A 55,054-nucleotide genomic window follows, 5' to 3' on the forward strand; every position below is an offset into this window, starting at 1 on the left:
GTGGTCGCGGCGACGGGCGGGGCAGCCGCGGCGGCGGTGGCGACGGTGGGCTCGCCGCCGTCGGCCGCAGGAGCAGGTGCCGGGGAGGGGGTGCCGGTGCCGGGCGGCTCCGGTCGCTCCGGTCGCTCCGGTGGCTGCGGTGGCCGGTGCGGTCCCCGGCGTCGGCTCGCTGGTCGACGCGGAGGGGGCGGTGGCCGGCTGGGGGACCGCCGCGGTCACGGTCGCCTCGGTCGCCGGAGCGCCGGCGATCACCGCTCCCGGTGCAGGGACGCCGGCTACTGCAGGGGAGGCGCTCGCCGCCGGTGCATCGGCTCGTGCGGCGACCACGCCGGGCGGCAGGCCGGTCGCGACGGCGGGTGCCGTCGCGGGAGAGCCCGGTGCGGCCGGTGCGGGGACCTCGGGTCCGGTCGGCGCGGTGGGCGCGGCGGGCACGTCCCCTCCGGTGGAGACCGCACCCGCCGCGACGGCGGTCGTGGTCCCGGCGGTACCGCCGCCCACGCCGGGCACGCCGGGCACGGCGGCGGGGACCGCGTCGCCGGCCGTCGCCGTCGCGGGCTGGCCGGTGCTCTGCTGCGCGCCCAGGGCCAAGGCCCACACCGCGACGGTGAGCCCCGCCGTGGCGGCGGTCTCCGCCGCGCCGTCGACGTCGCCGGGCACGCCCTGCCCACCCGGCTGCCCGGTGCCCTCTCCAGCGCCGTCCGCGGCGTCCTCCACCGGGGCGCGTCCGTCGGACAGGACGCCGTCGAGCGCGGAGGCGAAGGGCGCGGCGCTGTCGGCCTTCCCGGGCTCGGTGGCGCCTCCGCCCGTGGGTGGACGCGTCGTCGGTGCGGCCGGGAGCACAGGGGTCGTCATCGGTAGGCCTCCGCCTTGCTCATCACTGAGCGGACGTAGTTCTGGGTCTCGGCATAGGGCGGGATCCCGCCGTAGCGGTTGACGGTGCCCGGGCCGGCGTTGTAGGCGGCCAGGGCCAGCTCGGTCGAGCCGAACTGCTGGGTGAGGTTCTTCAGGTAGCGCGCGGCGCCGTCGACGGCCGAGGCCGGGTCGAGCGGGTTCACGCCGAGGCCCTGGGCGGTCGCGGGCATGAACTGCATGAGGCCCTGGGCGCCGGCGGGGGAGACCGCCCGGGCGTCGAAGTTGGACTCGACCGACGCGACGGCGGCCAGGAGTGCGGGGTCGACGCCGTGGCGGCCCGCCGCACCCGTGAACAGGTTGGCGTACGGGACACCGGCGACCCCGCCGCCGCCCGGGGTGGCCGGGACGCCGCCGGCGGGGAGGACGCGGCGGATGGCGGTCGGCCGCCCGACGTCCTGCACCTTCACCACCTCGCCGGGCTGCGGGGCGGCGATCATCTGGCCGTTGCCGATGTAGATGCCGACGTGGTCGATCCCCGGCCGGGACGGGGTGTTGTCGAAGAACACGAGGTCCCCAGGGCGGGCCTCGGCGAGGGAGGCCACGGCCGTGCCGCTGGTCGCCTGCTGCGACGACGTGCGCGGGAGGCTGATGCCGAGGTTGCCGTAGACGAGCTGGACGAGGCCGGAGCAGTCCAGCCCCTTCGCCGGGTCGGTGCCACCCCAGAGGTAGGGCACCCCCAGGTACTTGCCGGCCTCGGCCACCACGGCGGTCTCCGACGCGGTGCCGGCCGCGCCGGAGACGTGGCTGCCGGCCGTCGAGCCGGTGCCGGTGAGGCCGGCGGCCGCGGCTGCCGACGCCCAACCGCGCGTGCTGGCGGGAGCGACGACCGGCGCGAAGCGGGCGTGGATCTCGCTGATCCGGGTCTGCACCGAGGTCAGGGCGTCCACGGCACCTCCCCGGGCGTGCCCCGGCCGGCCCGACCGGTGACCAGGTCGTCGACGGCGCGCTCCTCGGCCGCCAGCTCCGCGATCAGCTGCTGTTCCAGGTGGCGCTCGCGGAGTCGCTCCAGCCCCCTGGTCCGCTGCGCGGCCGCCGTCCACAGCGCGCGGACCGCCTCCGCCTGCTCCGCCGACGCCGTCGCCGCCGCCCGCGCGTCGGAGGCGTCGGTGGCGGCGACGCGCAGCAGCGTCATCGCCGCGCGGAAGTCCTCGGACGACGACGTGCGGGGCAGGGTGGCCGCCGCCAGCGCCGTCTCGTACGCCGTCGCCTGGCGGGCGGCCTCGGCCGCGGCGCGCGCCGCCTCGGCGGACGCCACCGCGGCAGCGCGCTCCTGGGTGCGGCGCAGCTCGAGGACCGCCTGCAGCCGGAAGGTGGAGCGCTTCACGGTGCCCGCACGATCCGCTGGAGCCAGGCCCAGGCCTCGGCCGCCGGCGTCGACTCGCCCATGGGCTGCTGGAGGAACGCCTCGATCTGCGGCGCGAGCTCGCGGGCGCGGTCGACCAGCGGGTCGCTCCCCGCCTGGTAGGCGCCGATCTCGACGAGCTCCTTGACGTCGCGGAGGGCACCCATCAGCCGGCGGATCTCGCGCGCGTCGGCCATCTGCGGCGGCGGGATCACCGCGGTGGCCACGCGGGAGATCGACTCCAGGACGTCGACGGCGGGGAAGTGGCCGACGGTCGCCAGCTTGCGGGTGAGCACGATGTGGCCGTCCAGGATGGAGCGGGCGGTGTCGGCGATCGGCTCGTTGTGGTCGTCGCCCTCGACCAGCACGGTGTACAGCCCGGTGATCGAGCCGGTCGCGCCGGTGCCGGCCTTCTCCAGCAGCTGCGGCATCATCGCGAAGACGCTCGGCGGGTAGCCGCGGGTGGCCGGCGGTTCGCCGGCCGAGAGGCCCACCTCGCGCTGGGCCATCGCGGTGCGGGTGATCGAGTCCATGAGCAGCAGCACGTCGCGGCCCTGGTCGCGGAAGGCCTCGGCGATCCGGGTGGCCACGAACGCGGCCTTCAGCCGGACCAGCGGTGGCTCGTCGGAGGTGGCGACGACGACGACGGTGCGCGCCATCCCCTCCGCCCCGAGGTTCTCCTCGAGGAACTCGCGGACCTCGCGACCACGCTCGCCGATCAGCCCGATGACCCGGACGTCGGCGTCGGTGCCGCGGGTGATCTGCGCGAGCAGGCTCGACTTGCCGACGCCGGAGCCCGCGAAGATGCCGAGGCGCTGGCCCTTGCCGCAGGGCACGAGGGTGTCCAGGGCGCGGACCCCGAAGGTGAGCGGCTCCTCGACGCGGGTGCGGGACAGCGCATGCGGCGTCTCGCTGGCGAGGTCGACCCACGAGACGCGCGAGGCCAGCGGCGGACCGCCGTCCACCGGCCGGCCCAGGCCGTCGAGCACCCGGCCCAGCAGCGCCTCCCCGACCGGGACCTGCAGCGGCAGACCGGTGGCCCGCACGGGGGCTCCGGAGTGGATGCCCGACAGCGTGCCCAGGGGCATGCAGGTGAGCCGGTCACGGCCCACGGCGACGACCTCCGCGAGCAGCGGGCGCGGCCCGTGACCCACCTCGACCAGGTCCCCGACGGCGGCCACGATGCCGTCGACGGTCAGGGTGAGCCCCATGGCGCCGGTGACGACGCCGGTGACCTGCGGGCGGGCGGCGACGCGGGCCCGAGCCATCAAGCTGGGCGGGATCACCGGCGCGGCGGAGAGGGTCACGGCGCCAACACCGACTGAACTCGCTGTACGGCGGCGACGAGTTGCGCGTCGATGCGGCGGGACCCGCTCTCGGCGACCGCGCCGGCCCGCTCGATCGCCGGGTCGGCGACCACCCGCACCGACGCGGGCAGCTCCTCGAGCGCATCGGCCGGGATCTCGGCCAGGTCGTCCGGGTGCACCCGCACCACGGCTGGAGCGTCGGCGGGGCACAGCGTGAGGGCGCGGCGCACCGCGTCGAGGACGGGGGAGTCGGCCAGGGCGAGCTCCCGGCCCACCAGGTCCTCGACCAGCGTCAGGACCGAGGCCAGGATCGTCTCGCGGATCTCCTCGGCCGTGGGCTGCGCGGCCTCGTCCAGGCGGCTCGCGGCGGCGCCGAGCGCCGCGGTGGCCGAGGCGATCCGGCGCTCCCACTTCTCCTGCGTCGCCGTGAGGCGCTCGACGGCGGCGCGCTCCGCTTCGGCGACCACGTCGGCGGCGGCGGTCATCCCTTCCGCGTGGCCGGCGGCGTATCCCTCGGCGTGGGCGCGGGCGCGCAGCCGCTCCAGTTCCTCGGCGTACACCTCGCCGAGCCGGAAGGTCGGCCGGCTGCCGGCGACCGGCTGGTCCTCGGCCCGCCGCACGGTCATGCGTCGCTCGATCGGCGCGGCCTGCGGCGGGATGCCCGGTGCGGGGGGCGCTCCTCCGGGCGACTGCCGGTAGGGGCGGGCCCCCACGGCCGCGCCGCCCCGCAGGACGGCGCCCTCCCGCGGGGGCCGGGGCGCGGGGAGACCGCCCGCCTCGCCGCCCCGCAGCACGACCGGGCGGGAGGTCTCAGGCGACGAACTCATCGTCCCCGCCGCGCGAGATGGTGAGGACACCCTGTTCCTCGAGGGTGCGGATGATGCCGACGACCTTGGCCTGGGCCTCCTCGACGGTGCGCGTGCGCACCGGGCCGAGCAGCTCGATCTCCTCGGCGAGGTTCTCGGCGGCGCGCTCCGAGAGGTTCCGCGTGACCTTGTCCCGCACGTCGGGCCGGACGCCCTTGAGCGCGGTGGCCAGGTCGTTGGCCTCCACCTCGCGCAGCACCAGCTGCAGCGACCTGTCGTCGATCGTGACGATGTCCTCGAAGACGAACATCTGCGACCGGACCTGCTCGGCGAGCTCGGGGTCGGTGCTGTCCAGCCACTCGAGGATCGAGCGCTCGGTCGGCCGCGGCGAGCGGTTGATGATCTCGACGAGGGCCTCCACACCCCCGGCGGTGGACATGTCCTGGTGCGCCAGGATCGAGCCCATCCGCCGGCCCAGCTCCTCCTCGACGAGGCGGACCATCTCCGGGGACGTGCGGTCCATCGTGGCGATCCGGTGGGCGACCTCGGCCTGCTGCTCGGGGGCGAACCCGGAGAGCACCTCGGCCGACTGGGCGGCCGGGAGGTGGGCGAGGACGAGCGCGATGATCTGGGCGTGCTCGTCCTTGAGGAAGGTGACGAGCTGGCGGACGTCGGCGTTCCGGAGCGAGGCGAAGGGCACCTCGGTGTAGACGACGTTGAGCCGCGACAGGATGCCCTCGGCCTTGTCCTCGCCCAGGCCCGCGGCCAGGATCTCGCGGGCGAAGTCGACGCCGCCGCGGCCGATGAAGTGCTGGGCGGTCATGAGGCCGTGGAACTCGTTCATGACGTCGTCGACGTCCTCGACCTCGACCGATCCGAGCCGCATGAGCTCGCGGGTCAGGGACTCGACCTCGCGCGGGCGCAGCTTGGACAGCAGGACGCCGGCCTCCTCCTTGCTCATCTGGGCGAGGAAGACGGCCGCCTTGCGCAGCCCGGGCAGCTCGGGGCGCGGCGGAGGCGGTGGCACGGCGGGCAGGTTGCCCCCGGTGGCCGCCAGCAGCTGGTCCATCCCGGCCATCGTCACGACTTGTTCTCCGTCAGCCAGCCGCGCAGCATCGCCGCGACCTCGTCGGGTCGCTCGCTCACCATGGCGGAGATCTCGCCGCGCACCTTCTGCCGCTCGGCGGCCTCCAGCTCGGCGGCGGCGTTGTCGATGGGCGCCTCGCGCGTGCTGGCGATCCGGATGCGGTCCAGCTCGGCGAGCATGTCGTCGGTCAGCTCGAGCGGCTCGTAGTCCTCCTCGATCTCCTGGCCGCCGCGGCGGGAGCGCAGCCAGACGACCAGGACGACGAGCGCGATGCCGGCGGCGATCCCCCCGGTGCGGATCATCGACCACATCTGCTCGCTGGCCTCGGCCTCGCGGGCGGCCTCCATCTCGGCGGCCGCCTGGTCCGCGGCGGTGGTGTCGAACGGCATCGAGGCCACGGTGATCGCGTCGCCGCGCGCCTGGTCCAGGCCGACGGCGTTGCTCACCAGGGCGCTGATCTGGCCCTGCGGCAGGTTCCCCGCGACAGCCTCGTCCATGACGACCGAGACCGTGAGGCGGTTGAGCCCACCGGGAGCGCCCTGCTCCACGGTCATGGTCTCGTTGACGGAGTTGTTCGTGGTGCTCGACTCCTTGGTGTAGGTGGAGTCGCCGCCCCCGGCGTTGCCGGCGGCGTCGGGCATGTTCTCCGGCCCGAGGACGCCACCCACGATGGCGCCACCCGCGCCGGTGTAGTTCTCGGTGGTGGTGCTCTCCGACGTCGGTGGCGTGCCCTCGTCGTAGGTGTAGGTCTTCGACGTGGACTCGCGCTGGTCGAGGTCGACGTCGGCGCGGACCGACACGACGGCGCGGTTCGGGCCGAGCACCCGGTCGAGGATCTGCTGGGCGTTGGCCGCCAGGCGGGTCTGCGTCTCCAGCTCGATCTGCGAGCGGGCGTCGCCGGCGGCCGCGGTCACCCCGGCACCGGGGCTGGCCAGCACCTGACCGCTGGCGTCGGTGACAGTGACCTGGTCGGGGCTCATGTCCGGGACGCTGGAGGAGACCAGGTTGGTGACCGCCTGGATCTGCTCGCCGGACAGCGTGGTGCCGGCCGTGAGCTGCAGCAGGACCGACGCGGTGGGGGAGGCCTTCTCGCGGACGAAGACCTCCTCCTTGGGCAGGGCCACGTGGACGATGGCCTGCTGGACGCCCTCGAGGGACTTGAGCGTCCGGGACAGCTCACCTTCCAGCGCCCGCTGGTAGGTGACCTGCTGCTGGAACTCGCTGGTGGTGATGCCCTGCTCGTCGAGCAGCGCGTACCCGGTGTCCGACCCCGACGGCAGGCCCTTGCCGCTCATCTGCAGCCGCAGGTCGTACACGGCGTCCTTGGCCACCAGGATCGTCTGGCCGCCGTCGCTCAGCTCGTAGGCGACGCCGCCGGCGTTGAGCTCCTCGACGATCGCCGCGGCGTCGCTGGAGGACAGGTTGGAGAACAGCGGCGCCTGGGTGGGGGTGGTGATCCACCGGGAGAAGAAGAACCCGCCGAGGAGCAGCCCGGCGAGCAGGAGGCCGATGACGACCTTCTGTCCCAGGCTGATCGTGGCGAACGCGGAGCGGGCACGCTCCAGCGTCCCGGCGAGTGCCGTCTTCATCAGATGGGCATCCTCATGATCTCGTTGAAGGCCTCAACGGCCTTGTTCTTGATGCCCACGACCATCTCGACCGCCAGGGATGCCTCGCTCCTGGCGATCATGTAGTCGTGCACGTCCTTCAGGTCGCCGGTGGCGGCCTGGGCGGCCAGCCCGTCGGCGCTCGCCTGCGTGGCCTGCAGCTGGTCGAACGTCGAGGCGAGGACCGAGGAGAAGGCGTCCCCGCCGCCGGCCGTCCGGGCGGTCGCCGTGGTGTCGATGCCGGCGACCCCGCCGGTGCCGAAGGCGGCGCCGATCCCCGGGATGCCGCTGATCGGGAAGGTCATGGTCAGCCCTTCCCGAGCTGCAGCGCGGCCTGGTAGGCGGCCGTCGCCCGCTCGACCACGGCGAGGTTCGCCTGGTATCCGCGCTGCGCCATGATCATCTGGGACATCTGGTCACCCAGGTCGATGTCCGGGTACTTGACGTAGCCCTCCGCGTCGGCGAGCGGGTGGTCCGGCTGGTAGACCAGCCGGCCCTCGGGGTTGCCGAACTCGGCGCGGGCGACGCGGACCCCACCCTCACCGGTGCCGTAGTCCACGGCCCGGGCGACGATCATGCGCTGCTGGAAGGCGTCCTCGTTCGTCCGGGACACGGTGTTGACGTTGGAGATGTTGTCCGAGACGGCGTCCAGCCACTTGCGGTGCGCCAGCAGGCCGGACCCGGAGATGCCGAAGGTGTCGAAGATGGCCACGTCACTGCGTCCTGAGCGCCGTGCGGATGGAGTTGTACTTGCCGTCCAGCGCGCTGAGCGCGAGCTGGTAGCGCAGCCCGGTCTCCGTCGCGATGAGCGTCTCCGCATCGAGGTTGACGTTGTTCCCGTTCGTGTTCGTGGGCTCCAGGGAGCGGGCGACCGAGCCTCCGCTGATCTGCGGTGTCTCACCGGAGCGCAGCGCGCCGCGCAGCGAGGACTCGAAGTCGGTGCGCCCGGCCAGGAAGCCGGGCGTGTTGACGTTGGCGATGTTGTCGGCGGTGACGCGCTGGCGCTGCGCCAGGCCGGACAGCGCGGCGTGCAGCGCCGCCGGTGTGATCTCGCCGATCACGAGGACGGCCGCCAGGGAGAGCGGGACACGATCGACCTCCGGGTATGCGGAAGGCACTCGCGAGCGAGTGGAGGGTCCGCCGATCCGTGGCGAGGTGGTGCTGTCCGTGCAGGTTCTTCATCGGCACCCGGGCTCCGTCGACTGACCGGATCACCGCCACGCGAGGGTCAGCGGTGGGAGCAGGGAGAGGTGGGGCGGGTGTGACCCACGGTGACCTGGCCGTGTCCCGCGTCGACTGGGACGGGGGAGTTGGCACCTTCCGTGGTGGATCGCTCCCGGAGGGACCTGTTTCCGCGGAGGAGCACGAAGCCCCGCCTCCGGCGGGGGCCGGCGGCGGGGCGGGAGAGACGGGGCCAGGGAGGTGGAGCTGGGTCGGGCTAGAGCCCGCGGTCGATGAACGACGCGACCGGGCGGGTCGGCGCGTACGACATCCGGGCGGCGAGGTCGCGCTGCTTCTGCGACTGCGTGATCCGCTCGACGAGCTGCTCGGCCACCGCGAGCTGGTGCTGCAGCAGGCGGGCGGCGCGTTCGCGCAGGTTCTCGGGGAGCGGTCCGAGGTCGTTCGGCGGGACCCAGTCCTCCGTGCGGCGTCCCCACGTGGCGATCTCCTCGGACCGGTTGCGAGCCAGCGCCGCCTCGGCGTCGAGGACGTCGCCCTCGAGCTCGTCGAGCGCCTCCTGCCAGTCCTGGGGCTTGCGCCGGCGATCACGGTCACCAGCGCTCGCGAGCGCCCGCGCCTCGGCGGCGGGCGCGTAGGGGCTGAACCCGAACCCCGCGGCGGCCGTGCCGCTCACCGGGCTCACGCCGGTCATGACGGAGCGCCGGCCAGCGACGCCGCGGCCTGCCGCCACGCGTCGCGGAGGGGCTCGACCACCTGGCGGCAGGAACCGATCCGGTTCGCGTCCTGCTTGATGCTCGCCTGGGTGAGCTCCTGGATCAGCCACTCGTACAGGGCAGCCAGGCGGGGGCCGCCCTCCCAGACGTCGACCCGCAGGCTGGCCAGCAGCTCGAAGATGATCGCCTGCGCGTGCTCGATCTGCTCGCGCGCCTCGTGCGGGTCGCGGGCACCGATGGCGATCTGCGCCCGCTCGAGGTCCAGCGCGAGCCGGTCGTAGAGCATCACCAGCAGCTGCTGGGGGGAGGCGGTGGCGACCGAGTCGCCCAGGTAGCGGGCGCGCAGGGCGGCAGCGCTCATGGGGATGGGCTCCTAGTGTCTGGGCGAGGGGGTCAGGACTTCTTCTGGGACGTGCCCAGGCTCGACAGCTGCGCAGCCAGCCAGTTCCCCTGGTTCTGCATCGTCTGCAGCGCCGTCTCCATGGCGGTGTACTGGCGGCTGAGCGTGCTCCGCCGGAGCTCGAGCCGCCGGTCCCAGTCCGCGATCCGGTCCTCCAGGTCTCTCGCCCGGGAGTCGCTGCTCTTGGCCAGCGTGGCCAGCGTGCCGGTCGTCGAGTCGGAGGCGGACTTCGCCAGGTCCAGCAGCTTGGCGGCGATGCCGACGGCGGCCGTGCCGTTGTCCCCGGTCGTGGCGAGGTCGCCGTCCGCGCCGCCGGTGGCCGCCACCGCGGTGAACATGCGCTGGGCGATCGCGGGGTCGGCGGTGAGCTTGGCCGTGAAGGCCTCCTTGTCGAAGGAGAAGCGGCCGTCACGGGTGAGCTCGAGGCCGACGGCGGACGCGGAGCCGTCGCCGCCGACCGCGTAGGCGAGGACGTCGAGGACGCGGCTGGACAGCTGACGCAGGGTGCTGTTGCCCTTCAGCCCGCCGGTGGGCGCGGTGTAGGACGAGATCGCCTCGAGCAGCCCGTTGGCCGCGTTGACCAGGGATTCGACTTTCTTGGTCGTCGCCTCGGGGTCGGCGGCGACGGTGAGCGTGACGTCGTCGGCCGGCGCGGAGACGGTGATCGTCGTGCCGTCGAGCAGGCCGGTGAAGGTGTTGGTGGCCGAGCTCATCGTGTAACCGGAGCCGGGGTCGCCCACGGTGATCTCGGCGTTGCGGCCCTGGCTGACGACGTCGAAGTCGCCGGGGGCACCCACGGTGAACGCGGACGCGGCGCCGGTCTTGGTGCTGGTGATCTGCAGCCGGTACTCGGTGTCGGACACCTTGACGGCGCTGGCCGTGAGGCCCAGGTCGCTGCGGGCGTTGATGGCGGCTGCGGCCTCGGCGAGCGTGGCGGTGCCGTCGCTGTTGCGGTCCAGCGCCAGGGACGTGGTCGTCCCGCCGACGGTGATCTCCAGCGTCGAGGCGCCGTAGGCCAGGTCGGAGGCGGTCTGGTCACCGGTCGCCGTCCACGTCCCGCTGCTGACCACCGCGTGCGCACGCGCGACCTGGTCGACGCTGAACGTGACGGTCCCGGCGCTGGCAGAGGCGCTGCTGACGGCGACGACGGAGCTCGAGGAGGTCGACGGCTTGACCTGCTGCCAGGCAGCGTCCTTCATGAGCCCCTCGGCGGCGGTCCGCAGGGCGTCGAAGCGGGTGTTGATCGCTCGGTAGGCGGCGGCCTGCGACTGGGTCGCCGACAGCTGCTGCTTCAGCAGCCGCTGAGGGTTGCTCTCGATCGCGATCAGCTGGTCGACGATCGCGGCCGTGTCCAGACCGGACACCAGGCCACCGACGCTCATGCCGGCCACTGTGCCTCCAAGATCTCAGGGTTCCGTGCGCGGTGAGGGGGGAGACCCGCGGTCTCCCCCCTCACCGGTGGTGCGGTGGTGCTCAGGCCTCAGGCCTGTCAGCCGAGCAGCTTCAGGATGTTCTGCGAAGCGGCGTTGGCCTGGGCGAGCATCGACGTGCCCGCCTGGGCCAGGATCTGGTTCCGGGAGAAGTTGGTCATCTCCTGGGCCATGTCCGTGTCCCGGATGCGGGACTCCGACGCCTGCAGGTTCTCCTGGGTGACGCTCAGGTTCTTGACCGTGTGCTCGAACCGGTTCTGCAGAGCACCGAGGTCGGCGCGAGCGGTCGACACCTCCTTGATGGCCTCGTCGATCGCGTCGATCGCGGCCGCAGCACCGCTGGCGGTGGACAGGTCCACGCCGCTGAGGCCGAGGTCGGCGGCGTCGAAGCCCTCGCCCGAGGCGCCCGACTCGATGCTCACCGAGATGGTGTCGCCCGAGGCGTAGCCGACCTGGAAGTCCACCGACGAGAAGCTGCCGTCGAGCAGGTTCACGTTGTTGAAGGTGGTCTTGTTGGCGATGCGGTCGAGCTCGTCCGACAGCGCGGTGGCCTCGGCGTTGAGGGCGTTGCGCGAGTCGGTGTCGTTGCTGCCGTTGGCCGACTGGACGGCCAGGTCGCGCATGCGCTGCAGGATGGCGTGCGTCTCGGTGAGCGCACCTTCAGCGGTCTGCACGACGGAGATGCCGTCCTGCGTGTTGCGGATGGCGACCTTGAGGCCACCGATCTGCGAGCGCAGACCCTCGGAGATGGCGAGACCGGCCGCGTCGTCGGCGGCACGGTTGATGCGGTAGCCCGAGGAGAGCTTCTCCAGCGACTTGCTCAGCTGGTTGTCGGTGTTCGACAGGTTGCGGTACGAGTTGAGTGCCGCGATGTTCGTGTTGACGCTGAGACCCATGGTGTTCCTCCTTGGACTGGGGTCTTGCTGTTCTCGATCCGCTGGCATCCGTGCTGGCGGGGTGGTGCACTCCCGACTACGGCCGGAGCGGGCGGTTCCTTGACCCCAATCGGGAACTTTCTCGTCCCCGCATCCCCCGAACGGTGGAACCCGGGCGGCCCCCGGCGTCGGGGCCGTGGCGATTGGCACGACCTGCCAACTGGCGCGGGAGACATTGGCCCGCCGTGCGCTTCGCTGCCGCCGGGCGACGGTCGGGGGTCCCGTAGCGTCCGCCGAGCGCCGCGGCGCGATCCGCTGACGACGGCGCGGACGCCGGCGCGTCCCCTGACCGGAAGGGTCCGACGATGCACGTCCTGCTGTCCCACTCGAAGTTTGCCGGCTCCCGGTACTACCGGATGGAGGAGCCGGTGCGCGCCGTCCTGGACGCGGGCGTCGGCATCACCGCGGAGCTGCGCTACGGCCTGCCCACCACGATGAGCGGCCCGGCCAAGCTGGCCTCGTCCGAGGTGCTGGCCGTCGACGCGGGCGACGCCGACGTGGTCGTGCTGCAGCTGCCGAAGACCAAGGCGCAGCTGGACATGGTCCGGGTGCTGCAGGCGCAGGGGGTCGCCGTCGTGGTGGAGATGGACGACCTGTTCTCCGACGTCGCCTACGGACACCTCGGCTACCGCGTCCTCACGAAGGCCAACGTCGACAAGTGGGCCCGGGCCTGCGCCCGCGAGGCGGATTTCGTCACCGTCTCCTCGCAGCTGCTCCTCGAGGAGTACGCCCCGCACGGTCGCGGCATGGTCATCCCCAACGCCATGCCGCGCCGGAACGTCGAGCTCCCGCCGGCCTACGAGCGCGAGACCGACGTGGTGACGGTCGGCTGGACCGGATCGGTGGCCAGCCACCCGTACGACCTGCAGGTGATGGAGTCCGGACTGCAGCGGGCGCTGGACGACCACCCCGGACGCAGCCGGTTCGCGATCCTCGGCCAGGCCTTCGACGCGCGGAAGCGGTTGTTCCTCAAGGACGACCCGCTGGAGATCTCGTGGATCAAGAGCGTCGACGAGTACGTCGCCGCGATCGGCGAGGTGCTCGACGTCGGGGTCGCACCGCTGCGGGTCGACCGCTTCAACACGGCCAAGAGCTGGCTCAAGGTGATGGAGTACTCGGGCCGGGGCGTCTTCTCCGTCCGGTCCGCGACCGCCGAGTACGAGCGGCTGGGCCTGGGCATGCGGGCCAAGCGCCCCCGCGACTGGGCCGCCCACCTCAGCCGGGCGATCGGTGACGCCGACTTCCGTCGCGAGACCGCGGCGGCCGCGCACCAGGAGGTCCTCGCCAAGCACCTCACCGAGCACACCGCCGAGCTGTGGGCCACGGCCTGGCGCCGCGCCGCGGACAATCGGGCCCGGAGCCGGCGCATCGGCGCCTGACGAGGCGGACGACGAGAGGGCGGGAGCACCGGGGGACCGGTGCTCCCGCCCTCTCGTGCGTCGGGGCTCCGTGGAGCCGGTGCGCGTCCGAGGAGTCAGGCCGTCCGGGGCGCCGGACGGAGGGCCGTCGCCCAGGGGTTCGCGCCGGCGGGTGCCCGTCGGGGCGGGGGAGGCAGGGGAGCGCTGCGCCCGGCCACCCGGTCGACGTAGCTGCGCTGCTGGTTGCGAGCCCGCACCCCGCCCTGCGCGGGTACCGCGGTGCCGTCCCAGACCTCGCTCATCGCCGCGTGCAGCAGGGTGAGTGCCCGGGCGCGCATCTGCGAGACCCGCGACAGGGTCACCCCGAGGTCCTCCGCGATCTCGGTCAGGGATTCGTCACCGAAGAAGTTCCGCTCGACGACCTCGTCGAGCCGGTCGGGCAGCGCACGGATCGCCTCGTGCAGGTAGCGCGCGAGCTCGCCGCGCAGCAGCGCCCGCTCGGGGGACTCGCCGGTGTCGGGGAGGTCCAGCGAGCCGCCGGCGTCACCGGTCTCGGCGTCGATGCTGACCATCACCGCGCGGTGGACGTCGACCTGGAGGCTGTCGAGCTCGGCGCGCGGCACGCCCAACGCCTCGGCCAGCTCCTCCCGCGTCGGGGGACGGCCGAGGGAGATGGTGAGCGCGTCGGCCGTGGCGTCGGTGCGTCGCGCGGCCGCGCGCACCGAGCGGCTGGCCCAGTCGCCGGAGCGCAACTCGTCGAGGACGGCACCCTGGAGGCGGGCGAGCGCGTAGGTCGCGAACGAGGCGCCCGCAGAGGGGTCGAAGCGCTTGGCCACCTCGACCAGCGCCACGTGGGCGCAGGAGACCAGGTCGTCGCGGCTGACGTGCGCGGGCAGCGAGATGCGCGCCGCGACGGCGTTCACGGCGAAGGTGGCCAGCGGCAGGTGCGCGGTGACCAGGGCGTCGATCTCGGCCTGGTCGCGACCGGGCCCGGCGGTCGACTTCGACGGATGCGGTGTGCGTCCGGACGCGGTTCGCTCGCTGGGGATCCGCTCGCGCCGGGAGCGCTCGGACGCGAGTGCACGGGCTGGGCTCACGTCCTTCTTCTCGGCTGACCGGAGCGGGGGTGGCACCGCCCATCGGCAACTTTCCGCCGGTACTTGAGCCCTCCTCGCCCGCTCGGCTTGAGGCGGCGGCCTCGGGTGCCGAAGCCAGCACCGACGAGGGTGTGCGCCGACCGGCTTCCGGGGCGCGACCGGCACGAGACACGGAGAGGCGGTGGACGCGTGGACTACCAGCACCTGTCGACGTTGCTGTGGCGGGAGCAGGAGCTCCTGGACCTCCTGCTGTTCAAGGCGGAAGAGAAGCAGTACCTGATCGTCACCGGGAAGACCCGCTGGCTGGCGCGGATCGCGCACGAGATCGAGGTCGTCCTCGAGCAGCTGCGCACCCTCGAGGTGGAGCGGGCGGCGGTCACCGAGGCGATCGCCGCCGCCATCGGCCTGGAGGCCAACCCGTCGCTGAAGCAGGTGGCGGAGGCCTCGCCGGCGCCGTGGAACGACCTGCTCGCCAAGCACCACGAGGCCCTCCTCGGGCTCGTCACCGACCTGCGCAGCCTCTCCGACGCCAACCGCGAGCTGATCGAGGGCGGGCTGGCCGCCATCGGCGACACGCTCATCCAGACCCGCGCGGCATCGGGCACCTACGGCTCCACCGGCCGGCACGACGACGGCAACCACCGCGCGGTCACCCTGGACGGCGCCCTGTGAGCGGCACCTTCAGCGGGCTGAACGCCGCCACGACGGCGCTCTGGGCGCAGCGGCGCGCCCTGGACGTCGCCGGCCAGAACATCGCCAACGTCAACACCGACGGCTACAGCCGGCAGCGGGCCGAGATGCGCGCGATCGGCGGCAGCGCCGTCCCGGCGTTCTACTCGACCAGTGACGGCATCGGCGGGGGCGTCTCGGTCGAGCAGGTCATCCGGATCCGCGACGCGTTCCTCGAGGGGCGCGGGCACACCGAGCACGCCAACTACGCCCGCCTCAGCACCCAGGCCGCGGCGCTGGAGCAGGTGGAGACGGCCTTCCGGGAGCCCGGCGAGTACGGCATCCAGAGCCTGATGGCCGACATGTGGGACGGGTGGGAGGCCGTGAGCAACGGCCCGGACACCGATGCCACCCGGGCGCAGGTCCTCCAGCAGATGAAGGCGCTGGTCGGCGGCCTGCACTTCGCCTCCGCCTCGCTCGATGCCCAGTGGGAGGTCACCCGGGAGAACCTGTCGGTCCTGGTGGACGACGTGAACGCGGCCGCCACCACCATCGCCGACCTCAACCAGGCCATCCAGCGGGCCACCCAGAACGGGTTGCCGGCCAACGACCTGCACGACCAGCGCGATCTGCTGGTCATGAAGCTGGCCGACCAGGTCGGTGCCACCGTCCGCCCGAGCAAGGACGGCATGCTCGACGTCATCGTCGGCGGCATCGTGCTCGTGGCGGGCTCCAGTTCGGCCAAGGTGGCGCTGGCCGGCAGCTCGGACATGGCCGGTGCGCCCGGGGACAAGGTCCGGCTGGTCACCGCGGCGGGGAACCTCACGGTGAACCCCGACGGCACGGCCGCCGGCCAGTTGTCCGCTCTCAACACGATCTTCCCGGACTACCAGGCCGATCTCGACGCGCTGGCCAAGGGGATCGCCGACGCGGTCAACGCCGTGCACCGCACGGCCTTCGACCGGAACGGCGTCGCCGGCGGGGACGTCTTCGTCTTCTCCGGCACCGGGCCGGACGTCACCGCCACCAACATCCAGGTGGCGTTCGACGACCCGGCCCTGATCGCCGCCTCCGGCATCGGCGGCGCGGCCAACACCGACAACAGCAAGGCCGACGAGATCGCCCAGCTGCGCACCAAGGCCGGCGGTCCGGACGCGACGTACCGCGCGCTGGTCGTCCAGCTCGGCGTGGAGGCCGCCGTGGCCAACCGCGGGGTGGAGATCCAGCAGGTGATCACCAGCCAGGTCGACGCGGCCCGCGAGTCGGTCGCCGGCGTCAACATCGACGAGGAGATGACCAACATGCTCTCGTACCAGCACGCCTACGCGGCGGCCGCCCGGCTGGTCAGCGCGGTCGACGAGATGCTCGACGTGCTGATCAACCGCACCGGCCGCGTGGGGCTGTGATCTGAGTGCGGATCACCCAGCGTGCCGTCACGCTCACCAGCCTGCAGGGCCTCAACCGGAACCTGGACTCCCTGGCGAAGCTGCAGCAGCAGCTCACGTCGGGCAAGGCGATCAGCCGGCCCTCGGACTCGCCGACCGGCACGAACTCCGCCATGCAGACGCGCGCCGAGCAGGCGACGGTGGCGCAGCAGAACCGCAACGTGACCGACGCGAAGGCATGGTTGGAGCAGGGCAGCTCCACGCTGATGGAGATGATGGAGGTCACCCAGCGGATCCGGAACCTCACCTTGCAGGGCCTCAACGGTTCGGCCTCCGAGACCAGCCGCGAGGCGTTGGCCACCGAGGTGGCATCGCTGCGTGACGGCCTGCTCAACATGGCCAACACCAAGGTCATGGGCCGGCCGCTGTTCGGCGGCGTCACCGCCGGGCAGATCGCCTACGACCCTGCCGGCACCTTCGTCGGGGACGACCGCGGCGAGGTGCTGCGGCGGGTCTCCGACAGCGAGCTGCTCCGGGTGGACATCAGCGGACCGCAGGCGTTCGGCACCGGCGCCGACAACCTGTTCGTGGTCGTGGGCCGCATCGCCGACGACCTGATCAACGACCCGGGGAACCTCGACACCGACCTGGCGGCCCTGGACGCGGCGTTCAAGACGATGCAGAGCGCCGTCGCGGACGTGGGGGCCCGGGGGTCCCGGCTGGAGCAGGCCGAGCAGGTGAACCTCGATCGGGAACTGGTGCTGCGCACGCAGCTCGACGCGGTCGAGGGGATCGACCTGCCGAAGACGATCATGGACGTGCAGATGAAGCAGATGGGCTACGAAGCGGCGCTGGCCGCGACGGCGAAGGCCATCTCGCCCACGCTGCTGGACTACCTCCGCTGATGGACGGCCGCACCGCCCCCGCGGCCGTTCCTCCGCAGAGGGAGGCGGCATGACGCCGTCCCCGGCGACCCTGGCCGCGCGCACGCACGCCCCCGCGTGCGCGCCGGTCCGGGGACGCCCTGCCCGCGGGGCCGCCACCATCCAGGTGCTGGCCCTCACCGAGCCCCTCCCGGGCTTCCCCGCCCACCGGGACTACGCCCTGGTGCCGGCGGACACCACCGGCCTGCTCTCCTGGTTGCAGGCCGTCGCCCCGGACGGACCGCGACTGCTGGTGGCGCGGGCGGAGGCGTGGTTCCCCGACTACGCGCCCGCCCTGCCGGCGGCGGTCCGGACCGAACTCGGTCTGACCGGCGGAGCCGCCCCGGACGTGTACTGCGTCCTGACGGTGCCGGACGGGGACGTCATCTCGGCGACGGCGAACCTGCGGGCGCCCGTGGTGGTCCATCCGGCCACCGGTCGGGCGCGCCAGGTGCTCCTGTCCGACGCGACACATCCCGTCCGGAGGCCCGTGCGCCGATAACACACCGGACGGGGCGAGAACCGCGCCCCCGCACGTACGACCAGCACGCCACGGACGGCCACAGCGAACCCATGGAGGGGTAGCAGATGCTCACACTCACCCGCAGCGTCGGAGAGACGATCCGCATCGGCGACGACATCGAGGTCCACGTCGTCGAGGTGCGCGGAGGAACGGTCCGGCTGGGCTTCAAGGCCCCGCGCGAGGTCGCGATCCACCGCGAGGAGGTCTACCGGCAGATCGCCGAGGCCAACCGCCTGGCGGCGCAGGTGACCGCCGACAGCATCGGCGCGCTCGCTGCCTTCGCTCCCGCCGCTCCTCCGGACGAGCAGGCGGAGCCGGCACCCGCGGAGCGCCCTGCCTGACGAGATCACCACAGATCCGGCCTGGCCACGTCGGCTGGTGTTGCCCGAATGCTCATCACGACGCTCGCCGTCGCAGCGACACGGGCAACATCTGCCGAAGTGGGCGCTCAGAAGTGCGCATGACACGGCGAGTGTTGTGCCCTCGGTTGTCGAGTGCATAGGGCAGATTTTCCCCCAAGCAAGTGACAGGGGGCGATCAAGGTGCAACACAACGCAATCAGCGCGCAGGCCGACGTCGAACACGGCGGCGAGCAGGAGTCCGTGGTGGTCCACGTCCAGCTCCGGCCGCGCCGCGGCGCCACCCGCAAGTGCCTGGCTGCCCTCGCGTCGCTCGCCGCAGAGCACGAGGACGTCTCGTTCGCCGTCTCCGGGCTCAGCAAGGACGACCGGGTCGTGCGCGTGACGGTCGGCGTCGATCTCGGGCCGCGGACGGCGGTGGCGAAGTTCTCGCCGCAGGCGCAGGCCGCCTACGCGTTCGTCAGCGCCCTCTTCACGTCGTTGTACGACCACATGCCGGTCTACGTGGCCGAGCCCAGCCAGGTCGAGCGCGCCGCGGCCGCCGTCCTGCTCGAGCGGGCGGCCGGCGGTGCCGCGCCCGCCGACGTCGTGGAGTCGCTGCCCGCCACCGGCACCGCGGTCCCCAACCCGCGCCCCGCCGGCCCGGGGGAGCGCATCCCGGCCTGACGGCCGGCTCCCGAGCGTCTTCGCAGGCCTCCTTCCCCGTGGCCTGTTCTTCCTCGTAGTGCCCAGGAGTTCCGGTGTCCGAGATCCTCGCGTCCGCCCCGCCCGTCCACGATCCCCGAGCCCGCGTCCGCCAGCCCCTCGTCTTCGGTGGCATCCCCGAGGCGGAGGGGTGGGCGCTCGCGCCCATCACCGCTCGGGACCGCGTGCACTTCCGCGTCGACCGGGAGCTGCCGCTGGAGGAGTTCCGGGCGGACCTGCCCGACGGCGTCACGGTGAGCTACGACCAGGGCGACGGGCTCTACCGGGTCGACGGCGCCCGCGGCTCGGCGTCGGTGTTGGCCGACTGGGTGCGGGCCTGGTGCGCGCGGCACGGCTGCTCCACCGTGGGGCTGCGCGCCGAGACCGACGTGCGTCGGCGGGCGCCGAGGGACCTGCCCCCGGAGTTCCTGGCCGACCTGTGCCGACACTACGGGCCGGTCAGCCTCAAGCGGCTGCAGCGCAACATGAGCACGATCCGGCTGCACCTGCCCGACCCGGACGACCTCGGCCAGCAGGTGTACGAGTGGGTGCTCAAGGCCGTCGCGCAGTTCGACGAGACCAAGTCGGTCCCGTTCGGCGCGTTCCTCGCCACGCAGCTGTCCAAGTGGGTGCACGACCTGGGCCGCAACGCCCACGGGCGCACCGCCGCGGACACCGAGCACAAGCAGCAGAAGGCCATCGCCGCCTTCATCGCCGAGCACCAGCGCCGGCCCAGCGAGAAGGAGCTCGCCGACTTCATGGGGCAGAGCGTGGCGACCCTGCGGCGCAACTCGCAGACCGTCGCCACCCTCAACGGCCTGCGCAACCTGCAGTCCCTGGACGGCGGGCCGGACGCGACCGAGATCCTGCTGCCGGACTCCGGTGAGGCGCCCGACGAGATCATGGGCGAGGCGGAGCAGACGCTGCTGTCCCACGCGCTCACGGCGGCCTGCGCCCCCGATCCCGACGCGCGCCGCGACCAGCGCGCCGGCCAGCCCAACGTGCTCGGCTGGGCCACCTGGTACCTGACCACGTGGGGCGGGCAGACCAAGACGCAGCTGTCGGCGGAGCTGAACACCTCGGTGCGGAACATGAACGTGTACGCCGACCGGGTGGAGCGCGCGCTGAAGGCCCGCCTCGCCGAACTGGCCGACTAACCGCTTCTCCGTGTTGATCAGGAGGCCTGGTCGTTCCGGGACTTCCCTCGCCGTCGACCGCGGGGGAGGTCCCGGAACGGCGAGGTAGGACGGCGGTTGTCCACAGCCGACGGCGCCGCCGCCCCGCCGTCCCGGCCGTCGACTCCACACTTCCTCCGTGCACCCGGAACTGAGCGCCGCCGCCCGCCTCGGCGTCTTCACCAGCCAGGAGGCGCTGCGGGCCGGCTACGACGTCGAGGACATCCGCTCCGAGCTGCGTAGCCGGCGATGGTCGCGCCTCCGCAAAGGCGTCTACATCGCCACCGACGAGCTGGCGACGGCGACCGACCGGGATCGGCACCTGATCGACTGCGTCGCGGTCCTGCTCGGCCTCGCCGACCGCCCGGTGCTCAGCCACGCCTCGGCGGCGCGGCTGCACGAACTGATCGTCCCCCGATCGGCCTCGGACGAGGTGCGGCTCACCACGACCGGGCAGTGGCGCCGCGGCCGCCGCTACCGCGTGGCCCAGGCCGCGCTGGTGGCGGGGGAGACCACGCCGTGGCTGGAGTTCGCGGCCACGTCGGTCGCCCGCACCCTGGTCGACTGTGCCCGGGAGTGGTCGGTGACCGACGCCGTCGTCGCCATGGACTCGGCCATCAACGAGCGCAAGGTGACTCGCGCCGAGCTCCTCGAGGCGGTGCTCGGCGGGCGCCACCGGGTCGGGATCGCGAAGGCGGCCCGGGCGTTGGGGCTGGCCGACGGGCGCGCGGAATCGGCCCTGGAGACGAGGGGTCGGTTGGCCATCCTGGCCGCCGGGCTGCCACGACCCGAACTGCAGGTCGAGATCCACGACGACGGCGGTCGCTTCCTCGGGCGGGTGGATGCCTGGTACGAGGACGCCGCGGTCGCCATCGAGTTCGACGGACTGGTGAAGTACACCGACCCGCGCTACGCATCCTCGGCCGGCCAGGTGCTGTGGCTCGAGAAGCGGCGCGAGGACGCCATGCGCGCACGCGGCATCCGGTTCGTCCGCATCGGGAACGCCGACCTCGGCCCGCCCTGGACGGAGACTGCTGGCCAGATCGGCGCGCTGCTCGCCGCTCCCTTCATCGGGCTCCGTCGCTTCCGGGCCGTCCGCACCGACGAGCCCGACGGGGCCTCGGACGTCGCCTGACGCCCGCCGGCGCCCTCCTCCCTCGTCGCTCCGTCACCTCCCTCGCGGTCGACCACGAGGGAGGTCCCCGGATGACCAGGAGGGCTGATCATCATCGGGCGAGGCAAAACGTGGCGGTGGAGGGGTCCATCCGGGTCGTGCGCTGCCGATATCCACCTCGTGACGCCACGCCCCAGCACCCGCGACCTCGCAGGTGCTGTCGGCGCGGCGAAGGTGTTCCGGGGTGACGTCCGATGAGCGCGGAACCGGCCGCCGGGTCGGGGGCGGAGGTGCTCGTCCCGCACTGGCTCGCCGCCGCGGAACGCGCCCAGCTGGCCACCGCGGTGCGGACGGCGCTGGGCGACCCGGCCGTCCACCCGGTCGCCCGCATCCACCTCGAGGACGTCCTCACCGAACTGCACGTGGCGGCCGCCCGCGACGCCGTGTGGCCGGCGCCGGCGGCGCGGGTCCGGCTGGCCACCGGCTGGGACGCCGACGTGCTGCCGGTGCGGCTGAGCACCGCCGAGGTGTCGGCCGTCCTCTCGGTCCCCGCGCTGCCCGCAGCGCTCCGCGTCCGGCTGGCCGGGGACGGGGCGTGACCACCTCGGCCTCTCGCAGCTCCGGCAGTGGTCTGCTGCAACGGCTGCGCCCGGTGCCCGTCGACGTCGCCGACCTGCTCGAGGTGGCCGAGGCGGTGCTGCCCGCCCTGAGCGGCCCGCGCCTGCGGGTGGACCTCGTGCGGCGGACGGCGAGCGGCACCGTCGTCGTCCTGGAGGAGCACGAGCGCAGCCTGCGGGTCGGACTGCTCGAACTCGCCGACGAGCTGACCCGCGCCGGGGTGGCACCGACCCACGACTCGATCGCTGCCGCCCTGGTCGCCTGGGTGGACCGGCGTCCGGTGACCGACGCGAGCGCCGCGACCGACGGCGTCGCCGTCCTCGACTGGACCGACGGGCGGCGGACCTCGGTGGGCTGGCGGGTGGTCGTCCGCCGCGGGCAGTCGGCACTGCCGTGGAGCCCGGTGAGCGGGAGCTCCGCCGACGACGTGCGGCGCACGCGCGCGGCCGCGCTGGGGCGCTCGCGCGAGGTCGACCTCGCCCTGCGGGTGGAGGGCCCGGTGGCGCTGTGGTCCCACGCGTCGGTGCCGATCCTGGCGACGACGGTGCTGGCCGCCCCCGACCGGATGCTCGCCCGCGTGGTCGCCGCCGGCCTCCCCGCCGACGACGTGCACGTGGTGGTCACCCCGCACCGGCCGGTCGCCTGCGCGGGCCGCGGCGTGGCCGCTCGGCTGTCCGGCGAGACGACCGAGGCCAGCGTGACCCTCGCGTGGTCGGAGCTCGCCGACCTGCCCTGGCTCTAGGACCACGCCCGGGGCGGCTGCCTCAGGAGATGAAGCCGAACTCCCAGTGCCACGGCTCGGGCTTCTCGCCGCCGGGCGCGGCCCAGGCGGGCTGGACGAAGCCGAACCGGCCGGCGTTGGCGGTCATCCACCGCCACTGCGCGGAGCCGGCGACGTTGATCCCGCCGCACAGGTCCACCGCCAGCGCCCAGCCGTGGTTGGACGTACCCGGCACCGCGGCGAGCGCGGGCTTGAGGTGGAACGCCGTCACCTGGCCGGCCAGCGACCGGTAGGAGTCGGTGATGCACAGCGGCGTGCCGAAGGCGGCCCGGTAGGCGGCATCCATGGCGAGGTAGCCGGCGGCGGCGTCGCAGCGCAGCGCGTGCCGGTGCACTCCGAGGCGGCACAGGGCGTCGGTGGGGATCTTGCCGTTGTCGTAGCCGCCCCAGCGCGGGCTCGTCACGCCCGGCGCGGGCAGCTCGGCACCGCAGGGGCCGGTCGGGCTCGTCCCGAGGAGCGGCTCGTTGGGTGCGGCAGGTGCGGCCACGGGGACCCGCACGGCCGCCGAGCCGGCGGCGACCGAGCGGACGCTCACCTGGAAGGTGCCCGCCGAGGCGCCGACGACGTCGCCGTCGCCCAGGTACAGCCCGACGTCCTGGCCGCCGGGGGAGAAGACCAGGTCACCGACCTGCAGGGACTCCATGGGGACGGCGGCGCCGGTGGCCCACTGCTCCTGCGGGGTGCCCGGCAGGGCGTAGCCGGCCAGCAGCCACGAGGAGGCGGTGAAGCCGGCGCAGTCGTAGGTCTCCGGACCCGCGGTGCCGGGGACGAACGGGCGGCCCAGCTGGGACAGCGCGTTGCTCACCGCGGCGACGGTCTCCGACGGCAGCACCGTCACGGGGCTGCTGCCGATCACCGCCCACGCCACACCGGGGATCGGCGCGCCGGCGGAGTCGAGGGCGGAGGACAGGCCGCTCGGCAGGTTGCCGGGGTCGGCGAGGGCGGACGCGGGCGGGAACTCGATGCCCGCGTCGGCGAGCTGGGTCAGATAGGCCTGCCAGCGGGCCACGGCCCGCTGGTTGCGGTCCTGCTGCTCGGCGGCGGCGGGGACGCTGCCCAGTCCGGCCAGCCGCGCGGTGACCTCGGGCGTCAGCCCGGCGACCTCCTCCCGCATCGTCGACAGCGCGACGGCGAGCTCCGCCTCGGCAGCGGCGAGCGCCTCCTCGGCGACCGTCACCTGGGTCTGCGCGACGGCGTAGGCGGCGCGGGTGCGCTCGGCGCGCACCACGGCGCCGTCGAGCGCGCGACGGTCGCGCTCGCCGACGGCGGCGGAGAACAGCACGTCGCTGGTGCGGGCGGGGTGCCCGGCATCCAGGCCGAGGATCGGATGGCGGACGGCGGGGGCCGCCCGGTACAGCTCGGCGGCGCCGGCGGCGACGACGCTCTGGTCGGCCTCGACCTGGGCGCGGGCGGCCTCCGCGGCGACGCGCGCCTCCTCGAGCTGGGCGCGACGGAGCTCGGCCCGCTCCTCGAGCGACCGGTAGCCGTCGGCCGCCTCCAGCAGGGAGCTGCGGGCGGTCAGCGCGAGAGCGGTGACGTCCAGCGGACCGCCCGAGGGGGTGGTCGCGCCCGGGAGCACCACGGTGACGACGGCGGGGAAGAGCAGCGTGCTCAGCGCGACCACGCCCAGCCGGGTCGACCAGCGGGATCCGGTGCGGTCCGCCGAGCCCTGGGCGGTGGGACGACGACGCCTCGCCGCTGGGCGCTTGGTCGTCGGGCGCTTCGCGGCCGGACGCGGATCGGTCGAGCGGCGGGCGCCCGAGGGGGTGGACGCCTTCGCGGCCAGCGCGGTGCGGGCCGCCGCCAGCTGGGCCGGCGTGAGGTCGGGGCGGGCCGCGGCCAGCTGGCGCAGGGCCAGCGCCTCGCGCAGGGCCTGTGCCTCGCGGGCGCTGACCACCGGGCGGCGGGCCGACGGCCCACTCGAGGACGTAGCGCGACTCGAGGACGTGGCGCGGCGGACGGGCGTGCGTGGTGCGGGCACTGCGGTGTCCCCCGGCGGTGTCGTCGTGTCGATGGCCGGCCCGGCTGCGCGTGCAGTCGGGCTCTGGACCTCGTATCGACGAGCCTGGAGGGGCGCCTGAGGAAGGCGAGGGGGGTTCTCACCCCTCCGGGTGAGGGTGAACGTCGGGTGGCGCCCGGAAGGATGAGCGCCGGGGGAGAGCGGTTACGGAGCCCACCAGGCGCCGTGCCGGTGGACCAGGGGGATGCGCAGTTCGCCGCCGTCCTCGGTGGAGACCACGACCTCGACGGCCGTGATGCGCACCGGCCGGCCGTCCCCCTCGGTCTCGAGGACGCTGCCGCTCGCGAGCGGGACGGGCGGGACGACGAGGACGTCGTCGCCGGGCGGTTCGGCCACGGGCGGACCTCCTCCAGGGCGACATCGGACGCGGGCGCCCTCACCGTAGGGGGCGGCCTCCTGACCTGCGCCCCGAGGCTCCCCGGGCGTCCGGGTCGGTGCCGCAGGGGAGGCCCCGAGGCCGCCCGCTCAGCGCTGGTCGAGCGGGACGAAGCTCCGTTCGGTCTCGCCGATGTAGAGCTGGCGCGGCCGGCCGATCTTGGTGGTCGGGTCGGCGATCATCTCCCGCCACTGGGCGATCCAGCCGGGCAGCCGCCCCATGGCGAACAGCACGGTGAACATCCGGGTCGGGAAGCCCATCGCCCGGTAGATCAGGCCGGTGTAGAAGTCGACGTTCGGATAGAGCTTGCGCTCGACGAAGTAGTCGTCCTTCAGCGCGATCTCCTCGAGCTGGCGGGCGAGGTCGAGCAGCTCGTTGCTGCCGCCGAGCTTGTCCAGCACCGTGTCGGCGGTGGACTTCACGATCGCCGCGCGCGGGTCGTAGTTCTTGTAGACCCGGTGGCCGAAGCCCATGAGCTTGACGCCCGGCTCCTTCTTCTTGACCCGCTCGACGAAGCGGGGGATGTCGCCGCCGTCGGCCTGGATCGCCTCGAGCATCTCCAGCACCGACTGGTTGGCCCCACCGTGCAGCGGGCCGAACAGCGCGTTGATGCCGGCCGAGACGGAGGCGAACAGGTTGGCGTGCGCGGAACCCACCAGCCGGACCGTGGACGTCGAGCAGTTCTGCTCGTGGTCGGCGTGCAGGACCAGCAGCATGTCCAGCGCCTTGACCAGCTCGGGGTCCAGGTCGTACGGCTCGGCCGGGAAGCCGAAGGTCATGCGCAGGAAGTTCTCCACCAGGCCCAGCGAGTTGTCCGGGTAGAGCAGCGGCTGGCCGACCGACTTCTTGTAGGCGTAGGCCGCGATCGTCGGCAGCTTGGCCAGCAGCCGCATCGTGGACATCTCGACCTGCTCGTCGTCGAACGGGTCCAGCGAGTCCTGGTAGAAGGTCGACAGCGCGCTCACCGCCGACGACAGCACCGGCATCGGGTGCGCGTCGAGCGGGAAGCCCTTGAAGAACTGCTTGAGGTCCTCGTGCAGGAGGGTGTGCCGCCGCAGCCGCTGGTCGAACTCGGTCAGCTGGGTGGGCGTGGGCAGCTGGCCGTAGATCAGCAGGTAGCTGACCTCCAGGAAGCTCGCCTGGCCGGCCAGCTGGTCGATGGGGTAGCCGCGGTAGCGCAGGATCCCGGCGTCACCGTCGATGTAGGTGATCGCCGAGGTGCAGGCCGCCGTGTTCACGAAGCCGATGTCCAGCGCCACCGTGCCTGTCGTGGCCAGCAGCTTGCTGGTGTCCAGGCCGTCGGCGCCCTCCGTCGCGCGCTTGACGGGAAGGGGCAGTTCTCCACCGGGGTAGCGCAGGGCTACGTCTGTCTCGCTCATCGCGCCTGACGCTACCCCCGCGGACGCCGATGGGCTCATCGTCGGTGCCCGGCGATCCGCCGCGCTGACCTGGCCGGTCAGCCGGCGTGCGGGCCGACGTCGACGATCCATACGGCGGCCGCCCGGTCGGCGTGCCACCGCCCTCCGCGGGGGACCACGGCGAGCCACGGGTGGGCCAGCAGGGTCGAGGGCTCGTCGGCCGGGACCAGCTCGACGTCGATGTCGGTCCCCGCGGCCAGCGCCTGCTCGACCAGCGGCACCGCGCTCTCCACCGCCGACGACGGCACGGCCAGGAGGAGCTTCTCCGCCACCCCCGCGGCCGCGATCTCGCGCAGGGCCTTCACCGTGGCCTCGATCTCTGCCGCTTCGACCGCCGGGGCGGCGAGGGCGACCGGGTAGGTGCGGGCCCACACCTCCAGCTGCTGGGTCAACCGGCCCAGCAGCTGCGGCTCGTGCGCCCGCGCCCAGAGCGGGCCGGTGGCGTCGTCGGTGACCCCGGCGTCGATCTCGACCAGAGCCGCGGTCGCCAGGAAGACGGCTTCGTGCCACGGGCCGTGGTCAGGACTGCTGCCCAACGACACCAGGCGGGCTGCGGCGTGCTGCAGCAGGACCGAGTACGCCCGGCGCCGCTGCTCGACCTCCGGCAGGAAGCCCAGCCGGATGCCGTGGTCGATCAGGCGGACCCAGTCCCGCTCGCCGCGGGCGATGGTCCAGGGCTGGTGGGTGTTCTGCCCGGCGTGCTGGCGGAAGCGGCTGAGCACCCGCGGCGTGTAGAAGGCCGGTCCCTGGGCCAGCAGGTCCAGCCACACCTTGACGTCGGTGACGACGTCGATCCGGCGGCCGTCCGGTTCCCACAAGGTGGCGAGGTCGACGGCGTCCCGTCGGAACAGCACGGTGGTGAACTCACCGATCGAGTTGGTGCAGGACTCCAGGATCGAGTTCCCCAGCTCCCACCCGTCGATGGGCCCCTGGCGGTCGCGCACGGCCGCGAGCTCGCCCAGCAGGCGGCCGTTCTCGTCGATCAGCGACCGCCGGGAGAAGGCCAGGGCGGCGCCAGGGGTCGCCTGCAGGCCCCGCGTCAGCTCGCGCACGCAGTCGGTGGCGAGGACGTCGTCGTGCAGCAGGTACTTCACGAACTCACCGCGAGCCGCCTCGAACAGCCCCGACAGGTTGTCGTGGGCGCCGACGTTGGTCTCGTGGCGGATGACCCGGATGCGCTCGTCCTCGGCCGCCGCCGCGGCGAGGATCTCCGGGGTGCGGTCGGTGGAGCCGTCGTCGCCGACGAGGATCTCCAGGGTGCGGTGGCTCTGCTCCCGGGCCGAGCGCAGCGCCGCCTTCAGGTGCCGCTCGCCGTTGTAGGTGGGGATCAGGATGCTGACCAGCGGCTCGGTCACGGGCGTCTCCTCCACGGGCGTCTCGGTGCACCGGGAGGCTCAGCACCTCCCGCGCCGGCCGGTCGGCCATCGGCAGGTGGCGGCCGTGCCGATCCAGCCGTCCAACCTAGCCGCGACGCGTCCCGGCTCTCGCTCCGTCGGAGCGCGTCGTGCTGTGAGGGACGGCGCACCTGACCCATGGTGACGATGTGACTCGTGCGCCACCGGGGACTTCCCGCCACCGGTCCGTAGCTCCACCCGTGTCATGGTGGATGACATGGCCCAGACGACCTTTCCGTCGGAGATGAAATCGTTCCAGCTCGACGGGGCCAGCTATCCCGGTCTGACGCGGATGGCGGAAGCGCTGCGGGCCAGGCACCGGTTCGCCGCGGACATCGTCGACCGTTGCGCCGCGCTCTTCGGCGCCCGCTGGGCCGACGAGTTCGAGGAGCTGCTCAACGCGCTGTTCCCGACGCAGGAGGCCGTGGACGCGGCGGTCAAGGGCTACGCCGGCTTCGCCATGCACTCGATGCGGCTGCAGGCTGCGTTCGAGCGCGACCTCGAGTACCGGTCGAAGACCTACGAGGAGGCCGCGGCCGAGGTCTACTTCAACGAGCAGCACATGATGGAGGAGTACCTCCCGGGCCTGCTGCTGTCGCACTTCCTCTGGCCGCACCACTACCGGCAGATCCGCTTCTTCGACGAGCTGTTCGTCGAGGCGATGCGGGTGGCCGGCGCCTCCTCGTTCATCGAGGTCGGGATCGGCACCGGCCTCTACTCGGGTCTCCTGCTGCGCCGGCTGCCGCATGTCCGCGGGACCGGCTTCGACATCAGCCCGTCCTCGAAGCGCTTCACCGAGACCCAGATCGCCGCGCTGGGCGTGGCCGACCGCTACGAGGCGCGGCTCCAGGACGTCACGCAGGTCCCCACCGACCCGCCGGCGGAGTGGCTGGTCTGCGTCGAGGTGCTCGAGCACCTGGAGGATCCGGTCGCCTTCCTGCGCGGCCTGCGCGCGACGATGGCGCCGGGGGGCAAAGCATTCATCACGGCCGCCCTCAACGCCGCCCACGCCGACCACATCTACCTGTACCGCACCGCCGAGGACGTGCTGGCCCACCTGACGGAGGCCGGCTTCACGCTGGAGCAGTCCTTCGTCGGCGCTGCGTACAAGCCGTCCCGGCCGGGTGTGCCGGTCCCTCTCGCGGCGGCCTTCATTGTCTACTGACGTGATGCCGTCCGCCGTCGCCTCGGACGAGGTCCGGACGGATGACCGGGTCCTCCGGGGGGAGTTCGTGAACCTGCGGCCGCTCGAGGTCGCCGACGCCGAGCTCACCCTGCGCTGGCGCACGGCCGACCGCGCGCGGTACCTCAACGACGGCGCGCAGACGGTGGAGCAGCAGGCCGCCTGGATCGCGGGCCGCCCGGACAGCGAGTTCAACTACATCATCGAGCTGGTCGACGGCCGCCCCGTCGGGATGCTGTCCCTGTACGCGATCGACCCGGTCAGCCGCCGCGGCGAGCCCGGGCGCTTCCTCATCGGCGAGCAGGCCGCCGTCCAGGGCATCCCGGCCGCGGTCGAGGCCACCAAGCTCCTGTACGACCTCGCGTTCGACCGGCTCGGCCTCGTCCGCCTCTGCGGGATCGCCGCCGCCGAGAACACCCTGGTCATCAAGTGGCAGAAGTTCATGGGGATGCGCGAGGAAGGCCGGCTGCGCAACCACCTCTGTCTCGGTGGCAAGTTCCAGGACGGCATCTACATGGGGCTGCTCGTCGAGGACTACCGGACCAGGACACTGCCCCGAATGAACGCGCTCATCGCCGCTGCGCGGAACCGATAACGACATGACGAAGGACGAACTCGTGCTGGATCACGCCGCTGTGCAGGCCATCGTGCTGCAGGCCCTGGAGACCCTCAACGACGAGCGCGACGCCGACGAGAAGCTCGACGTCGGCCCCGGCACGCGGCTCTTCGGCGCCGACGCGGAGCTGGACTCGCTCGCGCTGGTGTCCGTCATCGTCGACGTCGAGGAGGCGGTCTCGACCGCGTCGGGCCGGAGCATCAGCCTCACCGACGACCGCGCGATGAGCCAGGAGGTGTCGCCGTTCACCGACGTGCAGACGCTGACCTCCTACATCCTCTCCCTCCCCGAACTGGCGTGACGGCGCCGAACTCGGTCTACGGGGGGAAGCTGGCACTGGTCACCGGGAGCCGGCGCGGGGTCGGCCGGCTGATCGCCGAGCACGTACTCGACCACGGCGGACGGGTCGTGGGCTTCGGTCGGGGCGAGTCGACGATCGAGCACCCGGAGTACCACCACGTCCAGGTCGACATCGCCGACCCGGCCGCGGTGCAGCGGGCCTTCGCCGAGGTGAAGCAGGTCGGCGACGCGCTGCACATCGTGGTCAACAACGCGGCGGTGCTCACCTCCCAGTACTCGATGATCATGCCCCCGGCCGCCGCCGCCGGGATGGTGAACACGAACCTGCTGGGCGCCTTCATGGTGTCCCGGGAGGCCGCCAAGCTGATGCGCCGGTCCAAGTGGGGCCGGATCATCAACATCAGCTCGATGGCCGTGGGGCTGGAACCGATCGGCGACTCGCTGTACGCGGCGACGAAGGCCGGGCTCACCACGATGGGCAACGTGATGGCCAAGGAGCTCGCGCCCCTGAACATCACCGTCAACACCCTGGCGATCAGCGCGATCGCCACCGACATGCTCGCCCAGTTGCCGCAGGACAAGATCGGCGAGGTCGTCGCGGGCCTCCCGCTGCCGCGCTACGCCGAGCCCGACGACATCTTCAACGTGCTCGATTTCTTCGCGTCGGAGCGGAGCTCGTACATCACCGCTCAGACGATCTACTTGGGGGGAGTGAACTGACGTGGCCGGTGACGAGGCCCACGTGGTCGGGAACTGGGGCGGCGGCGCCGTCTGGCGGGTCACCAGCGGGAGCTTCCCGTCCAACGCCTACTTCTGCGAGGCCGACGTGCCGGGCGGCGGCGTCCTGGTCGACCCCGGCCTGGACGGGGCGGCCATCGACGCGGCGCTCGGCGCGCACGGTCTGCGCCCCCACCAGGTGTTCTGCACCCACGGCCACTTCGACCACACCGCCGGCGCGTCGTGGTTCCAGACCCGGTACGGCTGCGAGGTCTTCCTCCACGAGGCCGACGCCCGGACGATGAAGAGCTCCAACTTCCTGCTGATGGCGCTGCGGATCCCGGAGAAGGTCACCCTCGCCGACGTCACCTACGTCGGCGACGACGCGACCGTCGACGTCGCGGGCGAGCCGCTGCGCTTCCGCGCGGCGCCCGGGCACACGCCGGGGTCGTGCGTGCTGGAGTTCGGCAACGCCTGGTTCACCGGGGACAGCCTGTACCGGCACGGCCTGGGGCTGTCCCAGCTGCCCGGCTCGGACGAGGAGACGCTGCGTGCCAGCCTGCTCCGCCTCTGGCCCGAGCTGACCGCCGATCGCGGCGTCTACCCCGGGCACGGGGAGTCGGGCGACGGCGCGACCGTGCGCACCGAGAACCGCCAGCTCGGCGCCTTCCTCGGCCTGGTGGCCTCGTGAGCGGCGCACGCCCCGCGGCCATCACCATCTCCGGGGTCGGGCACGTCCTCCCGGAGCAGGTCGAGGACAACGAGACGCTGTGCCGCAACCTGGACGTGACCCCGGAGTGGATCGTCGAGAAGACCGGTATCGAGCAGCGGTACATCGCCGGGCCGGACGACACCGCGTCGGGCTTCGCCACCGTCGCCGCGCAACGCGCGCTGGCCATGGCCGGCGTGCCCGCCGACGAGGTGGACCTGATCATCGTGTGCACCTTCTCCGGCGACTACATCTACCCGCCGGTCTCGGCGAAGGTGCAGCGCGACCTCGTCGCACCGAACGCCCAGATCTTCGACGTCCAGGCCAACTGCACGGGCTTCGTCACCGGCCTGACGCTGGCCTCGGACCGGATGCGGGTCGACCCGACCGTGCGGAACGCCGTCGTCATCGGCGTGGAGTTCCTGTCGCGCTACATCGACCGGACCGACGTCAACACGGCCATCTACCTGTCCGACGGTGCCGGTGCCGCGGTGCTCAGCCGGGCGGCCGACCCCGACGACGGGATCATGGCCTCGGCCTTCCACACCGACAGCTCGAACTTCGAGGCCGTCCGGATGCGCGGCGGCGGCTCGAGCTTCCCGCTGCAGGGCCGGGCCTTCGACCCCGCCGTCGACCTCATGGAGATGAACGGCATCGCCACGTGGAAGCAGGCGATCACCCACCTGCCGAAGGTGGTCCGCCGGGCGTGCGAGAAGAGCGGCGTCGAGCTCGAGTCGGTCGACTTCCTGCTCTTCCACCAGGCGAACCTGCGGCTCATCGAGTACATCGTGCAGAAGATGCGCTTCGACCTGTCGAAGACCTACACCAACGTCGCCCGCGTCGGGAACACCGGTTCGGCGTCCCTGGCGATCGCGATGAGCGAGGCGGTCGAGAAGGGGCTGCTCAAGAACGGCGACACCGTGGTGCTCGCCGCGGTCGGCGCCGGCTTCAACTTCGGCGCCTCGGTGTGGCGCTGGCAGCTCCCGGTCCCGGCGGTGGTCTGACGATGTTCACCGACTTCGAGTCGATCAACGTCGGGGACACCCGGTCGCTGGTCCGGACCATCACCGAGGCCGACGTCCGCCGGTTCGTCGACATGACCGGCGACGACAACCCCTTGCACGTCGACAGGGACTTCGCCGAGACGACCGCCTTCAAGGACATCGTCGTCCACGGCATGCTCGGCGCGTCGTTCATCTCCACCGTGATCGGCACCAAGCTCCCCGGCACGGGCGCGCTCTGGATCTCCCAGAACATGGAGTTCGTGCTGCCGGTCCGGCTCGGCGACGAGCTCACGGTGAGCGCGACCGTCGTCGACAAGCACGAGCGGGAGCGCCTGCTCGACCTCGACACCCGCATCGTCAACCAGAACCAGCAGGTCGTGCTGGCCGGGCGGGGCCGGGTCAAGGTGCTGACCACGGCCGCGCCGGTCGCGGCGGCCGAGCCGGAGGAGCGCCCGAAGGTCGCCGTCGTGACCGGTGGTGCGGGTGGGATCGGCCGGGCCATCAGCCGCCGGCTCGCCCAGGCGGGCTTCCACGTCGTCGTCAACTACAACTCCCGGGCCGACCGGGCCACCGACCTGGTCGGTGAGATCAACGCGATCGGCGAGGTCCGGGCGCTGGCCGTGAAGGCCGACGTCGGCACGGAGGAGGGGGCCCAGGCCCTCTACCGCGCCGCGATCGGGGAGTTCGGCGCGGTCAGCGTGTTGGTCAACAACGCGTCGCCGCGGATCAACCCCAAGCCGCTGGCGGCGCTCGAGTGGGCGGACGTGCAGGCGCAGCTCGACGTCCAGGTGCGGTCCGCGTACGCGATGACCCGCGCCGTGGCGCCCGGGATGGCCGAGCGCCGCTGGGGCCGGATCGTGAACATCACGTCGCAGGCCGTCGACGGCCCGCCGACGCTGAACTGGACCGGCTACGCGATGGCGAAGGGAGCGCTCGCCGTGTTCACCCGCTACATGGCCGCCGAGCTCGGCCCCAAGGGCATCACCGTCAACGCGGTGTCCCCGGGGATGACCGAGACGGCGCTCATCGGTGACATTCCGGAGAAGGCCCAGCTGATGGCCGCGCGGCAGACCCCGCTGCGGCGGCTGTCCCGGCCGGAGGACGTCGCCGCGGCCGTCGCCTACCTCGTCTCCGACGACGCGGGCTTCATCACCGGCGACACCGTCGCCGTCAACGGAGGGATGGTCATGCGATGAGCGTCGACGTGCTGGTCGACGACCCCCGCGCAGCGGCGCGCGAGGTCCTCGCCGCTCCTGGCAGCAGCATGACCCAGGTCATGAAGGCGCTGAGCACGCTCGAGCGCGAACCGCTGGAGCGCACGGCCCGGATCGGGATCTCCTCCTCGGTGACCGTCGATCTGCTGGGTACCTACCTGCGCCGCCACGGGGTGCTCGCGGGCACGCGGATCGAGATCGTCGCGGGCAACTTCGACGACCCGATCGGCGATGTCGAGCTGTTCCGGCAGGCCGGCGTGGAGCACATCGTCCTGCTGCCGTTCTTCGACACCCTGCTGCCCTCGTTCGAGGCCCAGCTCCCCGGACTGTCCGCCGACGTGGTGGACGCGCTGGAGGAGCAGCTGCGCTCCCGGTACCGGGTGGCGCTGGAGCAGGCGCGCGACATGGCCACCGTCTTCCTGGGCACCTTCCACCGGCTGGGCCGCCCGGCCGACGTCGGCGGGCAGGACGTCGTGGCGACCGTGCTGGAGAGGTTCGACCGGGCGCTGCGCGAGGAGGCGGCGGCGTTCTCCAACGTCCGGCTCGTCGACACCGCCGACGTGCTGAGCGAGGTCGGCCGGCCCGCCGCGTTCGACCTGCGCTTCTACTTCCGCGGCACCGCGCCGTACACCGCCGCCTTCCTCGACGAGTTCGCCCGTCGGATCGCCGCCGCCGCGCGCGGTTTCGGCGCGCACTTCCTCAAGGTGCTGGCCCTGGACTGCGACAACACCCTCTGGGGCGGCGTGGTCGGGGAGGACCTGGTCAGCGGGATCAAGCTCGACCCGCACGAGACGCCGGGAGACGTCTTCTGGCGGGTCCAGCACGAGCTGGCCGCGCTGCGGCACCAGGGCGTGCTGCTGTGCCTGTGCACCAAGAACAACCCGGACGACGTCGCGGAGGTCCTCCGGGAGCACCCCTCGATGGTGCTCCGTGACGACGACTTCGTCGTCAAGAAGGTGAACTGGGAGGACAAGCCGTCCAACCTGCGGGCGCTGGCCGCCGAGCTGAACGTCGGCCTGGACAGCATCGTCTTCCTGGACGACTCGAGCTTCGAGTGCGAGGCGGTGCGGCAGCAGCTGCCGATGGTGACGACGGTGCAGGTCCCCGCCCAGCCGTCCGAGTACCCGCGCGTGATCGAGCACGTCAAGGAGCTGTTCCTGGCCGGCGGCGTGACCGCGGAGAGCAAGGACAAGACCGAGCAGTACCGGCAGCGGGCGGCCGCCGAGGAACTGCGGGCGCGGTCGGTGGACCACGAGTCCTACCTGGCGTCCCTGCAGCTCACCGTGCAGCTCGGTCGCGACGTCCCGGCCGACGCGCCGCGGGTCAGCGAGCTGTCGCAGAAGTCCAACCAGTTCAACCTGACCACCCGGCGGATGAGCGTGGCGGACGTCGAGCGGTACATGGCCGACCCCGACCACCGGGTGTACTCGCTGGTGGTCGGCGACACGTTCGGCTCCGCCGGGCTGACCGGCGCCGTCGTGGTCCGCTACGAGGGCGAGCGGGCGCACGTGGACAACTTCTTCCTGAGTTGTCGCGTGCTCGGCCGGGGCGTCGAGACCTCGATCTGGTCGACGATCGTGGCCGACGCGCAGGCCCGCGGCTGCACCGAACTGGTGGCCGAGTACCTCCCGACGGCGAAGAACGCTCAGGTCGCCGACTTCTACAATCGTCTCGGTCTGCGGCTCACCGCCGAGACCGAGGGCTCCCGGTCGTATGCCATCGGCACGGCCGAGTTCGACACCCCACCCCCCACCTGGATCGAGTTGACGCATGTTGGATGAACGCGCCCTGCAAGAGCTCATGGGCACCGTGCTCGAGGTGCCGGCCGAGAGCATCGGCCCGGACACGAGCATGGACACGGTGGAGAGCTGGGACTCGCTGCGGCACCTGACCCTGGTGCTCGCGCTGGAGAGCGAGTTCGGCGTCCAGATCCCCGACGAGGACGCCGGCGGCATCACCTCCTACCCGCTGATCCGCCTGGTGCTGAAGGACCGCCTCGAGGCGAAGGCCTGACCGCGTCGTGGAGTGGCTGATCGACCGGTTCCGGACCGAACCGGACCGCGTCGCCTTCGTGCACGAGGGGCGGTCGGTGACCTACGGCGAGGTCGTCAGCACCGTCGCCGACTTCGAGGCGCGCCTGGAGGCCGCGGGCGTCGCGGCGCGGGACATCGTGGCGCTGGTCGGCGACTACTCGCCGGAGGCGTTCTGCCTGGTGCTGGCGCTCGCGCGGCGGCGGGCCGTGATCATCCCGCTGACCCCGGCCTCGGTGGTCGAGGAGGACGTCGCCCTCGGGGTCTCCGGGTGCGACTGGTACGTGCGGCTCGACGCCGCCGGCCAGCTGGCCTCCATCGAGCACCGCGGGCTGACCACGGAGAACGCCCTCATGGCGGAGTTCCGGAAGGGGACCGCCCCGGGCCTCGTGCTGTTCTCGTCGGGGTCCACCGGGACGCCGAAGGGGATGCTGCACGACCTCGACCGCGTCGCGGAGAAGTTCCGCAAGCAGCGGTCCGCGGCGGTGGCCATCCCGTTCCTGATGATGGACCACTTCGGCGGGATCAACACCCTGCTGGCCATCACCTCCAGCCTCGGCACCGTCGTCACGGTGGCCGACCGCTCGGTCGCCTCCATCTGCGCGGCCATCGAACGCCACCGGGTGCAGCTGCTCCCCGCGACTCCGTCGTTCCTGACGCTGCTCATGGCGTCGAACGCGCACAAGGAGTACGACCTCTCCTCCCTGACCCGCATCACCTACGGCACCGAGGTCATGCCGCAGGCCACGCTGGACCGGGTCCGGGAAGCCTTCCCCGGGGTCCTGCTGCAGCAGACCTACGGGCTGTCCGAGGTCGGTGTCCTGCGGTCGGAGTCGCGTCCTGACGGATCGCTGTGGATGCGGATCGGGGGCGAGGGCTTCCAGACCCGCGTCGTGGACGGGATCCTCTGGATCAAGTCGGACTACGCGATGGTCGGCTACCTGAACGCGCCCTCGGAGTTCGACGAGGACGGCTGGTTCAACACCCACGACGAGGTCGAGGTCGACGGAGAGTGGTTCCGCATCCTCGGACGGGTCACCGACCTGATCAACGTCGGCGGCCAGAAGGTCTACCCGACCGAGGTCGAGGACGTCGTCCTGGGCGTGGAGAACGTGCACGACGTCGCCGTCCGCGGGGAGAAGCACGCCCTGCTCGGCCAGATCGTCGTGGCGACGGTCGTGCTGGACGAGCCCGAGCCCGTGGAGTCGGTCAAGAAGCGGGTACGGCAGGCCTGCGCCGCCCAGCTGGCCAACTACAAGGTGCCCGTCAAGGTGCAGCTCGCCGAGGGCTCGCTGCACAGCTCCCGGCACAAGAAGATCCGGCGCGCCTGAGCGCTCCGTCCTCCCCGCCCGGGCGGGGAGGACGGAGCGGCGTCAGGGACGGGTCATGGAGAGGACGTCGAGGGCCTCGTCGAGCTGCTGCTCGGTGAGCTTGCCCTGCTCGACGTAGCTGCGCTCGAGCACGACCTGGCGGATCGTCTTCTGCTCCTTGAGCGACTGCTTAGCCACGACCGCGGCCTCCTCGTACCCGATGTACTTGTTCAGCGGGGTCACGATCGACGGCGAGGACTCCGCGTACTCGCGGCACTGCTCGACGTTGGCGACGATGCCGTCCACGCACCTGTCGGCCAGCAGCCGGCTGGAGTTGGCCAGGAGCCGGATCGACTCCAGCACGTTGCGTGCCATGAGCGGCAGCGTCACGTTGAGCTCGAAGACGCCGGTGGTGCCGGCGTAGGTGACGGCCGCGTCGTTGCCGATGACCTGCGCGCCCACCTGGATGACCGCCTCGGGGATCACCGGGTTCACCTTGCCGGGCATGATCGAGCTGCCGGGCTGGAGGTCGGGGAGCTGGATCTCGCCCAGACCGGTGCGGGGGCCGGAGCCCATCCACCGCAGGTCGTTCGCGATCTTGATGAGGCCGACGGCGATCGTCTTGAGCTGGCCGGAGGCCTCCACCAGCCCGTCGCGCGAGCTCTGCGCCTCGAAGTGGTCGCGGGCCTCGGTGAGCGGCAGGTCGAGCTCGCCGGCGAGCCGCTCGATGATCGCGGCGGCGAACCCGGGCGGGGTGTTGATGCCGGTGCCCACGGCGGTGCCGCCCAGCGGCAGCTCGGCGATGCGGGGGAGGGAGGCCTCCAGCCGCTCCACGCCGTAGCGGACCGCCGCGGCGTAGCCGCCGAACTCCTGGCCCAGCGTCACGGGGGTGGCGTCCATGAGGTGCGTGCGGCCGCTCTTCACCACCGTCGCGAACTCGTCGGCCTTGCGCGACAGGGAGAGCTCCAGGTGCCGCAGCGCCGGGATCAGGTCCCGCACGATCGCGGTGGTGGCGGCGACGTGGATCGCCGAGGGGAAGACGTCGTTGGACGACTGCGAGGCGTTCACGTGGTCGTTCGGGTGGACCGGGCTGCCCAGCGCCTCGGTGGCCAGGCTGGCGATGACCTCGTTGGTGTTCATGTTGCTCGAGGTCCCCGACCCGGTCTGGAAGACGTCGATGGGGAAGTGCTCGTCCCACTCGCCGCGGGCCACCGAGGCCGCGGCCTCGGTGATCGCGCCGGCGATCGAGGCGTCCAGCACGCCGAGGTCGGCGTTGACGGCGGCGGCCGCGCCCTTGATGGCGGCCAGCGCGCCGATGAGCTCGCGCTCGATGGGAGTGCCGGAGATCGGGAAGTTCTCCACTGCCCGCTGGGTCTGGGCGCGCCACTTGGCCCAGGCGGGCACGCGGACCTCCCCCATGGAGTCGTGCTCGATGCGGTAGTCCGTGCCGTCCTGCTGGGTCGCCACGCTGTCTCCCGGGTGTGTGGATGGGGTCGGTGTTCCGCCCGCGACCCTAGATGCCGGCCGGCGCGGTCCCGGTCCCGGTCCCGGTGCCGATCCGGACGCGGGCCGCCGAGAAGGGGAGCGGTGAGGCCGCCGCGGGCCGCCTCCTGTCCGCGAGGAGAGCCACCGTGTCCCAGCCGCCGCACCCGCCCACCGACGGCCCCGGCACCCCGTGGGGACCGCCGGCCGCGCCCGCGCCCGGCTGGGAGGTGCGGACCCCGACGTGGCAGCCCGTAGCAGCCCCGCAGCCCGCCCCGCCCGAGCGGCCGGCCGCCGCGCCGACCTCGCGGACCGCCCTGCTGCTCGTGGGGCTGGCGGCGCTGCTCGGCACCCTGCTGGGTGCGGTCGGCGCGGCGTTCCTGGTCGCGAACGTGGTCATCGATGGTGCGCAACTCGGCTCGGACATCGCCGAGGAGATCGAGACCGCCGTCCGGCAGGGCGTCGTCGACGGGAACGAGCAGGCGCTGGAGCAGACGATGGAGGACTTCGGCGCCTTCGGAGGGCTGTTCGGCGCGCCCGGGATGCCGGGCGAGGACGTCGAGCAGTTCCCGCCCGTGCCGCCGGAGTCCCTCGGACCCGACCCGGTCCTGGACGGCTACGCCCAGCAGTGCTTCGAGGGCGACCTCCAGGCCTGCGACGACCTCATGTACGAGTCGCCGCCGATGTCGGACTACGAGGAGTACGCCACGACCTGCGGCGGCCGGGTGAAGCCCCTGTCGGTCTACGCCTGCACCGAGCTGGACTGACGCGACGGGCGGCTGGCCTAGCATCCGCTCCGACGGATCCACGCACCGAGGAGCGCCCGATGTCGCAGCCGCCGTACCCGCCGCCGGGCGGTTCCGACGCCGGTGGGGACCCGCCGGGCCCCGAGTACGGCCAGCAGGCTCCCCAGTACGGCCAGCCCCAGTACGGCCAGGCCCAGTACGCCCCGCGCCAGTACGGCCAGCAGTACCCCTACGGAGGTGCGGGGCCGGACGTGCCGCCCGGTCATCCGCCGCCCGGCCAGTACGCGGCGCCCGGCTACCCGACGGCTCAGTACGGGTCGCCGGGCTACCTGCCGCCGGGCCAGTACGCCCCGCCGCCGTGGGGCGGTGCGGGCGGGAGCGCGCCGCGGTCGTCGAGCCGGAAGCTGGTCATCGGGATCGTGGCCGGTGCCGCGCTGCTCGCGGTCGTGCTGGCCGTGGCGCTGTTCGTCGGCGTCCGCGGCGACGACGGCGCCGGCATCCCCGAGGCGGCCTCGGAGCCGGTCAACCTCGGCGAGGACGCCGACCTCGACGACCTGGCGGAGGAGTGCCACGACGGCGCCATGCAGGCCTGCGACGACCTGTTCAGGTATGCGCCGCGGTGGTCGGCCTACCAGCTCTACGGCGGCACCTGCGCCGGCCGCCAGCCGAACGCCGACGCCCGCGCGGTGTTCTGCACCGACGCGTTCCCGGGAGAGGACTGAGACCATGGCCGACGACGACCTGACCCCGGTGGTGCGCGCCTCCGACGCCGAGCGCGAGGCGCTGGTCGCCCGGCTGCAGCAGGCGATGGCCGAGGGCCGCCTCGACATCGACGAGTTCGGGCAGCGGGCCGGCGCGGCCTACGCGGCGGTGACCACCGCGGAGCTCGCCGCGCTGGTGGCCGACCTGCCGACGGAGGCGCCGGTGGAGATCGTCGGCAGCCGGGCACCGGAGGTCCAGAACAGCGTCTTCGGCGACATCAAGCTGTCCGGGCCGTCCGTGCCGCTGCGGGCGACCACCGTGTTCGGCGACGTGCAGATGGACCTGCGCGGGCTGCGGACCGACGTCGAGCGGCTGGAGCTGAACCTCGGCACGATCTTCGGGGACGTCGACGTGATCGTCGCCGAGGGCGTGGACGCGCAGATCCACGGCTGGACCGTCTTCGGCGACCGGAAGGTCGACCTGGCCGCGGTGCCCCGGGTGGCCGGCACCCCGCGGATCGTCGTCCAGGCGCGCACGGTGTTCGGCGACCTGAAGCTGCGCAGCCTCGCCCCGGGTGAGTCGGCCAGTCGCTGGCGCCAGGTCATGGACCGCCTGGCCCGGCGTCAGGAGTCGAACGGGACCGCGGAGTAGGCGCGGAGCTTCTCCAGGGAGTGCAGGCTCTCGATGGAGCGGATCGTCCCCGACTTCGACCGCATCACCAGCGACTGCGTGGTGCACCCGCCGGAGGAGTAGCGGACGCCGCGCAGCAGTTCGCCGTCGGTGATGCCGGTCGCGACGAAGAAGACGTCGCCGCGCACGAGGTCGTCGATGTGCAGGACGCGGTCCAGGTCGTGCCCCGCATCGAGCGCGCGCTGCCGCTCGTCGTCGTCCTTGGGCCACAGCCGGCCCTGGAAGCTGCCGCCCATGCACTTGAGCGCGCAGGCGGCGATGATCCCCTCCGGCGTGCCGCCGATGCCGAGGATGAGGTCGACGCCGGTGCCCTCGCGGGCGGCGGCGATGGCGCTGGCGACGTCGCCGTCGGTGATGAACTTGATGCGGGCGCCGGCCTCGCGCACCTCCCGCACCAGCTGCTCGTGGCGGGGCCGGTCGAGGATGCAGACGGTGACATCGCCCACCGCGCTCTTCTTCGCCTTGGCCACGCGGCGGATGTTCTCCGCGACCGGCACGGTGATGTCGACGACGTCGGCGGCCGCGGGCCCGGTGGCGAGCTTCTCCATGTAGAAGACGGCGGACGGGTCGTACATCGCGCCGCGGTCGGCCACGGCCATGACCGCGATGGCGTTCGGCATGCCCTTGGCCATCAGCGTGGTGCCGTCGATCGGGTCGACGGCGACGTCGCACTCGGGGCCGTTGCCGTCACCCACCTGCTCGCCGTTGTAGAGCATCGGGGCCTCGTCCTTCTCGCCCTCCCCGATGACGACGACGCCGTTCATGCTCACCGTGCCGATGAGCGCCCGCATCGCGTCGACGGCGGCGCCGTCCCCGCCGTTCTTGTCGCCGCGGCCGACCCAGCGGCCCGCCGCCATGGCCGCGGCCTCGGTGACGCGCACCAGCTCCAGGGCGAGGTTGCGGTCGGGGGCGGGACGGTCCGTCGAGAAGGCCCGCCCTCCGCTGGGGGCGACGGGTCCGTCGGGGACGGGCAGCGACACGGGACCTCCTGGGGAAGGGTGGGGCCCGGCGCGGGGCCATGGGCGGCGAGGCGGGGAAGCGTTGCTGCGATCCTAGGGGCATGACCGGAACGGGCTCGACGAGCCAGCGCCCCCAGCGCACCCAGGAGACGACCGACACCGGCGTCGAGGCCCCACCGGCGCCCTCCGCGGTGGAGCGCGCGAACCGGCTCAGCGCGGCGAACATGATCCGTTCGCTGCTGCCGTTGCTGGTCATCTGCCTGCTGCTCGTCGCCTGGCAGGCGTTCCGCACCGACGAGGGCGACCCGGTGCGCGAGATCGACCCCTCGACGACGGTGCGGCTGGCCGAGCAGCGCGCCGGCTACGCCGTGCCTGCCCCGTCCGGGCTGCCGGAGGACTACCGGCCGACCAGTGCCCGGACTGACGCCGGGTTCGCCGAGGACGGTGACCCGGTCACCCTGGAGATCGGGTTCGTCACGCCGTCGCAGGAGTTCGCCGGATTCGCGGTCAGCGACGACCCCCGCGCCGATCCGCTGCGGGCCGTGCTCGAGGACGCGACGGAGGAGGGCGCCGTCGAGATCGGCGGGCAAACCTGGACCAGGTCGACCACGGATCGAGGGGAGACCGCGTTCAGCCGGGAGGCCGACGGCGTCGTCGTCGTGGTCAGCGGCTCGGCGTCGGACGACGAGCTGCGCACGGTGGCCGCCGCCGTCCGCTGACCGGCGCGTGTTGCGATTCGGTGTCGGATGTCGGCCAACCCTGGGACGGCGGGGCCGTCGCGGCCCCGGTGCGGTGGTCGGCGGGCCATGCTGACCTCCCGCCCGGCACCACCGCGGCTGCCGGCCGGACGAGGAGCCGACATGCTCGAGGACGAGGTCTGCGCGCACGGTGAGCACCGGGCACCGGAGGCGGGCGGCAGCTGCCCCTGCGGAATGGTCACGCGGGTTCCGGCGAGGCCCCGGGGCGAGGTGAACGGCTCGGTGCTCGACCTGGTCGCTCGCTGCCTCGCCGAGCCGGGCGGCGTGCCGGATCTGTCCGACCTGCGGCGCCGGGCCGGGCGCGTGCTCGGGGCGCTCACCGCGGCCGGTCTGGTCATCGGACCGGGCGTTGCGTCGGGGTCGGCCATCGGGCGACGCCCGGCCTGAGCCGTTCAGTCCTCGTCGTCGGGAGCGGCGGCGGCCAGGCGTTCCCGCGCCCGGTCCAGCCAGTGCTGGCAGAGCGCGGCGAGCTGCTCCCCGCGCTCCCACAGCGCCAGCGACTCCTCCAGGGTCAGCCCACCTGCCTCCAGCCGCCGGACGACGTCGGCGAGCTCCTCGCGGGCCTGCTCGTAGGTGGTCGTCGGCTCGCCGGACTGCTCCTCGCTGCGCTGCTCCCGTTCCTGTCCGCTCACGGTTGCCCATCCTCCCTGTCGACCCGGACGTGCAGCCGGCCCCCGGCCACCCGGACGGCCAGCCGCTCGTCGAGCGCCACCTCGGCGGGGTCGCGGACCAGCGCACCGTCGGCCCGCTGCACCACCGCGTACCCGCGCTCGAGCGTCGCCGCCGGGGAGAGCGCCGCGACGCGGGCCCGCGCGTGCTCGAGGTCCCGTTCGGCCCCCTCGACCCGGTGCACGACCGTGCGCCGGGCCCGCGTGCGCAGCTGGGCGACGTCGTCGGCGCGGCCGTGCAGCAGCCGGTCGGGCGAGGCCAGGACCGGCCGGGTGCGGACCGACTCCAGCCAGCGCTCCTGCTGCTCCACGCGGCTGATCACCAGGTGTCGCGCGCGGGCCCGCAGGGTGTCGACCAGCCGGCGCTGCTCGCCGATCTCCGGGACGATCCGGTGCGCGGCGTCGGTCGGGGTGGCGGCGCGGACGTCGGCGACGTGGTCGACCAGGGTCGTGTCGGTCTCGTGCCCGACGGCGGTGACCACCGGGGTGCGGCAGGCGGCGACCGCCCGCACCAGCCCCTCGTCGGAGAACGGCAGCAGGTCCTCGACCGAGCCGCCGCCCCGGGCGATGACGATGACCTCGACCGCGGGGTCGGCGTCGAGTCGCCGCAGCCCGTCGATGACGTTCTGCGCGGCCTGCGGGCCCTGGACGGCGCAGTTGTACATCTCGAAGCGGACCGCCGGCCACCGGCGCCGGGCGGTGACCAGGACATCGCGCTCAGCGGCGCTGTCCCGGCCGGTGATGACGCCGACGACGGCCGGTGCGAACGGCAGCGGGCGCTTGCGGGCGGCGTCGAAGAGCCCCTCTGCGGCCAGGAGCTGCCGGATCCGCTCGATCCGGGCGAGCAGCTCACCGAGGCCGACAGCGCGGATCTCGGTGGCCCGCAGCGAGAACGAGCCGCGCGCCACGTAGTAGTCGGGGCGGGCGCGGACGATCACGCGCGCACCCTCGGCGAGCTCGAGGCCCGGCCGGTCGGCGACGTCGCGGTGGCAGGTGACAGGCACCGACAGGTCGGCGGCCGGGTCGCGCAGCGTCAGGAAGACCGTGGCCGCGCCGCCGCGCCGCGACAGCTGGGCGACCTGCCCCTCCACCCACACCTCGCCGAGCCGGCCGATCCAGTCCGCGATCTTCCGGGCGACCGTGCGCACCGGCCACGGAGCCTCGGGGGAGGACGGCGCGGTCATGCCCACAGCCTGCCGGATGCCGGTGACACTCCGGCCGGCCCCGTCCCGGGGTGCTTCCTCAGGTGCCGCGGGGGGCCAGCGGGCTGGACTCGATCGCCTTCTCCTCGAGCTTCTCCATCCGGTTGCGCAGCATCCGCAGGTACGGCTCGCGTGCGCGGGTGGCCTCCTCGTAGGCGAGCAGGTCGGTGACGGTGCCCAGCGTGTAGCCGCGGAGCCGGCCGCGGAGCTGGGCGATGGTGAAGGCGTCGTAGCCGTCGACGGGAGGCTGGGCGGGCGTCTCCTCGGCGGCGTCCGCGCCGGCCGGGTCGCCCTCCACGGACGCGCCGGCGGCGATCGCGGTGTCCCCGTCGGCGTCGGCCGGCACCCCGGCCGCGGCGGCGACCGGCACGTCACCCCGGGCGACGTCGATCCCGGGGCCGGCGGCGTCTGCGGCCTCGGTCACGTCACCGGAGACCGGGGTGGCGACCCCCTCGTCGGTGACGGTGGCCTCCGCCGTCTCCACGTCGTCGCCCTCGGGCGTGAGGACGTCGACGGTGCTGGGCACCGCCGCAGCCTCGGCGTCGGCGGCGCCGGCGACGGGCAGCTCGAGGGTGTCGCCGGACTCTGCGAGCGCGCTGCCCACCGCGTCGCCGTCCTCGGTGGCCGCGGGGGCGGTCTCCTCGAGGGTGGGCGCGTTCTCGATCGCCTCGTCGATGGCCAGCTCCTCGAGGATCTCCTCGTTGGCCGGCGCCTCGGCTGCCGCGGTGTCGTTCAGGTCCTGCGCGCCGACGCGGTCGGGGACCTCGTCGGGGACCACGTCGGCGCGGTCGAACGCCGACTCGCGGTAGCCCGTGGCCGGAGCGGCGTCGCCGTCGTCGTCGTCGAAGGTGGCCAGGCCCGGCTCCGCCTCGCCACGGATCCCGGTGAACAGCTCGTCGCCGCGGGCGACGAGGCCGGCGTACTGCTGCTGCACCTTCATCGCGTGCTGCATCGCCATGCCGATGACCCGGACCGGCAGGCCGGGGAGGGTCTCGGGGAGCTTGCGTGCTTCGTCGACGACGGTCGCCGCCAGGCCGGCAGCAGCGCGGACAACCTCGGGGATCTCACGAGCCATGGGCACACCTTGCCCCACGATTTCGTGCTCGACACCCGCACCTGCGCCGATGCACCCGCTCGATGGGTGTTCCTGGACACGTTCGGCGCGCCCGCCGCGTCGCGCCGCCCACGTACCCTGGGCCCATGGCAGCTCAGCGTGGACGTGTCCTGCTCGCCGACCCCCGGGGTTACTGCGCCGGTGTGGACCGGGCCGTCGTCGCCGTCGAGCGCGCCCTGGAGATCCACGGCGCCCCGGTGTACGTCCGCAAGCAGATCGTCCACAACAAGCACGTCGTCGCCACCCTGGAGCGGCGCGGGGCGATCTTCGTCGAGGAGACGACCGAGGTGCCCGAGGGCTCGGTCGTCGTCTTCAGCGCGCACGGGGTCTCCCCGGCGGTCCACCAGGAGGCGGCCGACCGGCAGCTGAAGACGATCGACGCGACCTGCCCGCTGGTGACCAAGGTCCACCAGGAGGCCAAGCGCTTCGCCCGGGATGACTACGACATCCTGCTGATCGGCCACCGCGGTCACGAGGAGGTCGAGGGCACCGCCGGTGAGGCACCGGCCCACATCCAGCTCGTCGACGGCGCCGAGGACGTCGCGAACGTGCAGGTGCGCGACCCGGAGAAGGTCGTCTGGCTGTCCCAGACGACGCTGTCGGTGGACGAGACCCTCGCGACGGTCGACCAGCTCAAGACCCGCTTCCCCGGGCTGCAGTCCCCGCCGAGCGACGACATCTGCTACGCCACGCAGAACCGCCAGCAGGCCGTGAAGCAGATGGCCGCCGACTGCGACCTCGTGCTGGTGGTCGGGTCGACCAACTCCTCGAACTCGGTCCGCCTGGTGGAGGTCGCCCTGGAGGCCGGCGCTCGTGCCTCGTACCTGATCGACTACGCCGCCGAGATCGACGAGGCGTGGCTCGACGGTGTGAGCACCGTGGGCGTGACCAGCGGCGCCTCGGTGCCGGAGATCCTGGTCAGCGAGGTGCTCGACTGGCTGGCCGCCCGCGGCTTCCCCGACGTGGAGACCGTCAAGGCCGCCGAGGAGCGCGTGGTGTTCGCGCTGCCCCACGAGCTGCGCCCCAAGCGCACCGCCCCCACCGACTGACGTCCCGGGCTGGGATCAGGTGACCTGATCCCAGCGCTTCCTCCCTCGTGGTGGGCGCTGAGGGAGGACGCTGCGCGGTGAGGGAGGACGTCGTGCCGGCGCCGAGACTGGCGTGCGGTGAGCGTGCGGACCTCAGCGGCGGGCGAGCAGCCGGCCCAGCGCGAGGACGACGGTGACGCCGGTGGCGATGGCCATCGTCGGGAAGCCGCGGATGAGCAGCGTGGCGACGGTCGGCGCGTTGAACGAGGCCGACGGGGCCAGGCCGATGTTGAGGGCCGCGACGGCGATGAAGACCAGCGGCGGTGCGACGACGACCGAGAGCAGGTCCCGGTGCCGGACGGCGAGCGTCGCGACGGTGGCCGACCCCACGAGGGTGCCGAGCGTGATGACGCCCAGGCCGAGCCCCACGAACGAGTCGATGCCGGCTCCGGCCAGCGTGACGAGGAAGACGCCGAGGACGGCGACCGCGCCGCGCAGCCCACTGCCCGCCTCGGGCGCGGCCTCGTAGCGTCCGCGCGCCGTCGCGCCCCGTGCCTCGGCTCGTGCGGCGGCCGGCCGGGGCACCGGCGGACGGGATCCGGCAGCGCGCGGGTCGGACGGCAGTCGCTCACCGGCGCGCAGCGGCCGCGCCGGCTCCCGCCGCGGCGGTGCCTGACGGCGGAGGTCGTCCGGGCGGATCCGGTCGGACGACCTCCGCGGGGGAACGGCGGGACGGACGGGCCGCCCGCGGTCGTGGCCGACGGCCCGCTCCTCGCGGGGCATGCGGGTACCGGGGAACGACCGGTCGGGGTACGCCCCGCCCTGCCGCCATGCATCGGCCGTGCTCGCCGAGGTCATGGCACTCCTCCGTTCCACCGCGGTCGGGCCGGACGGCCGTTCCTGGGTGCCCACGGTAGCGAGCGCACACGCCGCAGAGCGGGAGGATGTGGTCGCGTCGCGCATCCCGGTGCATCGGTTCGGTGACGCAGGGTGAGTGCTGGGGCGGGCGGGGCGCGGTGGGCAGGCGCCCGCCGCGGATCACCCGTCGGTGCCGCTGCGTCCGCCCGGCTCGTACCGGCGCGGGTCGAACCGGTCCTCCCCGTCGAGCAGCACGCCGTCGGTGTCGGGTGCTGACTCGCTGGGCCGCAGGGTGCGCACCGTCGCCTCCAGCGGTTCCGGCGCGGGGACGGGCTGCTCGGCGACGCCGAGGTCGTCGAAGCGGCGGGCGGCGGTCAGGACCGACCGCTCGTAGGAGCCCACCGTGTCGTTGAACCTGGCCATGGTCGTGCCGAGGGCCGAGCCGAGCCGGGTGAGGTGACCGGACAGCGTGGTGAGGCGCGCGTGCAGCCGCCGGCCCACCTCGAGCACCTGGTCGGCGTCCCGGGCCAGCCGTTCCTGCCGCCACGAGTACGCCACGGTGCGCAGCAGGGCCAGCAGCGTGCTGGGGGTCGCGAGCACGACGTCGCGGGAGAAGCCGTACTCGAGCAGCCCGGGCTCGGCCTCCAGCGCGGTGATGAGGAAGCCGTCGGAGGGGACGAACAGGACGGTGAACGGCGCCGCGGGCCGGAACGCGGTCGGGTAGCGGCGCGCCGCCAGCGCGTCGACGTGGGTGCGCAGCTGGCGGGCGTGCGCGGCCACCCGCTGGTCCCGCACCGCCTGGTCGGTGGCCTGCACCGCTTCGATGTAGCCGGTGAACGGCACCTTGGCGTCGACGACCACCTGCCGGCCGTCGGCCAGCGTGACGACGAGGTCCGGCCGCACCCCCGCGCCTTCGTCGCTGGTGCCCGACGGCTGCTCGACGAAGTCGCAGTGCTCGAGCAGGCCGGCCAGCTCGACCACCCGGCGCAGCTGCACCTCGCCCCACCGGCCGCGCACGTGCGGGGTCCGCAGCGCCGTGACCAGGGCGGCCGTCTCCTGCCGCAGCTGGGCCGAGGTCTGGTTCACCGTGCCGACCTGCTCGCGCAGCTCGCCGTGAGCGGTGGCGCGGGCTCGTTCCATCCCGGCCAGCAGCCGGTGGAGGTGGTCGAGGGACTCGTGCACCGGCTCGAGCCCGGCGTCGCCGGGAGCGCGGCGGGTGCGCACGGCGACGGCGCCGAGGGTGGCGGCGGTGGCGAGCAGCGCCCCGAGGAGGAGCCCGAGCAGCAGGGAAGCGGCGTCCATGCCCGGGAGGCTGCCCGAGGGGTCCGACAGTTCCCGGCTACGCCGCGGCGACAGGGGCGTGCCGCGCCTCGTGCTCGAGGAGCTGCGCCTTCACCGCCGTCCCCCAGCGGAAGCCGCCGAGCCCGCCGCCGGAGCCCAGCACCCGGTGGCACGGCACGAACAGCGCGGCGGCGTTCCGGGCGCAGGCGTTGGCGGCCGCCCGGACGGCGGCCGGCCGGCCGCAGCGGGCGGCGAACGCCGCGTAGGTGTCCGGTTCTCCCGCGGGGACGGTCCGCAGCACCTCCCAGGCATCCTCGAGGAACGGGCCGGAGCGCTGGCGCACCGGCACGTCGTCGATCGCGGTCACGTCCCCGGCGAAGAAGGCGTCGACGGCGTCCAGGACCGGGAGCCGGTCGACGTGCTCCACCCAGTTGGGGCGCAGCGACCTGTGCACCACCGGCAGCAGCGCGCCGACGTCGTCGGTCCAGCCGCTGGCGAGGACGACGTCACCACCGTCCGGCCCGGTCGTGACCACGACGGTGAACGGTCCGGGAGGGGTGGCCGCGGTGGCGTAGCGGGCGGGAGGCGGGGTCATCAGGCGCTCCGTTCGGTGCGGGCCGTGCTCGGGGAGGACGTCGGGGCCGGCGGACGGGTGAACAGGCCGGGCGCGGCGAGCGCCCACAGGTGCATCACCGCGTACGAACGCCACGGGCGCCAGCGGGTCGCGGCGTCGACGTCGTCGCTGCCGATCGACTGCAGGGAGCGCCGCAACGCCAGGTCGCCGGGCAGCCACACGTCGGGGTCGGACAGTCCGCGCAGCGCGACCAGCGCCGCCGTCCAGGGGCCGATGCCGCGCACGGCGAGCAGAGCGCGCTCGGCCTCCTCCCGGTCCGTGCCCGGGTCCAGCACGAGGTCGCCCGCGGCCAGCGCGGCCGCGAGCGCGTGCACCGTGGCCCGGCGCGCGCCGGTGAGGCCGACCGACGTCAGGTCGGCGGCGGCCAGTGCCTCCGGGCGCGGGAAGGCGTGGGTCAGCGTGCCCACCGGGCTGTCCAGCGGCGTGCCGGCTGCCCGGACCAGCTGGCCGGTGATCGTCCGCGCGCGGGCGACGGAGACCTGCTGGCCGAGGACGGCGCGCACCGCGAGCTCGGGTTTGTCGGGTGAGCCGGGGACCCGGCGGCCCGGTGCCCCGGCGACGAGGGCGGCGAGCGCCGGGTCGGCGCCCAGGACGGTGTCGACGGCGACCGGGTCGGCGTCCAGGTCGAGCAGGCGGCGGCACCTGCTGACCGCGGCGCCCAGGTCACCGAGGCGGCTCAGCCGCAGGTGCGCGGTCACCGCGGCGTCGCCGTCGGCAGCGGGGGAGAGGGACACGATGCCCGGCCCGTGCGGGAGGTCCAGCACGCGGGAGAACGTCGTCCCGTCCCACTCCTCGAGCCCGGGGACGGCGTGCGCGCCCAGGAAGAGCAGCACCTCGGCGGCGGAGTAGGGCGCGCGGGCGGCCAGGCGCACCGTCAGCTCACCGGGCGTGGCACCGGTCGCCCTGCCGGGGGCTCGGCGGAGGTCGGTGGGTGTCGTCGCGAAGACCTCGCGGATCGTGTCGTTGAACTGCCGGACGCTGGCGAACCCGGCCGCGAAGGCGACGTCGGCCATGGGCAGGTCCGTGGTCTCCACGAGCAGCCGGGCGGTCTGGGCCCGCTGCGCCCGGGCCACGGCGAGGACGCCGACGCCGAGCTCGCCCACGAGCAGCCGGTGCAGCTGGCGCTCGGAGTACCCCAGCCGCCGCGCGACTCCCGGGACGCCGGAGCGGTCGACCTCGCCGTCGGCGATCAGTCGCATCGCGCGGGCGACGACGTCGGCGCGCACGTCCCACGCGGGGGAGCCGGGGACGGCGTCGGGCCGGCACCGGCGGCAGGCGCGGAAGCCGGCGGCCTGCGCGCCCGCCGCGGTGCTGAAGAAGGAGACGTTGGCCGGCTTCGGTGTGCGGGCGGGGCACGAGGGGCGGCAGTAGATGCCGGTCGTGTGGACGCCGGTGTAGAACCAGCCGTCGAACCGGGCGTCCCGGCCGGCGACCGCGCGGTAGCACCGCTCGTGGTCCAGCACCTCGGTCATGCCGACCAGCATGGCACTCGCGCAGCGAGTGGACTGGCGGCTTTCGGACGTCGCCGTCGGGTCGGGAGGATCCACCGAACGGTGGACGGCGGACCAGCGTTCCGGCGGTCCCGGGGCGGGCGGCGCGGCTCCAGGCTCGTCGCATGACGACGACACAGGCCGCGCCCGAGAGCACCGCGGCGCGCGACATCGAACCGGCCGTGCGGGTGCGCGGCCTGGTGAAGCGGTACGGCGGCCGCGCCGTGGTGGACGGGCTCGACCTGGACGTCCGCCGCGGCGAGGTGTTCGCGCTGCTCGGCCCCAACGGCGCCGGCAAGACGACGACGGTGGAGATCCTCGAGGGCCTGCGCCGGCGCGACGGCGGGGAGGTCCGGGTGCTGGGCGAGGACCCGGCCACCGGTAACCGCGGCTGGCGGGCCCGGATCGGCGTGGTCGGGCAGGCGACCGGGACCGGGGACGCGCTGACGGTCCGGGAGACGATCGAGCACTACGCCGTCTACCACGCCCTGGCCGAGGACCCCGACGAGCTGATCGCCGCGGTCGGCCTGACCGGGTCCGCCGGCGTCCGCACCGCGAAGCTCTCGGGTGGCCAGCGCCGCCGGCTCGAGGTGGCGCTGAGCATGCAGGGCCGGCCCGAGCTGCTCTTCCTGGACGAGCCGACGACCGGCCTCGACCCGGTGGCCCGCCGCCAGTTCTGGACGGTGCTCGAGCGGCTGCGGGCGGGCGGCACCACGATCGTGCTGACCACCCACTACCTGGACGAGGCGGCGTACCTGGCCGACCGGGTCGGCGTCATCGACCGCGGCCGGCTCGTCGACGTCGCGCCGCCGGAGGAGATGGGCGGGGAGCTGCGCCGCCGCTCCACCGTCCGCTGGCGCGAGGACGGTGGCTTCCGCTCGGTCGTCACCACCGAGCCCGTGGCCGTGCTGCGTGACCTGCTCGCCGGCGGCCCGCGGGTCGACCTGCCCGACCTGACCGTCACCCGGCCGAGCCTGGAGGACGTCTACCTCCAGCTGGTCGGGGCCGCCCCGTCCGCGGATGTGGACACCGAGATCCAGGGAGCGCTCCGATGACCACCACGACCACGCGCCGGCCCCTGCCGCCCGGTGCCCTGCCCATCGGGCTGGCCCGGATCGGGCTGGAGCTGCGGCTCTTCCTGCGCGACCCCGGGCAGGTGGTCTTCTCCTTCTCCTATCCGGTGATCATGCTGCTGATCTTCGGCTCGGTGTTCGGCGGTCAGACGACCGGGCCCGACGTCCGGTTCGAGGACTACTTCCTGGCCGGCATCGCGGCCACCGGGATCATGCTGACCAGCTTCCAGGCGGTCGGGATCGCGATCGCCGAGGAGCGGGAGCGGGGCGATCTCGGGCGGCTGCAGGTGCTGGGCACCCCGCCGGCGGCCTACGTCATCGGCAAGGCCGGTCAGGTGGTGGTGACGACGACGGCGCAGCTCGCGCTCCTGCTGACCGTGGCCGCGGTGGCCTACGACGTCCCGATGCCGGCCGACGCCGAGCGCTGGGCCACCTTCGGCTGGGTCGCCGTCCTCGGCATCCTGTCCGGCACCGTGCTCGGGATCGCGATCTCGCCGTTCGTGGGCAGCGCCCGCGCGGCGTCCGCCGGCATCACCGGGTTCTCAGTCGTCCTGCAGTTCTTCTCCGGCGTCTTCTTCGTCTTCAGCGAGCTGCCGGCCTGGATGCAGCAGGTGGCCGCGATCTTCCCGCTGAAGTGGCTGACCCAGGGGATGCGCTCGGTCTTCCTGCCCGACCGGGCCGCCGCGGGCGAGATCGCCGGCTCGTGGGAGCACGGAACCACTGCCCTCGTGCTCATCGCATGGGTGATCATCGGCGTCATGGTCTGCGTACGCACGTTCCGCTGGCGCCGGGGCGAGGGATGACGTCGTCCGGCTCCGCGGACCGCTCCGCCGTCGTCTCCCTCCCCGCGGGGGACGGCGGCGCGCCGCTGTCCGACGGCGCCCGGCGGACCTCCGTCCTGGCCCTCCACGCGGCCTTCGCCGTCATGCTCGGCGTGGCGACGGCGATCGTCGTGCTGGGCGACCTCGACGGGTCCCGGCCTCTCCTGCTGACGGCGCTCGCGGTGTGGGTCCTGGCCTACGTGGCCATCGGCCCGCTGGGGCTCACCGACTGGCGCTCGGACACCGCGTCCGGCTACCTGGCGGTGCTCGTCGTTGTCGTCGGGGTGATCGCCTGGCAGCAGCCCTCGCTGCTGTTCCTCATGTTCCTGGCCTATCCGCAGGTGTGGTTCTTCGTCCGCTCGGTGCGGACGGGGGCGCTGTGGACGCTGGCACTGGCAATGGCGGCCGCAGCCGGGCCGACAGTCGCCTATGCCCAGGGAGACGAGCCGCTCTGGGGCCCGGGGCAGACGCTGGTCGGGCTGGTCTTCAGCCTGGCGATGGGGTGGTGGGTCTTCCGGGTGCTGGACGAGAGCGCCGAGCGGGCGGCCCTCATCCGCGAGCTGGAGTCGACCCGGGCGGAGTTGGCCGCGCTGCACCACGAGCAGGGCATCGTCGCCGAGCGGGAGCGCCTGGCCCGCGAGGTGCACGACACCCTCGCGCAGGGCTACACGAGCATCGTCGTCCTGGCGCAGACCGCCGCGGCCGCGCTGCCGGGCGATCCCGACGTCACCGCCGAGAGGTTGGCGGTGATCGAGGACGTCGCCCGGGAGAACCTCGCGGAGGCGCGGGCGATGGTCGCCGCCTTCGCGCCGGTGGCGCTGGACTCGGCGACCCTGGTCGAGGCGCTGGAGCGGCTGGCCGAGCGGTTCGGCCGGGAGACCGGCATCGTCACGCGGGTGGACACGGGGGCACTGGGTGGTGCCGAACCCGCGCTGAGCCGGGCTGAGGAGATCGTGCTGCTGCGGGGCGCGCAGGAGGCGCTGGCCAACGTGCGCCGGCACGCCGCCGCGTCGGCCGTGGTGCTCCGGGTGAGCCGGGTGGGCGCAGGCGAGGACGAGCACGTGTCGGTGCACGTCGAGGACGACGGCGTGGGCTTCGACCCGACTACGTCGGCCGGGGTGGGCCTGGCCGGGCTGCGGGACCGCGCGGAGGAGGTCGGCGGTGCCGTCGACGTCAGCTCGGCGCCGGGGGAGGGGACGCGGGTGACAGTCCGCGTGCCGGCGCGATGAGCACCGTCCGGGTGCTGGTGGTCGACGACCACCCGGTGGTGCGCGGGGGCGTCGTCGCGTGGCTGGCGGCCCAGCCAGACATCGAGGTGGTGGGCGAGGCGGGCGACGGGCAGGAGGCGCTGGCGCTGGTCGCGTCGGTGACGCCGGACGTCGTCCTCATGGATCTGCGCATGCCACGGATGGACGGCGTGACGGCGACCGAGCGACTGGCCGCGGCCCATCCCGGGGTGCGCGTGCTGGTGCTGACCACCTACGACACCGACGTCGACATCGTGCGGGCGGTGGAGGCCGGCGCGACCGGCTACCTGCTCAAGGACACGCCGCTGCCCCAGCTGGCCGAGGCCGTCCGTGCGGCGGCGCGGGGGGAGACCGTGCTGGCGCCGCCGGTGGCGGCCCGGCTGGTGTCGCGGATGCGCGCGCCGGCGGTCGACGCACCGACGGCCCGCGAGCTCGAGGTGCTGGCCGGGGTGGCCCGCGGGCTGACCAATGCGGAGATCGGCCGGGAGCTGTTCATCGGCGAGGCGACCGTGAAGACCCACCTGCTGCGGGTGTTCGCGAAGCTCGGCGTGGACGACCGGACGCGGGCGGTCCTGGTGGCCGTCGAGCGCGGGCTGCTGCCCTCCCCGGGACGCTGATCGACGGCGCCGTCAAGGCTTGCCGGCATCTGTGGACAAGCTTCTGACCTGGGGATTCGGATGGTCGAGGCGTGCTCGCTGCGGTAGTATTCGTACATGTGTTCGACCGGGTGTGAGACGCCGCTGGAGTGCCTGACCGGCGCGCTGCGGGCGCTGTCCGGTCAGGACCTGACGTCCTCGTTCGGCCCGGCGATGCTGGAGCGGGCCGGGGTGCTGGCGCGGGCCCGGAACACGCTGGTCGCTGATCTGGCCCGCACGGTGCGGGAGTGCGAGCTGACCCAGGCCCCGGAGCACGACGGGAAGGCGTCGATGGCCTCCTGGCTGCGCGGGCATCACCGGCTGCCGCAGGCCGTCGCCTCGCAGCTGGTGCGCACCGGCCGGGCCCTGCAGCAGCTGCCCGTCTTGGCGGCGGCGGCCGCGGCGGGCGTGGTGCCGCCGGAGGCGGTGGCGGTGATCGCCCCGTTCGCGTCGGAGGTGAACTTGGCGCGCGCGCAGGCGCAGGGGGTGGATCTGCCCGAGATCGACGCCCTGCTCACCGAGATCGCCGCCACCCGGCCGCACGCCGACCTGCGGCAAGCCGTCGGGCACTACCTGGACCGGCTGGACCCCGATGGCACCGAACCGGACCCCACCGGCCAGCGCTCCATCTTCTTCAGCAAGCACACCGACGGGACGCTTTCCTTCCACGGCCGGCTCGACGCCATCGGCGGGGAGAAGTTCCAGGCCGCGATCGAATCGATCCTGCAGGCCTCCCGCCCCGCCGGGGACCTGCGGACCCGCGCCCAGCAGGCCGGCGACGCGTTGGTCCAGCTCTGCGACAACGCCCTCGCCTCGGGGAACTTGCCGGTGCTGCGCGGGCACAAGCCGCACGTCGTGGTCACCATCGACCTCGACGACCTGATCGACCCCCACCCCGGGGCCGGCGCCGGACGCACCGGGTTCGGCGGCGTCATCTCCGCCGCCCGCGCCCGCTGGCTGGCCTGTGA

At 73.4% G+C, this 55,054-nt stretch carries 59 protein-coding genes and 1 pseudogene (1 of these 60 cut by a window edge); 32 read left to right on the forward strand and 28 right to left on the reverse strand.

The genetic code is table 11. From position 1 onward, the window contains the following. The 14 genes and pseudogenes from A6V29_RS13000 to A6V29_RS13065 all read right to left on the reverse strand — a co-directional run. Positions 1–852: pseudogene (locus tag A6V29_RS13000) on the reverse strand (hypothetical protein); the annotation flags it as partial. Next, positions 849–1,799: a transglycosylase SLT domain-containing protein gene (locus A6V29_RS13005; RefSeq protein WP_137160696.1), complete on the reverse strand. Its 951-nt coding sequence runs from the start codon at positions 1,797–1,799 to the stop codon at positions 849–851. The gene A6V29_RS13005 and the pseudogene A6V29_RS13000, both read right to left, overlap by 4 nt. Then, the gene (locus A6V29_RS13010; RefSeq protein WP_137160697.1) at positions 1,787–2,236 is read right to left on the reverse strand and encodes a flagellar FliJ family protein; all 450 of its coding nucleotides are present in this window, start codon (positions 2,234–2,236) and stop codon (positions 1,787–1,789) included. The genes A6V29_RS13005 and A6V29_RS13010 overlap by 13 nt, the downstream gene beginning before the upstream one ends. Beyond that, on the reverse strand, positions 2,233–3,561 hold the full coding sequence (locus A6V29_RS13015) for a FliI/YscN family ATPase (protein WP_283956363.1): 1,329 nt from the start codon (positions 3,559–3,561) through the stop codon (positions 2,233–2,235). Before A6V29_RS13015 ends, A6V29_RS13010 begins: the two co-directional genes overlap by 4 nt. Beyond that, entirely contained in the window at positions 3,558–4,388 is an 831-nt protein-coding gene (locus tag A6V29_RS13020; RefSeq protein WP_137160698.1) for a FliH/SctL family protein, read from the reverse strand. The genes A6V29_RS13015 and A6V29_RS13020 overlap by 4 nt, the downstream gene beginning before the upstream one ends. Beyond that, positions 4,372–5,445, reverse strand: a complete 1,074-nt coding sequence (gene fliG / locus A6V29_RS13025) for a flagellar motor switch protein FliG (RefSeq protein ID WP_249933215.1) — start codon at positions 5,443–5,445, stop codon at positions 4,372–4,374. The genes A6V29_RS13020 and fliG overlap by 17 nt, the downstream gene beginning before the upstream one ends. A 2-nt stretch (positions 5,446–5,447) precedes the next feature. Further along, entirely contained in the window at positions 5,448–7,043 is a 1,596-nt protein-coding gene (gene fliF / locus A6V29_RS13030; RefSeq protein WP_137160699.1) for a flagellar basal-body MS-ring/collar protein FliF, read from the reverse strand. Continuing rightward, complete coding sequence (fliE, locus tag A6V29_RS13035) at positions 7,043–7,366, reverse strand: flagellar hook-basal body complex protein FliE (RefSeq protein WP_137160700.1); 324 nt, start codon at positions 7,364–7,366, stop codon at positions 7,043–7,045. The genes fliF and fliE overlap by 1 nt, the downstream gene beginning before the upstream one ends. A gap of 2 nt (positions 7,367–7,368) precedes the next feature. Beyond that, positions 7,369–7,773 carry a flagellar basal body rod protein FlgC gene (gene flgC / locus A6V29_RS13040; protein WP_212719367.1) on the reverse strand — a complete coding sequence of 135 codons (405 nt, stop codon included), beginning with the start codon at positions 7,771–7,773 and terminating at the stop codon, positions 7,369–7,371. A 1-nt stretch (position 7,774) separates the two neighbouring features. Next, positions 7,775–8,179 (reverse strand): flagellar basal body rod protein FlgB, encoded by a 405-nt coding sequence (flgB, locus tag A6V29_RS13045; RefSeq protein WP_249933207.1) that lies wholly within the window; start codon positions 8,177–8,179, stop codon positions 7,775–7,777. 320 nt (positions 8,180–8,499) lie between these two features. Beyond that, on the reverse strand, positions 8,500–8,916 hold the full coding sequence (locus A6V29_RS13050) for a hypothetical protein (protein ID WP_249933208.1): 417 nt from the start codon (positions 8,914–8,916) through the stop codon (positions 8,500–8,502). A 14-nt stretch (positions 8,917–8,930) separates the two neighbouring features. Next, positions 8,931–9,317, reverse strand: a complete 387-nt coding sequence (fliS, locus tag A6V29_RS13055; protein ID WP_137160703.1) for a flagellar export chaperone FliS — start codon at positions 9,315–9,317, stop codon at positions 8,931–8,933. A gap of 32 nt (positions 9,318–9,349) precedes the next feature. Continuing rightward, entirely contained in the window at positions 9,350–10,738 is a 1,389-nt protein-coding gene (fliD, locus tag A6V29_RS13060) for a flagellar filament capping protein FliD (protein WP_137160704.1), read from the reverse strand. Between the two features lie 107 nt (positions 10,739–10,845). Continuing rightward, positions 10,846–11,682: a flagellin N-terminal helical domain-containing protein gene (locus A6V29_RS13065; protein ID WP_137160705.1), complete on the reverse strand. Its 837-nt coding sequence runs from the start codon at positions 11,680–11,682 to the stop codon at positions 10,846–10,848. A gap of 344 nt (positions 11,683–12,026) precedes the next feature. On the opposite strand from A6V29_RS13065, the gene A6V29_RS13070 reads away from it, so the two are divergent. After that, the gene (locus A6V29_RS13070; RefSeq protein ID WP_137160706.1) at positions 12,027–13,100 is read left to right on the forward strand and encodes a glycosyltransferase family protein; all 1,074 of its coding nucleotides are present in this window, start codon (positions 12,027–12,029) and stop codon (positions 13,098–13,100) included. Between the two features lie 95 nt (positions 13,101–13,195). Here A6V29_RS13070 and A6V29_RS13075 read toward each other — a convergent pair whose 3' ends face one another. Beyond that, the gene (locus A6V29_RS13075) at positions 13,196–14,176 is read right to left on the reverse strand and encodes a sigma-70 family RNA polymerase sigma factor (RefSeq protein ID WP_137160707.1); all 981 of its coding nucleotides are present in this window, start codon (positions 14,174–14,176) and stop codon (positions 13,196–13,198) included. 189 nt (positions 14,177–14,365) lie between these two features. Between A6V29_RS13075 and A6V29_RS13080 the strand changes: the two genes are divergently transcribed. The 10 genes from A6V29_RS13080 (at position 14,366) to A6V29_RS13125 (ending at position 22,368) form a co-directional block, all read left to right on the forward strand. Next, complete coding sequence (locus A6V29_RS13080; RefSeq protein WP_137160708.1) at positions 14,366–14,848, forward strand: flagellar protein FlgN; 483 nt, start codon at positions 14,366–14,368, stop codon at positions 14,846–14,848. Next, a complete protein-coding gene (gene flgK / locus A6V29_RS13085) occupies positions 14,845–16,251 on the forward strand; it encodes a flagellar hook-associated protein FlgK (RefSeq protein ID WP_137160709.1) in 1,407 nt (468 codons plus the stop codon). Before A6V29_RS13080 ends, flgK begins: the two co-directional genes overlap by 4 nt. A gap of 5 nt (positions 16,252–16,256) precedes the next feature. After that, entirely contained in the window at positions 16,257–17,135 is an 879-nt protein-coding gene (flgL, locus tag A6V29_RS13090; protein WP_137160710.1) for a flagellar hook-associated protein FlgL, read from the forward strand. A gap of 49 nt (positions 17,136–17,184) precedes the next feature. Then, positions 17,185–17,655 (forward strand): flagellar assembly protein FliW, encoded by a 471-nt coding sequence (gene fliW, locus A6V29_RS13095; RefSeq protein ID WP_137160711.1) that lies wholly within the window; start codon positions 17,185–17,187, stop codon positions 17,653–17,655. 86 nt (positions 17,656–17,741) lie between these two features. Continuing rightward, the gene (gene csrA / locus A6V29_RS21960) at positions 17,742–18,017 is read left to right on the forward strand and encodes a carbon storage regulator CsrA (RefSeq protein WP_137160712.1); all 276 of its coding nucleotides are present in this window, start codon (positions 17,742–17,744) and stop codon (positions 18,015–18,017) included. Between the two features lie 201 nt (positions 18,018–18,218). Continuing rightward, on the forward strand, positions 18,219–18,701 hold the full coding sequence (locus A6V29_RS13105) for a hypothetical protein (RefSeq protein ID WP_137160713.1): 483 nt from the start codon (positions 18,219–18,221) through the stop codon (positions 18,699–18,701). Between the two features lie 74 nt (positions 18,702–18,775). Next, entirely contained in the window at positions 18,776–19,876 is a 1,101-nt protein-coding gene (locus A6V29_RS13110) for a sigma-70 family RNA polymerase sigma factor (RefSeq protein ID WP_249933209.1), read from the forward strand. A 157-nt stretch (positions 19,877–20,033) separates the two neighbouring features. Beyond that, complete coding sequence (locus A6V29_RS13115; RefSeq protein ID WP_137160714.1) at positions 20,034–21,029, forward strand: hypothetical protein; 996 nt, start codon at positions 20,034–20,036, stop codon at positions 21,027–21,029. A 233-nt stretch (positions 21,030–21,262) separates the two neighbouring features. Further along, positions 21,263–21,607 carry a hypothetical protein gene (locus tag A6V29_RS13120; protein ID WP_137160715.1) on the forward strand — a complete coding sequence of 115 codons (345 nt, stop codon included), beginning with the start codon at positions 21,263–21,265 and terminating at the stop codon, positions 21,605–21,607. Then, entirely contained in the window at positions 21,604–22,368 is a 765-nt protein-coding gene (locus A6V29_RS13125) for a hypothetical protein (RefSeq protein WP_137160716.1), read from the forward strand. The genes A6V29_RS13120 and A6V29_RS13125 overlap by 4 nt, the downstream gene beginning before the upstream one ends. A gap of 22 nt (positions 22,369–22,390) precedes the next feature. Here A6V29_RS13125 and A6V29_RS13130 read toward each other — a convergent pair whose 3' ends face one another. The 4 genes from A6V29_RS13130 to A6V29_RS13145 form a co-directional block, all read right to left on the reverse strand. After that, positions 22,391–24,304, reverse strand: coding sequence for an NlpC/P60 family protein (locus tag A6V29_RS13130; RefSeq protein WP_249933210.1), 1,914 nt, complete (start codon positions 24,302–24,304; stop codon positions 22,391–22,393). A 267-nt stretch (positions 24,305–24,571) separates the two neighbouring features. Beyond that, on the reverse strand, positions 24,572–24,763 hold the full coding sequence (locus A6V29_RS13135; protein WP_137160717.1) for a hypothetical protein: 192 nt from the start codon (positions 24,761–24,763) through the stop codon (positions 24,572–24,574). Positions 24,764–24,892: 129 nt separating this feature from the next. Next, positions 24,893–26,182: a citrate synthase gene (locus A6V29_RS13140; protein ID WP_137160718.1), complete on the reverse strand. Its 1,290-nt coding sequence runs from the start codon at positions 26,180–26,182 to the stop codon at positions 24,893–24,895. Positions 26,183–26,259: 77 nt separating this feature from the next. Next, positions 26,260–27,576 (reverse strand): glycosyltransferase, encoded by a 1,317-nt coding sequence (locus tag A6V29_RS13145; protein WP_170977858.1) that lies wholly within the window; start codon positions 27,574–27,576, stop codon positions 26,260–26,262. Positions 27,577–27,832: 256 nt separating this feature from the next. On the opposite strand from A6V29_RS13145, the gene A6V29_RS13150 reads away from it, so the two are divergent. The 10 genes from A6V29_RS13150 to A6V29_RS13195 are packed head-to-tail and all read left to right on the forward strand — an operon-like array spanning position 27,833 to position 36,719. Next, complete coding sequence (locus tag A6V29_RS13150; RefSeq protein ID WP_170977859.1) at positions 27,833–28,780, forward strand: SAM-dependent methyltransferase; 948 nt, start codon at positions 27,833–27,835, stop codon at positions 28,778–28,780. A 4-nt stretch (positions 28,781–28,784) separates the two neighbouring features. Continuing rightward, positions 28,785–29,393, forward strand: a complete 609-nt coding sequence (locus A6V29_RS13155; RefSeq protein ID WP_137160721.1) for a GNAT family N-acetyltransferase — start codon at positions 28,785–28,787, stop codon at positions 29,391–29,393. A 4-nt stretch (positions 29,394–29,397) separates the two neighbouring features. After that, positions 29,398–29,715 (forward strand): hypothetical protein, encoded by a 318-nt coding sequence (locus A6V29_RS13160; RefSeq protein ID WP_137160722.1) that lies wholly within the window; start codon positions 29,398–29,400, stop codon positions 29,713–29,715. Next, positions 29,712–30,434 (forward strand): SDR family NAD(P)-dependent oxidoreductase, encoded by a 723-nt coding sequence (locus A6V29_RS13165; RefSeq protein ID WP_137160723.1) that lies wholly within the window; start codon positions 29,712–29,714, stop codon positions 30,432–30,434. The genes A6V29_RS13160 and A6V29_RS13165 overlap by 4 nt, the downstream gene beginning before the upstream one ends. Before the next feature lies 1 nt (position 30,435). Then, positions 30,436–31,122, forward strand: a complete 687-nt coding sequence (locus A6V29_RS13170) for an MBL fold metallo-hydrolase (protein WP_137160724.1) — start codon at positions 30,436–30,438, stop codon at positions 31,120–31,122. Further along, positions 31,119–32,144, forward strand: a complete 1,026-nt coding sequence (locus A6V29_RS13175; protein WP_137160725.1) for a 3-oxoacyl-ACP synthase III family protein — start codon at positions 31,119–31,121, stop codon at positions 32,142–32,144. Before A6V29_RS13170 ends, A6V29_RS13175 begins: the two co-directional genes overlap by 4 nt. Positions 32,145–32,146: 2 nt before the next feature. After that, positions 32,147–33,340 carry an SDR family oxidoreductase gene (locus A6V29_RS13180; protein ID WP_137160726.1) on the forward strand — a complete coding sequence of 398 codons (1,194 nt, stop codon included), beginning with the start codon at positions 32,147–32,149 and terminating at the stop codon, positions 33,338–33,340. Beyond that, positions 33,337–35,139, forward strand: a complete 1,803-nt coding sequence (locus A6V29_RS13185; RefSeq protein ID WP_137160727.1) for an HAD-IIIC family phosphatase — start codon at positions 33,337–33,339, stop codon at positions 35,137–35,139. The genes A6V29_RS13180 and A6V29_RS13185 overlap by 4 nt, the downstream gene beginning before the upstream one ends. Further along, positions 35,129–35,371 carry an acyl carrier protein gene (locus tag A6V29_RS13190; protein WP_137160728.1) on the forward strand — a complete coding sequence of 81 codons (243 nt, stop codon included), beginning with the start codon at positions 35,129–35,131 and terminating at the stop codon, positions 35,369–35,371. The genes A6V29_RS13185 and A6V29_RS13190 overlap by 11 nt, the downstream gene beginning before the upstream one ends. Before the next feature lie 7 nt (positions 35,372–35,378). Beyond that, complete coding sequence (locus tag A6V29_RS13195; RefSeq protein WP_137160729.1) at positions 35,379–36,719, forward strand: class I adenylate-forming enzyme family protein; 1,341 nt, start codon at positions 35,379–35,381, stop codon at positions 36,717–36,719. 42 nt (positions 36,720–36,761) lie between these two features. Here A6V29_RS13195 and A6V29_RS13200 read toward each other — a convergent pair whose 3' ends face one another. Continuing rightward, positions 36,762–38,165 (reverse strand): class II fumarate hydratase, encoded by a 1,404-nt coding sequence (locus A6V29_RS13200; RefSeq protein WP_137160730.1) that lies wholly within the window; start codon positions 38,163–38,165, stop codon positions 36,762–36,764. Between the two features lie 164 nt (positions 38,166–38,329). Here A6V29_RS13200 and A6V29_RS13205 point away from each other — a divergent pair, with 164 nt between their 5' ends. Genes A6V29_RS13205 through A6V29_RS13215 form a run of 3 tightly spaced genes read left to right on the forward strand, consistent with a single transcriptional unit; the run spans position 38,330 to position 40,279 of the window. Further along, entirely contained in the window at positions 38,330–38,947 is a 618-nt protein-coding gene (locus A6V29_RS13205) for a hypothetical protein (protein ID WP_137160731.1), read from the forward strand. Between the two features lie 59 nt (positions 38,948–39,006). Then, complete coding sequence (locus A6V29_RS13210) at positions 39,007–39,648, forward strand: hypothetical protein (protein WP_137160732.1); 642 nt, start codon at positions 39,007–39,009, stop codon at positions 39,646–39,648. A 4-nt stretch (positions 39,649–39,652) separates the two neighbouring features. After that, on the forward strand, positions 39,653–40,279 hold the full coding sequence (locus tag A6V29_RS13215; protein ID WP_137160733.1) for a DUF1707 SHOCT-like domain-containing protein: 627 nt from the start codon (positions 39,653–39,655) through the stop codon (positions 40,277–40,279). Here A6V29_RS13215 and glpX read toward each other — a convergent pair. Next, complete coding sequence (gene glpX, locus A6V29_RS13220; RefSeq protein WP_137160734.1) at positions 40,252–41,298, reverse strand: class II fructose-bisphosphatase; 1,047 nt, start codon at positions 41,296–41,298, stop codon at positions 40,252–40,254. The two genes, A6V29_RS13215 and glpX, sit on opposite strands and share 28 nt — an antisense overlap. Before the next feature lie 80 nt (positions 41,299–41,378). Between glpX and A6V29_RS13225 the strand changes: the two genes are divergently transcribed. After that, complete coding sequence (locus A6V29_RS13225) at positions 41,379–41,996, forward strand: DUF4245 domain-containing protein (RefSeq protein WP_137160735.1); 618 nt, start codon at positions 41,379–41,381, stop codon at positions 41,994–41,996. Between the two features lie 141 nt (positions 41,997–42,137). Continuing rightward, positions 42,138–42,422, forward strand: coding sequence for a hypothetical protein (locus tag A6V29_RS13230; protein WP_137160736.1), 285 nt, complete (start codon positions 42,138–42,140; stop codon positions 42,420–42,422). A 5-nt stretch (positions 42,423–42,427) separates the two neighbouring features. Here A6V29_RS13230 and A6V29_RS13235 read toward each other — a convergent pair whose 3' ends face one another. From A6V29_RS13235 to A6V29_RS13245, 3 genes are read right to left on the reverse strand one after another with little or no spacing between them, the layout of a single operon-like run. Continuing rightward, positions 42,428–42,667 carry an exodeoxyribonuclease VII small subunit gene (locus tag A6V29_RS13235; RefSeq protein ID WP_137160737.1) on the reverse strand — a complete coding sequence of 80 codons (240 nt, stop codon included), beginning with the start codon at positions 42,665–42,667 and terminating at the stop codon, positions 42,428–42,430. Then, positions 42,664–43,887: an exodeoxyribonuclease VII large subunit gene (gene xseA, locus A6V29_RS13240; RefSeq protein WP_137160738.1), complete on the reverse strand. Its 1,224-nt coding sequence runs from the start codon at positions 43,885–43,887 to the stop codon at positions 42,664–42,666. The genes A6V29_RS13235 and xseA overlap by 4 nt, the downstream gene beginning before the upstream one ends. Positions 43,888–43,945: 58 nt before the next feature. Beyond that, complete coding sequence (locus A6V29_RS13245) at positions 43,946–44,980, reverse strand: lipid droplet-associated protein (protein WP_137160739.1); 1,035 nt, start codon at positions 44,978–44,980, stop codon at positions 43,946–43,948. A 125-nt stretch (positions 44,981–45,105) separates the two neighbouring features. On the opposite strand from A6V29_RS13245, the gene A6V29_RS13250 reads away from it, so the two are divergent. Continuing rightward, on the forward strand, positions 45,106–46,068 hold the full coding sequence (locus A6V29_RS13250; protein WP_137160740.1) for a 4-hydroxy-3-methylbut-2-enyl diphosphate reductase: 963 nt from the start codon (positions 45,106–45,108) through the stop codon (positions 46,066–46,068). 132 nt (positions 46,069–46,200) lie between these two features. Here A6V29_RS13250 and A6V29_RS13255 read toward each other — a convergent pair whose 3' ends face one another. The 4 genes from A6V29_RS13255 to A6V29_RS13270 all read right to left on the reverse strand — a co-directional run bounded on the left by A6V29_RS13255 (position 46,201) and on the right by A6V29_RS13270 (position 50,292). Continuing rightward, entirely contained in the window at positions 46,201–46,905 is a 705-nt protein-coding gene (locus A6V29_RS13255) for a DUF6542 domain-containing protein (RefSeq protein ID WP_137160741.1), read from the reverse strand. Between the two features lie 180 nt (positions 46,906–47,085). Then, positions 47,086–48,207: a DNA recombination protein RmuC gene (locus A6V29_RS13260; RefSeq protein ID WP_137160742.1), complete on the reverse strand. Its 1,122-nt coding sequence runs from the start codon at positions 48,205–48,207 to the stop codon at positions 47,086–47,088. Positions 48,208–48,244: 37 nt separating this feature from the next. Continuing rightward, complete coding sequence (locus A6V29_RS13265) at positions 48,245–48,781, reverse strand: methylated-DNA--[protein]-cysteine S-methyltransferase (protein WP_137160743.1); 537 nt, start codon at positions 48,779–48,781, stop codon at positions 48,245–48,247. Further along, entirely contained in the window at positions 48,781–50,292 is a 1,512-nt protein-coding gene (locus A6V29_RS13270) for an AlkA N-terminal domain-containing protein (protein ID WP_137160744.1), read from the reverse strand. Before A6V29_RS13270 ends, A6V29_RS13265 begins: the two co-directional genes overlap by 1 nt. A gap of 143 nt (positions 50,293–50,435) precedes the next feature. On the opposite strand from A6V29_RS13270, the gene A6V29_RS13275 reads away from it, so the two are divergent. From A6V29_RS13275 to A6V29_RS13295, 5 genes are all read left to right on the forward strand, one after another. After that, the gene (locus tag A6V29_RS13275) at positions 50,436–51,365 is read left to right on the forward strand and encodes an ABC transporter ATP-binding protein (RefSeq protein WP_137160745.1); all 930 of its coding nucleotides are present in this window, start codon (positions 50,436–50,438) and stop codon (positions 51,363–51,365) included. Then, on the forward strand, positions 51,362–52,186 hold the full coding sequence (locus A6V29_RS13280; RefSeq protein ID WP_137160746.1) for an ABC transporter permease: 825 nt from the start codon (positions 51,362–51,364) through the stop codon (positions 52,184–52,186). Before A6V29_RS13275 ends, A6V29_RS13280 begins: the two co-directional genes overlap by 4 nt. Beyond that, positions 52,183–53,433, forward strand: coding sequence for a sensor histidine kinase (locus A6V29_RS13285; RefSeq protein ID WP_137160747.1), 1,251 nt, complete (start codon positions 52,183–52,185; stop codon positions 53,431–53,433). Before A6V29_RS13280 ends, A6V29_RS13285 begins: the two co-directional genes overlap by 4 nt. Beyond that, positions 53,430–54,068, forward strand: a complete 639-nt coding sequence (locus A6V29_RS13290; RefSeq protein ID WP_137160748.1) for a response regulator — start codon at positions 53,430–53,432, stop codon at positions 54,066–54,068. The genes A6V29_RS13285 and A6V29_RS13290 overlap by 4 nt, the downstream gene beginning before the upstream one ends. Positions 54,069–54,164: 96 nt before the next feature. Further along, positions 54,165–55,054, forward strand: the 5' portion of a protein-coding gene (locus A6V29_RS13295) for an HNH endonuclease signature motif containing protein (RefSeq protein WP_170977860.1). 349 nt of this gene lie beyond the right edge of the window; only the first 890 of its 1,239 coding nucleotides appear in the window; its start codon is at positions 54,165–54,167; its stop codon lies off the right edge, out of view.

The organism is Blastococcus sp. CCUG 61487 (assembly GCF_005222955.1).
Classification (GTDB): Bacteria; Actinomycetota; Actinomycetes; order Mycobacteriales; family Geodermatophilaceae; genus Blastococcus.

Excerpts from the sequence above, each read along its gene's own strand:
- A6V29_RS13155 (WP_137160721.1), top strand. The coding sequence starts at position 28,785 with ATGCCGTCCGCCGTCGCCTCGGACGAGGTCCGGACGGATGACCGGGTC.
- A6V29_RS13270 (WP_137160744.1), bottom strand. The coding sequence starts at position 50,292 with ATGACCGAGGTGCTGGACCACGAGCGGTGCTACCGCGCGGTCGCCGGC.
- A6V29_RS13065 (WP_137160705.1), bottom strand. The coding sequence starts at position 11,682 with ATGGGTCTCAGCGTCAACACGAACATCGCGGCACTCAACTCGTACCGC.
- A6V29_RS13250 (WP_137160740.1), top strand. The coding sequence starts at position 45,106 with ATGGCAGCTCAGCGTGGACGTGTCCTGCTCGCCGACCCCCGGGGTTAC.
- csrA (WP_137160712.1), top strand. The coding sequence starts at position 17,742 with ATGCTCACACTCACCCGCAGCGTCGGAGAGACGATCCGCATCGGCGAC.
- A6V29_RS13070 (WP_137160706.1), top strand. The coding sequence starts at position 12,027 with ATGCACGTCCTGCTGTCCCACTCGAAGTTTGCCGGCTCCCGGTACTAC.
- A6V29_RS13225 (WP_137160735.1), top strand. The coding sequence starts at position 41,379 with ATGACCGGAACGGGCTCGACGAGCCAGCGCCCCCAGCGCACCCAGGAG.
- A6V29_RS13160 (WP_137160722.1), top strand. The coding sequence starts at position 29,398 with ATGACGAAGGACGAACTCGTGCTGGATCACGCCGCTGTGCAGGCCATC.
- fliE (WP_137160700.1), bottom strand. The coding sequence starts at position 7,366 with ATGACCTTCCCGATCAGCGGCATCCCGGGGATCGGCGCCGCCTTCGGC.
- A6V29_RS13230 (WP_137160736.1), top strand. The coding sequence starts at position 42,138 with ATGCTCGAGGACGAGGTCTGCGCGCACGGTGAGCACCGGGCACCGGAG.
- fliD (WP_137160704.1), bottom strand. The coding sequence starts at position 10,738 with ATGAGCGTCGGTGGCCTGGTGTCCGGTCTGGACACGGCCGCGATCGTC.
- A6V29_RS13140 (WP_137160718.1), bottom strand. The coding sequence starts at position 26,182 with ATGAGCGAGACAGACGTAGCCCTGCGCTACCCCGGTGGAGAACTGCCC.
- A6V29_RS13260 (WP_137160742.1), bottom strand. The coding sequence starts at position 48,207 with ATGGACGCCGCTTCCCTGCTGCTCGGGCTCCTCCTCGGGGCGCTGCTC.
- fliS (WP_137160703.1), bottom strand. The coding sequence starts at position 9,317 with ATGAGCGCTGCCGCCCTGCGCGCCCGCTACCTGGGCGACTCGGTCGCC.
- A6V29_RS13150 (WP_170977859.1), top strand. The coding sequence starts at position 27,833 with ATGGCCCAGACGACCTTTCCGTCGGAGATGAAATCGTTCCAGCTCGAC.
- A6V29_RS13185 (WP_137160727.1), top strand. The coding sequence starts at position 33,337 with ATGAGCGTCGACGTGCTGGTCGACGACCCCCGCGCAGCGGCGCGCGAG.
- A6V29_RS13275 (WP_137160745.1), top strand. The coding sequence starts at position 50,436 with ATGACGACGACACAGGCCGCGCCCGAGAGCACCGCGGCGCGCGACATC.
- fliG (WP_249933215.1), bottom strand. The coding sequence starts at position 5,445 with ATGGCCGGGATGGACCAGCTGCTGGCGGCCACCGGGGGCAACCTGCCC.
- A6V29_RS13190 (WP_137160728.1), top strand. The coding sequence starts at position 35,129 with ATGTTGGATGAACGCGCCCTGCAAGAGCTCATGGGCACCGTGCTCGAG.
- fliW (WP_137160711.1), top strand. The coding sequence starts at position 17,185 with ATGACGCCGTCCCCGGCGACCCTGGCCGCGCGCACGCACGCCCCCGCG.
- A6V29_RS13285 (WP_137160747.1), top strand. The coding sequence starts at position 52,183 with ATGACGTCGTCCGGCTCCGCGGACCGCTCCGCCGTCGTCTCCCTCCCC.
- A6V29_RS13215 (WP_137160733.1), top strand. The coding sequence starts at position 39,653 with ATGGCCGACGACGACCTGACCCCGGTGGTGCGCGCCTCCGACGCCGAG.
- xseA (WP_137160738.1), bottom strand. The coding sequence starts at position 43,887 with ATGACCGCGCCGTCCTCCCCCGAGGCTCCGTGGCCGGTGCGCACGGTC.
- A6V29_RS13265 (WP_137160743.1), bottom strand. The coding sequence starts at position 48,781 with ATGACCCCGCCTCCCGCCCGCTACGCCACCGCGGCCACCCCTCCCGGA.
- fliF (WP_137160699.1), bottom strand. The coding sequence starts at position 7,043 with ATGAAGACGGCACTCGCCGGGACGCTGGAGCGTGCCCGCTCCGCGTTC.
- A6V29_RS13180 (WP_137160726.1), top strand. The coding sequence starts at position 32,147 with ATGTTCACCGACTTCGAGTCGATCAACGTCGGGGACACCCGGTCGCTG.
- A6V29_RS13290 (WP_137160748.1), top strand. The coding sequence starts at position 53,430 with ATGAGCACCGTCCGGGTGCTGGTGGTCGACGACCACCCGGTGGTGCGC.
- A6V29_RS13255 (WP_137160741.1), bottom strand. The coding sequence starts at position 46,905 with ATGACCTCGGCGAGCACGGCCGATGCATGGCGGCAGGGCGGGGCGTAC.
- A6V29_RS13020 (WP_137160698.1), bottom strand. The coding sequence starts at position 4,388 with ATGAGTTCGTCGCCTGAGACCTCCCGCCCGGTCGTGCTGCGGGGCGGC.
- A6V29_RS13245 (WP_137160739.1), bottom strand. The coding sequence starts at position 44,980 with ATGGCTCGTGAGATCCCCGAGGTTGTCCGCGCTGCTGCCGGCCTGGCG.
- A6V29_RS13210 (WP_137160732.1), top strand. The coding sequence starts at position 39,007 with ATGTCGCAGCCGCCGTACCCGCCGCCGGGCGGTTCCGACGCCGGTGGG.
- A6V29_RS13120 (WP_137160715.1), top strand. The coding sequence starts at position 21,263 with ATGAGCGCGGAACCGGCCGCCGGGTCGGGGGCGGAGGTGCTCGTCCCG.
- A6V29_RS13280 (WP_137160746.1), top strand. The coding sequence starts at position 51,362 with ATGACCACCACGACCACGCGCCGGCCCCTGCCGCCCGGTGCCCTGCCC.